General features: G+C 44.2%; 44 protein-coding genes (2 of these 44 only partly in view). 29 read left to right on the forward strand and 15 right to left on the reverse strand.

Annotated elements, in window-relative coordinates; all coding sequences use genetic code 11:
• On the forward strand, window positions 1–680 hold the 3' end of the coding sequence (locus AC1DFM_RS11640; RefSeq protein WP_477076897.1) for an efflux RND transporter permease subunit. 2,464 nt of this gene lie to the left of the window's left edge; only the last 680 of its 3,144 coding nucleotides appear in the window; its start codon lies off the left edge, out of view; its stop codon occupies window positions 678–680.
• A complete protein-coding gene (locus tag AC1DFM_RS11645) occupies window positions 670–1,785 on the forward strand; it encodes an efflux RND transporter periplasmic adaptor subunit (protein WP_477076898.1) in 1,116 nt (371 codons plus the stop codon). Before AC1DFM_RS11640 ends, AC1DFM_RS11645 begins: the two co-directional genes overlap by 11 nt.
• A 155-nt stretch (window positions 1,786–1,940) precedes the next feature.
• Here AC1DFM_RS11645 and AC1DFM_RS11650 read toward each other — a convergent pair whose 3' ends face one another.
• The 3 genes from AC1DFM_RS11650 to AC1DFM_RS11660 form a co-directional block, all read right to left on the reverse strand.
• Complete coding sequence (locus tag AC1DFM_RS11650; RefSeq protein WP_477076899.1) at window positions 1,941–2,306, reverse strand: Crp/Fnr family transcriptional regulator; 366 nt, start codon at window positions 2,304–2,306, stop codon at window positions 1,941–1,943.
• Window positions 2,307–2,411: 105 nt separating this feature from the next.
• The gene (locus tag AC1DFM_RS11655; RefSeq protein WP_477076900.1) at window positions 2,412–2,858 is read right to left on the reverse strand and encodes a nuclear transport factor 2 family protein; all 447 of its coding nucleotides are present in this window, start codon (window positions 2,856–2,858) and stop codon (window positions 2,412–2,414) included.
• A gap of 5 nt (window positions 2,859–2,863) precedes the next feature.
• Window positions 2,864–3,121 (reverse strand): helix-turn-helix domain-containing protein, encoded by a 258-nt coding sequence (locus AC1DFM_RS11660; RefSeq protein WP_477076901.1) that lies wholly within the window; start codon window positions 3,119–3,121, stop codon window positions 2,864–2,866.
• Window positions 3,122–3,551: 430 nt separating this feature from the next.
• Here AC1DFM_RS11660 and AC1DFM_RS11665 point away from each other — a divergent pair, with 430 nt between their 5' ends.
• Window positions 3,552–4,373 (forward strand): alpha/beta fold hydrolase, encoded by an 822-nt coding sequence (locus AC1DFM_RS11665; protein WP_477076902.1) that lies wholly within the window; start codon window positions 3,552–3,554, stop codon window positions 4,371–4,373.
• A 475-nt stretch (window positions 4,374–4,848) separates the two neighbouring features.
• Here AC1DFM_RS11665 and AC1DFM_RS11670 read toward each other — a convergent pair whose 3' ends face one another.
• Together AC1DFM_RS11670 and AC1DFM_RS11675 are read right to left on the reverse strand one after the other, a co-directional pair.
• Window positions 4,849–6,342 (reverse strand): sensor histidine kinase, encoded by a 1,494-nt coding sequence (locus AC1DFM_RS11670; protein ID WP_477076903.1) that lies wholly within the window; start codon window positions 6,340–6,342, stop codon window positions 4,849–4,851.
• 9 nt (window positions 6,343–6,351) lie between these two features.
• On the reverse strand, window positions 6,352–7,056 hold the full coding sequence (locus AC1DFM_RS11675) for a response regulator transcription factor (RefSeq protein WP_477076904.1): 705 nt from the start codon (window positions 7,054–7,056) through the stop codon (window positions 6,352–6,354).
• 135 nt (window positions 7,057–7,191) lie between these two features.
• On the opposite strand from AC1DFM_RS11675, the gene AC1DFM_RS11680 reads away from it, so the two are divergent.
• Window positions 7,192–8,490: a spondin domain-containing protein gene (locus AC1DFM_RS11680; RefSeq protein ID WP_477076905.1), complete on the forward strand. Its 1,299-nt coding sequence runs from the start codon at window positions 7,192–7,194 to the stop codon at window positions 8,488–8,490.
• 135 nt (window positions 8,491–8,625) lie between these two features.
• On the opposite strand, the gene AC1DFM_RS11685 is transcribed toward AC1DFM_RS11680, so the two are convergent.
• The 4 genes from AC1DFM_RS11685 to AC1DFM_RS11700 all read right to left on the reverse strand — a co-directional run bounded on the left by AC1DFM_RS11685 (window position 8,626) and on the right by AC1DFM_RS11700 (window position 12,062).
• Complete coding sequence (locus tag AC1DFM_RS11685) at window positions 8,626–9,240, reverse strand: hypothetical protein (protein WP_477076906.1); 615 nt, start codon at window positions 9,238–9,240, stop codon at window positions 8,626–8,628.
• 263 nt (window positions 9,241–9,503) lie between these two features.
• A complete protein-coding gene (locus tag AC1DFM_RS11690; protein ID WP_477076907.1) occupies window positions 9,504–10,358 on the reverse strand; it encodes a methylated-DNA--[protein]-cysteine S-methyltransferase in 855 nt (284 codons plus the stop codon).
• Between the two features lie 141 nt (window positions 10,359–10,499).
• Window positions 10,500–10,961: an ester cyclase gene (locus tag AC1DFM_RS11695; RefSeq protein WP_477076908.1), complete on the reverse strand. Its 462-nt coding sequence runs from the start codon at window positions 10,959–10,961 to the stop codon at window positions 10,500–10,502.
• A 105-nt stretch (window positions 10,962–11,066) separates the two neighbouring features.
• Entirely contained in the window at window positions 11,067–12,062 is a 996-nt protein-coding gene (locus tag AC1DFM_RS11700) for a helix-turn-helix transcriptional regulator (protein WP_477076909.1), read from the reverse strand.
• A 187-nt stretch (window positions 12,063–12,249) separates the two neighbouring features.
• Between AC1DFM_RS11700 and AC1DFM_RS11705 the strand changes: the two genes are divergently transcribed.
• Window positions 12,250–13,083, forward strand: a complete 834-nt coding sequence (locus AC1DFM_RS11705; protein WP_477076910.1) for a lysophospholipid acyltransferase family protein — start codon at window positions 12,250–12,252, stop codon at window positions 13,081–13,083.
• A 191-nt stretch (window positions 13,084–13,274) separates the two neighbouring features.
• On the opposite strand, the gene AC1DFM_RS11710 is transcribed toward AC1DFM_RS11705, so the two are convergent.
• The 3 genes from AC1DFM_RS11710 to AC1DFM_RS11720 all read right to left on the reverse strand — a co-directional run bounded on the left by AC1DFM_RS11710 (window position 13,275) and on the right by AC1DFM_RS11720 (window position 15,768).
• Entirely contained in the window at window positions 13,275–14,144 is an 870-nt protein-coding gene (locus tag AC1DFM_RS11710) for an SDR family oxidoreductase (RefSeq protein ID WP_477076911.1), read from the reverse strand.
• Between the two features lie 217 nt (window positions 14,145–14,361).
• A complete protein-coding gene (locus AC1DFM_RS11715; RefSeq protein WP_477076912.1) occupies window positions 14,362–15,171 on the reverse strand; it encodes an AraC family transcriptional regulator in 810 nt (269 codons plus the stop codon).
• Window positions 15,172–15,471: 300 nt separating this feature from the next.
• Entirely contained in the window at window positions 15,472–15,768 is a 297-nt protein-coding gene (locus tag AC1DFM_RS11720; protein WP_477076913.1) for a hypothetical protein, read from the reverse strand.
• Between the two features lie 218 nt (window positions 15,769–15,986).
• Between AC1DFM_RS11720 and AC1DFM_RS11725 the strand changes: the two genes are divergently transcribed.
• From AC1DFM_RS11725 to AC1DFM_RS11780, 12 genes are all read left to right on the forward strand, one after another.
• On the forward strand, window positions 15,987–16,619 hold the full coding sequence (locus AC1DFM_RS11725) for a hypothetical protein (protein ID WP_477076914.1): 633 nt from the start codon (window positions 15,987–15,989) through the stop codon (window positions 16,617–16,619).
• A gap of 432 nt (window positions 16,620–17,051) precedes the next feature.
• Complete coding sequence (locus tag AC1DFM_RS11730; protein ID WP_477076915.1) at window positions 17,052–18,236, forward strand: Kelch repeat-containing protein; 1,185 nt, start codon at window positions 17,052–17,054, stop codon at window positions 18,234–18,236.
• A gap of 112 nt (window positions 18,237–18,348) precedes the next feature.
• Window positions 18,349–18,930: an RNA polymerase sigma factor gene (locus AC1DFM_RS11735; RefSeq protein WP_477076916.1), complete on the forward strand. Its 582-nt coding sequence runs from the start codon at window positions 18,349–18,351 to the stop codon at window positions 18,928–18,930.
• 80 nt (window positions 18,931–19,010) lie between these two features.
• Window positions 19,011–19,991: a FecR family protein gene (locus AC1DFM_RS11740; RefSeq protein ID WP_477076917.1), complete on the forward strand. Its 981-nt coding sequence runs from the start codon at window positions 19,011–19,013 to the stop codon at window positions 19,989–19,991.
• A gap of 84 nt (window positions 19,992–20,075) precedes the next feature.
• Complete coding sequence (locus tag AC1DFM_RS11745) at window positions 20,076–23,558, forward strand: carboxypeptidase-like regulatory domain-containing protein (protein ID WP_477076918.1); 3,483 nt, start codon at window positions 20,076–20,078, stop codon at window positions 23,556–23,558.
• A 1-nt stretch (window position 23,559) separates the two neighbouring features.
• Window positions 23,560–25,323 (forward strand): DUF4397 domain-containing protein, encoded by a 1,764-nt coding sequence (locus AC1DFM_RS11750; RefSeq protein ID WP_477076919.1) that lies wholly within the window; start codon window positions 23,560–23,562, stop codon window positions 25,321–25,323.
• Window positions 25,323–26,531: a hypothetical protein gene (locus tag AC1DFM_RS11755; RefSeq protein ID WP_477076920.1), complete on the forward strand. Its 1,209-nt coding sequence runs from the start codon at window positions 25,323–25,325 to the stop codon at window positions 26,529–26,531. The genes AC1DFM_RS11750 and AC1DFM_RS11755 overlap by 1 nt, the downstream gene beginning before the upstream one ends.
• 29 nt (window positions 26,532–26,560) lie before the next feature.
• Window positions 26,561–27,625, forward strand: coding sequence for a fasciclin domain-containing protein (locus tag AC1DFM_RS11760; RefSeq protein WP_477076921.1), 1,065 nt, complete (start codon window positions 26,561–26,563; stop codon window positions 27,623–27,625).
• Between the two features lie 58 nt (window positions 27,626–27,683).
• Entirely contained in the window at window positions 27,684–29,021 is a 1,338-nt protein-coding gene (locus AC1DFM_RS11765; RefSeq protein WP_477076922.1) for a hypothetical protein, read from the forward strand.
• Window positions 29,021–30,013 (forward strand): fasciclin domain-containing protein, encoded by a 993-nt coding sequence (locus AC1DFM_RS11770; RefSeq protein WP_477076923.1) that lies wholly within the window; start codon window positions 29,021–29,023, stop codon window positions 30,011–30,013. The genes AC1DFM_RS11765 and AC1DFM_RS11770 overlap by 1 nt, the downstream gene beginning before the upstream one ends.
• A 20-nt stretch (window positions 30,014–30,033) precedes the next feature.
• The gene (locus AC1DFM_RS11775) at window positions 30,034–32,214 is read left to right on the forward strand and encodes an IPT/TIG domain-containing protein (RefSeq protein WP_477076924.1); all 2,181 of its coding nucleotides are present in this window, start codon (window positions 30,034–30,036) and stop codon (window positions 32,212–32,214) included.
• A gap of 34 nt (window positions 32,215–32,248) precedes the next feature.
• Entirely contained in the window at window positions 32,249–35,518 is a 3,270-nt protein-coding gene (locus AC1DFM_RS11780; RefSeq protein WP_477076925.1) for a TonB-dependent receptor, read from the forward strand.
• 235 nt (window positions 35,519–35,753) lie between these two features.
• On the opposite strand, the gene AC1DFM_RS11785 is transcribed toward AC1DFM_RS11780, so the two are convergent.
• Complete coding sequence (locus tag AC1DFM_RS11785) at window positions 35,754–36,503, reverse strand: DUF4249 family protein (RefSeq protein ID WP_477076926.1); 750 nt, start codon at window positions 36,501–36,503, stop codon at window positions 35,754–35,756.
• An 88-nt stretch (window positions 36,504–36,591) separates the two neighbouring features.
• Complete coding sequence (locus AC1DFM_RS11790) at window positions 36,592–38,964, reverse strand: TonB-dependent receptor (RefSeq protein ID WP_477076927.1); 2,373 nt, start codon at window positions 38,962–38,964, stop codon at window positions 36,592–36,594.
• Between the two features lie 645 nt (window positions 38,965–39,609).
• On the opposite strand from AC1DFM_RS11790, the gene AC1DFM_RS11795 reads away from it, so the two are divergent.
• The 5 genes from AC1DFM_RS11795 to AC1DFM_RS11815 all read left to right on the forward strand — a co-directional run bounded on the left by AC1DFM_RS11795 (window position 39,610) and on the right by AC1DFM_RS11815 (window position 43,543).
• Window positions 39,610–40,218: a sensor histidine kinase gene (locus tag AC1DFM_RS11795; protein WP_477076928.1), complete on the forward strand. Its 609-nt coding sequence runs from the start codon at window positions 39,610–39,612 to the stop codon at window positions 40,216–40,218.
• A 60-nt stretch (window positions 40,219–40,278) separates the two neighbouring features.
• The gene (locus AC1DFM_RS11800; protein ID WP_477076929.1) at window positions 40,279–41,001 is read left to right on the forward strand and encodes a LytR/AlgR family response regulator transcription factor; all 723 of its coding nucleotides are present in this window, start codon (window positions 40,279–40,281) and stop codon (window positions 40,999–41,001) included.
• A 178-nt stretch (window positions 41,002–41,179) separates the two neighbouring features.
• Window positions 41,180–42,115 carry a GlxA family transcriptional regulator gene (locus AC1DFM_RS11805; protein WP_477076930.1) on the forward strand — a complete coding sequence of 312 codons (936 nt, stop codon included), beginning with the start codon at window positions 41,180–41,182 and terminating at the stop codon, window positions 42,113–42,115.
• Entirely contained in the window at window positions 42,102–43,286 is a 1,185-nt protein-coding gene (locus tag AC1DFM_RS11810) for a DJ-1/PfpI family protein (protein ID WP_477076931.1), read from the forward strand. The genes AC1DFM_RS11805 and AC1DFM_RS11810 overlap by 14 nt, the downstream gene beginning before the upstream one ends.
• 50 nt (window positions 43,287–43,336) lie before the next feature.
• Complete coding sequence (locus AC1DFM_RS11815) at window positions 43,337–43,543, forward strand: hypothetical protein (protein ID WP_477076932.1); 207 nt, start codon at window positions 43,337–43,339, stop codon at window positions 43,541–43,543.
• 12 nt (window positions 43,544–43,555) lie between these two features.
• Here AC1DFM_RS11815 and AC1DFM_RS11820 read toward each other — a convergent pair whose 3' ends face one another.
• Window positions 43,556–44,437 (reverse strand): helix-turn-helix domain-containing protein, encoded by an 882-nt coding sequence (locus tag AC1DFM_RS11820; protein WP_477076933.1) that lies wholly within the window; start codon window positions 44,435–44,437, stop codon window positions 43,556–43,558.
• Window positions 44,438–44,707: 270 nt separating this feature from the next.
• Here AC1DFM_RS11820 and AC1DFM_RS11825 point away from each other — a divergent pair, with 270 nt between their 5' ends.
• The 7 genes from AC1DFM_RS11825 to AC1DFM_RS11855 all read left to right on the forward strand — a co-directional run.
• Window positions 44,708–46,354 (forward strand): alpha-L-fucosidase, encoded by a 1,647-nt coding sequence (locus AC1DFM_RS11825; RefSeq protein WP_477076934.1) that lies wholly within the window; start codon window positions 44,708–44,710, stop codon window positions 46,352–46,354.
• A 67-nt stretch (window positions 46,355–46,421) separates the two neighbouring features.
• Window positions 46,422–47,438, forward strand: coding sequence for an aldo/keto reductase (locus AC1DFM_RS11830; protein ID WP_477076935.1), 1,017 nt, complete (start codon window positions 46,422–46,424; stop codon window positions 47,436–47,438).
• 14 nt (window positions 47,439–47,452) lie between these two features.
• Window positions 47,453–47,788, forward strand: coding sequence for an L-rhamnose mutarotase (locus AC1DFM_RS11835; protein WP_477076936.1), 336 nt, complete (start codon window positions 47,453–47,455; stop codon window positions 47,786–47,788).
• Window positions 47,789–47,797: 9 nt separating this feature from the next.
• Window positions 47,798–48,814 carry a zinc-binding alcohol dehydrogenase family protein gene (locus AC1DFM_RS11840; protein ID WP_477076937.1) on the forward strand — a complete coding sequence of 339 codons (1,017 nt, stop codon included), beginning with the start codon at window positions 47,798–47,800 and terminating at the stop codon, window positions 48,812–48,814.
• 467 nt (window positions 48,815–49,281) lie between these two features.
• Window positions 49,282–53,367: a hybrid sensor histidine kinase/response regulator transcription factor gene (locus AC1DFM_RS11845; RefSeq protein ID WP_477076938.1), complete on the forward strand. Its 4,086-nt coding sequence runs from the start codon at window positions 49,282–49,284 to the stop codon at window positions 53,365–53,367.
• A gap of 128 nt (window positions 53,368–53,495) precedes the next feature.
• On the forward strand, window positions 53,496–56,348 hold the full coding sequence (locus AC1DFM_RS11850) for a TIM-barrel domain-containing protein (RefSeq protein WP_477076939.1): 2,853 nt from the start codon (window positions 53,496–53,498) through the stop codon (window positions 56,346–56,348).
• Window positions 56,349–56,368: 20 nt separating this feature from the next.
• Window positions 56,369–57,671, forward strand: partial view of a SusC/RagA family TonB-linked outer membrane protein gene (locus tag AC1DFM_RS11855; RefSeq protein WP_477076940.1) — the start only. 1,817 nt of this gene lie beyond the right edge of the window; only the first 1,303 of its 3,120 coding nucleotides appear in the window; it begins with the start codon at window positions 56,369–56,371; its stop codon lies off the right edge, out of view.

A 57,671-nucleotide genomic window follows, 5' to 3' on the forward strand; every position in this document is an offset into this window, starting at 1 on the left:
CCATCACGGCCAATGTCCATAAACAGGATCCTGGCAGTGTATTCAAAAAAGTAAATGAGGCGATTACCAGCATGGGCAAGCTTCCCAATGGCGCTAAGATACTGTTGCGCGGACAGCCAGAGTTATTGCAGCAAACGCTTACCAGCTTACAGTTTGGGTTGTTGGTTGCCGTGATCGTTATATTCCTGGTGATGGCTGTTTATTTTCAATCTTTCCGTATTGCACTCGCTACGTTGTCCATTATACCAGCAGTAGTAACAGGCTCATTACTTTTCCTCTTCATATCAGGTGGGTCTTTAAATATCCAGTCTTACATGGGCACTATTATGGCGGTAGGTGTAGCCATCGCCAATGCGGTACTTTTTATTACCAATGCAGAACATTACAGGAGAGGGGGGGACAATTCATCATATATGCTGGCCGCAGAAAATCGCCTGCGTCCTATTCTAATGACCAGTGTTGCTATGATTGCCGGTATGATCCCTATGGCGCTGGGCTTATCAGAAGGCGGTGATCAAACGGCCCCTTTAGGCATTGCTGTTATAGGCGGCCTTTTATTCTCCGCTATCAGCGTTTTGTTTTTCCTTCCTCATATCTATCAATTAATCGCGGGAAGAAAGCCATATAAATATGTATCCCTTGATCCTGATGATATAAACAGTGCTAATTATGACAAATAATATAAACAACAAGTTCAATTATATGCGATCAGTCGCTTCCATAAGTTTAGTTGCTATACTGGCGTCTTGCGGTAGTCCCAAAGGGCCGGAAGTAGCCAATGCGAATAATGCGCAGGATACGGTACCGGTATTCCTTTTACAGCAGGACACTGTAAAGAAAACGGTGGAGTTGCCGGCAGAGCTGATACCCTATGAAAATGCAGAACTATTTGCCAAAGTGCAGGGCTTTGTCAGGGAAATGAAAGTGGATCTGGGCGACAAGGTGAAAAAGGGGCAAACCCTTGCTATAATAGAAGCCCCCGAAATAAACAGCCGGGTTGCGGAATCAGTTGCCAGTTTGCAATCAGCCAAAGCTAAATGGGCTTCCAGTAAAGATAATTATGAAAGATTATATAGGGCATCACAGGCGAATACACCAGGCATAGTCGCACCTGTTGATCTGGAGCGTAGCCGTAACCAGATGTTGGCAGATAGTGCTACTTATCTGGCTGCCAGCAGAGCGGCGCAAACCAATAAAGATGTTTCCGGGTATTTATACATTACTGCCCCTTTTGACGGAGTAATTACCGCCAGAAAAGCAGATCCCGGTTCACTGGTGGGCACCAACGCCATGCTGCTAACTGTGCAGAATAACCGGATACTGCGTTTACGGGCTGCGATGCCTGAAATGTATGTAGCTGCGGGTAGTGCATCAAAAGATATTGATTTTAGAGTAGATGCTTATCCTACACAGCGGTTTAAAGCAGTTCTTACCCGTAAATCTGAAACAATAGACCCGGCAACACGAACAGAGCTTTGGGAATTTCAGGTAGATAATAGTAACCATCTCCTTAAAGCCGGTGCCTTTGCCTATGTAAAAATTGGAATTGAACGTGCCACCCCGTCATTCATTCTTCCTACTTCAGCTATTGCTACTACGCAGGAACGAAAATTTGTTATCAGAGTAAAAGATGGTAAGGCTGAGTGGATCAATATCAGGCAAGGAATCAACAACGATAGTGGAGTGGAAATTTTCGGAGACCTGGAAAAAGGGGATACGTTACTGGTGAAAGCTACCGATGAGCGTAAGCCGGGTACCAGCGCGTACTGGCAGATGAAAAAATAGGTTTTCATCTGTTTTGCAGTTTAAAGTCCGCTTAAAAACGGTATATAATTGCAACTATTTTTTCCCGCCTTGCTTTTCGTTCAGCATTTTAAGGCCCGATCACTTCTTTAGACTCAAGAAGTGAGATTTTCTTTTGAGTCCAATCGTCGCCAAGCTCAATTGCAATGGCGTCTTGCTTTTTTGCCAAGAATCTCCCGGATGCGTTTAAGGTCTGTATCTTCCCAGGCTGCGATGTTATAGATGGTGGGGGTAAGCATAATGAAACTCTCCCGGTCACCCGCCCACCAGTTTTCAATAAACAAGCTAAGCACATGGTCCATGCCTTTGTCGTCCACGCTGTACATGCGCATTGCTCCTTTCGCAATGAATCCCATGTACTTCCATACTTCTCCTTCCTGTAAAAAGTATTGCTTTTTTCTGATCCTTCTTGGCACAAAAATGTCCTTGATAAGCCCGATTTCCTGATCGCTAGGTGGCGTGGAGGCATGGGCATTAATATATGATATAAGTGTTTCGTGCATATTTTCCAGCTGTTCACACGAGATACGTCTTTGTCCCTGTATGAAAGTATGAGGTCTGGCCAGCGTGTTTCATGACCTGTCCTTTATCCCGAAACCTTAATCTATTTATCTATTCTCTATCCAGGAAACCAACAGCTTCCGTTCCGCGAAGAACCATTGATCATTTTGTTTTACAAAAGTGTCGTGGTAACGTATAGCAGCTACCATTAGTTTTTGTACGCCGTTGTCTGTTGTTAAGTGATGTGCCATGCAATAAGTGGTGCCGATAGCGCTGTTGCCATTCAGCTTTATAGTGCTTTGCCCGTTAAAATGCATGGTAGCGTTGTAGTTGTTCAGGTTATCAAACGCAGGAAATAGATCAGCTCTGCTGCTAATAATCTGTGAAGGGGTATCGGACTTCGGATCAAAGTATACTTCAAACCTGGTATCTTCCGTGAATAATGCCATTTGTCCCTGTGCGTTTCTGGTATCAGCGCAGTAGGCGTAGCTGTCTACTAAGTCACGAATGGATTGGCGATCTTCCGCTTCCTGAATTTTTTGTTCGTAATTCATGGTGATTACTTTTTGATGATTAAGCTTTCAGTGGGTGTTACACCGTACTTCTTTTTGAAGCACGTATAGAAGTGTGATAGATTTTCAAAACCCAGGTCAAGATAAATGTCGGAGGCCTTTTTGTTTTTTTGATGAATGAGGTAGTAGGCCTCTTCAAGACGTTTTTCCTTCATCCATTTTCCGGGAGGAGTATTAAATACGGTTACAAAATCCCTTTTGAAAGCAGTCAGACTTCTTCCTGTGAATTTAGCAAAATTCGTCATTGGTGCGTTATAATGGAAATTTTTGAGCATGAATACTTCCAGATCGATTTTATAAAGCTCATTGAAATCAAATAGGAAATCCTGCAAGTCCGGGCGGGCGATCAACAACAGTTCAATAGCTTCCCATCAGGAACAGAAGAATTGTTCATTGGCGCGATTATATGGACTCGTTGGCGGTAATGACGGCTATGAGTTAACATCTTGTCGTGAAAATCAGCGTAACAATAGGCCCCTTCGATACCACTGATTCTTAATCTATATTAATCCTAATTCTTAATCTAGATTATTGGGTGATGGCTGGTAGGTAAACGATTTTTGTTGTACGATTGAGGATACTGGAAAGCCACAAATCTAACAAGCTCCAGCCTGGTCGTTTCTTACCTGGTGAACAGGAATATTTTCTGATCATTTAATCACTAAACTTAAAAAAATGAGCAAGATTACAGTAAAAGACGGTACCGAAATCTATTACAAAGATTGGGGAACAGGGCAACCCCTTGTTTTCCACCATGGATGGCCATTATCGGGCGACGATTGGGATGGTCAGATGATTTATTTCCTGAACCAGGGATTCAGGGTCATTGCGTTTGATCGCCGGGGACATGGACGCTCCAGTCAAACTGCTGTAGGGCACGACATGGATACCTATGCAGCTGATGTAGCGGAACTGGTCCATGCACTGGATTTAAAAAACGCGGTGCATATTGGTCATTCAACAGGTGGAGGAGAGGTAATACGTTACGTCGCTAAATATGGAAAAGGGCGTGTGGCCAAAGCGGTGCTTGTCAGCGCTGTGACACCAATCATGGTGCAGAACGACAATAATCCGGAGGGTGTTCCATTGACTGTTTTCGATGAAATACGAGCCAATACAGCTACCAACAGGCAGCAGTATTTTCAGGATTTCACGATTCCGTTCTATGGCTATAACCGCGAGGGGGCAAAGAAGTCTCAGGGGATTATGGACAATTGGTGGCGTCAGGGAATGATGGGTGCGATAAAGGCACATTATGACTGCATCAAGGCATTTTCTGAAACAGATTTTACGGAGGACCTTAAGAGCGTTGAGATTCCTGTGCTCGTGATGCACGGTGAAGATGATCAGATTGTTCCTTATACTATTACCGGTGTAAAGGCGGCAGCGCTGTTGAAAAATGGCCGGCTGATTACTTACCCGGGATTTCCCCATGGTATGCCAACAACAGAAGCAGCTACGATCAATAAAGACTTATTAGCTTTCATCAGAGAGTAGCTATCATCAGTATTCTCATTAAAGCAAGCGGCCCGGGATTATCCCGGGCCGCTTGCTTTAATGAGAATACTTAATGTAGGTTAATGCTATTTCTTAAACTGGTTCATAGGGCCCAAAAGTAAATTCACGGAGCTTTGGGGTATGGTACAATTAAGTATTAAGGGGAGATCAGGTTATCGTTTCCTTTTTTGTAGCGTGTTCCTGACTTTGCTGAGAAATTCCGGCGATACACCCAGGTAACGGGCGATTTGATTTTGGGGTACGCGTTGCACCACCTGTGGATATTTTTAAAGGAAAGCCAGGTATCGTTGCTCTGCTGTTTGTGAAACAAGACTGTGAAGGCGTTTTTGGAAGGAGAATAGAGAGCGTTGTATCAACAGGCGAAACAAAGCTTCAAACTTTGGTAGATACCAATCCCGCTATTTCAGGTTTGATCACTTCGTTGAAAAGCATTGTTGCTAAATGGTTATAAGCTTTACTGTTCGGAAATATCAGCCCTGGCAACCACGGGAAGAATAAACCAAAATCTGGCTCCTTTGCCGGGAGCACTAATGACTTCTATCGAGGATTGATGCAGATCTAGAATTTTCTTTACGATGGCCAGACCAATGCCCATTCCTTTTTTTGATAATTCACCGTTGCGAAGCTGTTTATATCGGTCGAATATATAAGCCTGGTCTTCCGGAGCGATACCAATACCTGTGTCTATGACCTTTACCTGTACCCCTTCGCCCGCTTGCTTCAACTCGATGGTGATACTGCCAGCATCGGGGGTGAATTTAAAGGCATTATCGATCAGGTTTTGTACCACTCTTTCGGTCAGGGCAATATCTGCAAATACAAGGGGAAGTGCCTCCTCAGTATCAAGACTCAGGCTGATATGCCTTTCCCTCGCTTTGAGTTGATAGGCGACTAGTATATCGGAGATCAGCTCACTGATTAGGAATGGCTCTTTTTCGGCGTTCACCTGGTTAGCTTCCAGCTTTGCATATTGAAATAATTGCTCGACCAGCACAGATAATTTTTTTGAGCTCTCCAAAACAACCGAGAGATACTTGTTTTTTTCATCTGAAGAAAGGCTATCATCCTTTATTAACAGGGTTTCCGAAAAACCCTGCATGATAGACAATGGTGTCCGCAGATCATGGGAAACATTGGCAATAAGTTCCTGCCGGAATTTATCGGTGGCGGTAATCTTATCGAAGTTCCCGACGATCACGTCGGCCATTTCGTTGAATGTTGAGGTAAGTATGCCCAGGTCTCCTTTCGCATTTCCCTCAATTCTTGCCGTGTAATCTCCCTCTTTAAACCTTTTTACTACTACCACAATCTGCTGGATACTGTTCGTGATCAGCAAAAAGGTGATGATACCCACGATAAAAGCTATCAGCAGCGCTGAAAGGAAAATATACATCCCCAGGTGATAGTACAAATCACTATTGAGGGTCTTTAATATCTGTTGTTGTTTCTCACTAGCCAATACGGCATAGACATAGCCGCTCAGTTTTCCATTTTCATATAACGGTGCAGCCGAGAATATTCCAGGCTCGTCTGGCTGCTTGGGGTTATCTCCCAGCGGACGTTCTCCCTTTTTTACAGCGAGCCATTCTTTTACTTTTGAGATATCTACCTGGTGTCTCCGGACGGATTTGTCCGGAACTACGTAGTCTGTAATTTTTCCGGTTGTATCGAGGAGGTAAACCTCTACGCTTGGATTGGCCACCATGATGGAGTGGATAATGTCGTGGGTTACCGTGGTATCTGGTTTTCCATCTTTCAAAGGATGTGTGAAAGAAGCCAGGTGTGAAGCTACATTGCCGTATAATTCCTGGTGCGCCATGGTATAATAAGATCTTGAGAGCTTTGATGCAATCATCATAAATACGCCACCTAATATGACCAGCAGTATTGAAAATACGGCAGCTATTTTCCAGAATAACAGATTGCCTCTGATCGTTTTAACAGGCATAATGTTGTTTTATAGTTGTTCGTTAAAGCGATAACCTATTCCCCAGGTAGTCAGAATAAATTTCGGATTGGAGATATCTTCCTCTATTTTTCCCCGAAGCCGGTTAATGTGGGAGTTTACGGTGTGTTCGTATCCCCCAAAATCATAGCCCCATACGAGGGTCAGCAATCGTTGCCTACTATAGCTCTTGCCCGGATTTGCAGCCAACAACGTGATGAGGTCAAATTCTTTCGGCGACAAATCAATCCTGTTGTCATTCAGGGTAACTTTTCTTTTATCAATATCAATTTCCAGCCCTCCGATTTTGATTAAAGAAGAAGCCAGTACCGCTTCCTGGATTTGTATGCTTTCTTCCTGCCTTCGGAAAATCACTTTCACTCTGGCTATAAATTCCCGTACACTAAAAGGCTTGGTCAGGTAATCATCTGCACCGGTTTCTAATCCCAGCACTTTATCGATCTCTTCTGACTTGGCAGACAGGATGAGTATAGGCGTTTGACGATCGTCTTGTCTGACCCTGCGGCATATCTCCATGCCATTCAGGCCGGGCAGCATAAGATCCAGTATAATGAGATGGAAAGATTGTTCTTTTGCCATGGTAAGGCCGGTTTGCCCATTGATAGCGGAAACTACTTCGCAGCTGAGATCCTTTAGGTGGATCGTCAGCAATTCTACAATATTAGGATCATCTTCTATCAGAAGTACTTTATGCATATGGAGCGGTTATAATTACGTATTCAAAATTCAACAAAAAAATCAGATTAATTGCACTGTGATACTTTTGTTATAATTCTGCAATCTCTTTGGGATACTGGTTATGTTCCTTTGTTCTATCAAAAATAAAAGACCATGAATTGGAACACACCCAAACTGTTAGTCGTGCTGACTTCAATGATTACGCTTGCATCCTGCGACAAAAATGATAATGGCACGGTGTTACAACCTAATACCATCAGTATTGAAAACGTACTGGATAGCAGGCCCCTGGTAGAGTCGGGGACATTTAAAGGTACGGGAACTCCACCAGTTATTTTTCCCGGACAGTCCGTGTCTTTTTCTTTTTCGGCCGCAAAAAAGCAGTCGCTTACGTTTGCGTCCATGTATGGATGGAGCAATGACTTGTTTTTTGCGCCCGCTAATCCGGGAATTAAGCTCTATAATGATGATGGCACACCTATAACAGGTGATGTATCAGATCAAATAAAATTATGGGATAATGGTACACGGGTAAATCAGGCGCCAGGTATGAGTGTAACGCATCCCGGAACTGCAGAAGCCACTGTGAAGAATATAAAAGAAGTTAATGGTACTGATGACTATGGGAATACCTATCTGCCAGCCTCCCGGCTCATGAAAGTATCACTGGCTTATATCGGTAATTCCCAATTCACCATTACCATCATGAATAATTCAGGTGGTACTGCCAATGAAACCCCTTTCAGCCCGGGCGTTTGGGCTATATCCTATGTTGCCGGTGATAATTTGCTATTGCCAGCACCTGTATATGCTGCCAATAAACCTACGGCAAACGGGCTTACCAATATTGCGGAAATGGGAGATAATGGCCCTTTGAGTACTTATCTGACGAGTATGACAGGCATTTTTACTCCATTGTCCCCGGTACTGGTAGTGGTATATAACGGAGCAGAAAATCCTTTTTATAAAACAGGTGAAAATGATCGGGGAGAAGGTCTGAAAGAGCTCGCTCAGAAGGGAAATGCGGATGTTTTAGCAGGAGCGTTGAAAAGTAAGGCAGGTGTGAAAAGTGTGTACGTACTTAAAGCTGATAATACCACTGTATTACTTCCGAAGATAAATGGGGCCAGCGGTGGTAAAGTAATGCAACAACTGGCCGTTGCGAAGGGCGATAAAATTGCCATAGCCACTATGTATGGCTTTTCCAATGACTGGTTTTTTGCCACAAAAGGTAGCGATATCGATGCTATGCAGAAAGGAGATGTGTCATCTCTAATAGGGTTATTTGATGACGGTACCGCTGTGAACCAGTTTCCTGGTGCAGGTATCACCCAATTCAATCTTGCAGGTACGCCACTTACGGAGAGCAAACCAATTATGGCGGTACCCAATCCCAATGGATTTACTACACTACCCGATATTAGTAAAATTATAAAGGTTACGCTGCAATAGACGTTAAAGTCTGTTTCGGAAGCGAAGTGCAGGTTCGATACTTATTACTACTAAACAAAAACGGTTCACGAAAGTGAACCGTTTTTGTTTAGTAGTTTGCACCTACTTATTGTTGTAAGGTGTTGAATCCTTCATTTATTTCTTCTTAACATAAATATATTTTATGTTATACAAGGCTACCACATCATCTTTACTTTTCATTTCGCCGGGCCCTCTAAAAAAATGTGGGGTATCATTAAAATACTGCGTATCATCCACTATACCATCATTATGGCCATTATCTGCATAGAAATATGGTGGCGTTGATTTTTGGAAATTGTAAAAGCACATGTAATGCTCAATAGTGTCCTTTTTATTTATACCATATAGCTGCCAAAAATCAGCATATCTATTCCATTGATAGATGGTGTCATTGCTTGTACGGAAGTTAAAATTGTTTTTCTCATATTCACGGGGCAATTCATTAATGGAGTCCTTAAATACAATCAGTTTGTCGTAGTAGCCGCTTCGGAGTTTTATAGCGTTCCAAAATGAGTCGGGTACTGAAGCTCCCGTAATATCAGTTCCTCCGCCGGGCGATCCTTTATATACTTTAAAATTAATTACCTCTTTTTTCAAAAATTCATACGTTATTTTTTCATCCACAGGTTTAGGAGGGGGTGGGGGATTGCTGTTTCCGTTATTCTTAGAACAAGAGTTTGATAATATTAAAGCAGCGGATGCCATGCACAGAAGAAAAACCTTTTTCATATATCAGATTTATAAGAAATACTTGATTACGCTCAATACCAGTATATAGTTCATTTGTTTCGCGTTGTTAACCAGGGTATGACCGGGACAAGGAAGGCATTAAAATGTTGCCGATCGCATTAGGTGTAACAAACGTAAATTGGAGGCAAGATAACGATCATTATTTGAAATAGACAAGAAAAAAATCAGTTGGAAAGTTGATTTTGTACCGGAGCTAAGAGGGAAATTAATAGTTTGGGAGGCTAATAAAGTAGTATGGTGGCTTATCCCTGTATAATCGCCTGGCGGGATGCTTCCCAACCGATGATGGCATTTTTTCGCACAGCCCCCCAGTGATACTGGCCAATTTCTCCGGTAGATTTAATCACACGATGGCATGGAATAAGAAATGCCACAGGATTGTGTCCAACGGCGGTTCCTACAGCCCTGGATGCTCCTTCGTGCCCGGCATTCGCTGCCAAATCCCTGTATGTTATAAATCCTCCGGTAGGGACCTTCAGCAAGGTTTCCCAGACTTTGATCTGAAAATCGGTTCCTTTCAGATGGAGTTTTATTTCGTCTAATTTACTCCAGTCCTGCGTAAAGAGGAATAATGCGTTTTGTTGAACCCGGTCTACTACCTGCTGGTAGGTGGCATTGGGGAAAATGATTTTTAATTCATCAAAGGCAACCTGGCGGCCATTGTCAACAAACGACATATGGCAAACTCCTTTGGGAGTAGTGGCTACCAGTATTTCTCCAAACGGACTATCAGCAAAAGAGTAATTAATTTTCAGCGCGTCGCCACCATTTTTATATTCGCCGGGTGTCATGCCTTCTATCTTTACAAACAGGTCATGTAACCGGCTTGTACTGGACAGGCCTACTTCGAAGGCGGCATCGAATAAACTCATCTTTGTACGCTTTAGCATGTCTTTAGCGTATCCGGCCGTCAAATATTGCAGGAATTGCTTAGGGGTGACACCTGTCCAATGCTGAAACATTCTTTGAAAATGAAAGGGGCTCAGATGCACATGGTCCGCCACTTCTTCCAGCTTCGGTTGCGATTTATAGTTTTCTTTGAAGAAGCTGATGGCAGCTGCAATCCTGTTGTAATCGTATTCCTGTTGCGTTTCCATTAGTTGCGTATATTAATATTAGCGAAGGTAGTTTCATTCGGTAGGAGATAAAACCCGGAAATTGCTTTCTTGCAGGAAGTAGGTATGAATAAAAAAGGCCGGGTATTTCATTTTCCCGACCTTTTTTATTTATGAAGATGGTTACGCGGTTTTAATTAAACCCAGCTGCGTTAATGCGGTAACGCCGTCATCAAGACCAATTTCTTCCACAATCTTTCCGTCAACTACTTTTAGTACCGTAGTACCGGTGAAGTGCATTTTTCGTCCGGTGGCTTCAGGAAGGGCGCCTGCCAGAAAATCGCTGAAAGCAGTTCCTGTGTGTGTGCCACCACCTTGCCATTGTCCCACCACATAATCGCCTTCTGCAATTAAATCTGCAGCTCCCCAGAAGTTAAGGTCAGGAAAAGCAGCACGGAAATCTGTCATGAAATTTTTGATGTCTTCACGGCCCTGGCGTGGCTCATGTAATGAATATTTGAGCAACATATCAGGCGCTGCAATTTCATCTACAATAGATAGATCCACAGTAGGTCCCCAGAAATGAGTAAACCAACGAACTACCACCGCTTTGTTCAGTTCTTCTTTTGTTTTTTGACTTTCCATTTTTGTAGTTTTTTGAATGATTTGATGATTCAAAAGTAGAAAGTCTTATCACCGTAAGAAATCCGTTATTTGCGGTTTTGCGTTGATGACTGTATCCCGATACGATTAGTTGCTACGGAGCTTTGAAGGATTAGTACCGAATTTTTTCCGGAACTCATTGCTGAAATGCGGCAGGGTGCTATATCCTGTTTCATAGGCTATTTCCGTCATCGACAGCTGGCTGTCGTGAATCAATTGCCGGGCATATTGCAGGCGATGATCCCGCAGGTAGCCAAATACAGAGTTATTAAACAACATCCTGAAGCCCGACTTCAGCTTAAATTCATTCAATCCTGTTTGCCGGCCTAATGCTGTTAAAGAAGGTGGGTGCTGAATATCGCTCAGGAGTATTTCTTTCGCCTGTTTCAGTTTTTCTATATCTGCCGGAAAAAGCTTGACATTTGTTTTCTTTCCGCTATGTATTTGTTCCTGTTGTTCGCAGTGCAATTGCAGCAGCTCAATGGCTTTTGCATGAATAAAGAGTTTACGGAGACCGCCGGCATAGCGGCAGTTCATCATTTCTGTGATCAGTGCCTGCATACGCGGCGTGATGCACATCTCTTCTTTTCCCAATGTGGGAATTATGCCATTGCCGGCAATACTATCTCCCACCTTATCCATAGTGGGACCGATGTTACTGATTAAATCCAGGAAACGTTCTGGCAGAAAACTGATCGTCAATACTTCCAGCTGCTGTTTAAGGAACGTAGTTTCCTGAGCACTGTATGGATTGATGAGAATATTATACTCCTTCGATGTAAACGGCATCGGTGATTTACTGCCATGCGCATAGGTGATCAGCTGGCCCTTTTGTACATATACCAATCCTGGCATAGGGGCCTGTTTATCGGTAGATAAATGCACTGTTTCATGTACATTGATGCGGCAATATCCGATATGGGTCCCTTCCATGTACTGCTCCCGGAAATTGAAATCCAGGAAGGGAAATTGGATTTGTTGCTCATCTTCCCAGTGACCAGCGGACGAAAGTCGTTGCCGGTCCATTACCCTATCATCGCGTAGCAATATGTCATGGGTGTTATTTCTATACGTTATGGCCATAAATAATCCGTTTAGCGCAAATCTTGCTCCGTTGTTTACAAATCCGGCAACTTAAAATGCTGTCACTTTGCTATTAAGAACAGAATCAAGACTGTTTGTTTACTGAATGCTTATATACCGACACCTGACGGGAGGAAGCCCCTATGTAAACTTTGAGGTTTTACTTTTTTTTAACAATTGTGGCATTATGATGAGTGAAGCATCCTGCCAGACTGCGCCAACCGTAAGGGGTCTGGGGAAATTGATTTATTTTTTACTTTATCGTGTATTTCGTTACCGTTATGGGGTGGTGATCCAGAATCTTTCCCGGTCGTTTCCGGAGAAGTCGTATGGAGAGATAAAACGTATTGCGGGTTCCTTTTACCGGCACTTCAGCCAATTGTTTGTTGAAATGGCAACGATACTGCTGGTGTCGGAGACAAACCTCAAGAAGCGGTTAAAAATGAAAAACCCGGAGTTATTGGAACATTATCACCAGCAGAAGCGGAACATCATTATTATGATGGGGCATTATGGAAATTGGGAATTAGTGGGTGCTTTTCCATTGTATTACTCCATGAATATGTATGCAGTTTATAAACCGCTATCCAATCGATTCTTTGGGCGCTTAGTACATAGAATACGTACCCGTTTTGGGTTGCAGGTGATTCCCATGGAACGGGCTGCGCGCTTTATGCTCACACATCAGCATATACCGGGCGCCTACATATTTGTGGCTGACCAATCGCCAGCCAAGGGCGCCCAGCATCAGGTGCAATTTCTACACCAGCCCACCAGCGTATTAACCGGCGCGGAGAGATTGGCTGTTGCCATGGATGCTGTGGTGGTGTATGCGGCTGTTAAAAAAACAACGGCTAATCGCTGGCAGGTTTCTTTCTCCCTCATCACAGATACACCCGGCGTTACGGCCTATCATGAGATTACGCGCCGGTTTAATGAATTACTGGAACAAGATATTCGTACCTCACCCGATTACTGGCTCTGGACACACCGGCGCTGGAAATTAAATCCATCATCATGAGTACACTACTATTATTCCTCGGCTACCTGATGGGTAGCCTGTTGGGAGCGACGCTATTTATTACACTGGTGCTCACGCTGCTGTTGATGAAATTTCATGAAACGAATGCGGATTAGGCTACGACGGACTTTCTCCAGGTTTCAGGTCGATTTCCCACTGCTTATTAATGGAAAAGCAGTGGGAAAGGGTGATTAACAGAAGACGTTTTTGTAATCTCTGACAAATTGCTCAAAATTGATGGCAGCTTTTCCTGTGATATCATTAACGGTGTGATAAACAGCGCTGGCCTCGCCTTTGGAATAGTGAGCATAGTCTTCTATCAAACCATCTGCCTGCCATTCGGGAAACCCGGCAGGAATTAATGCTTCCCGCATTTGTTCCGGGTTCAAATCTATATATGCTATCTCTTTTCCCAATACCCGGGAGAGTATTTCCGCCATCTGATAATGAGTGAGCGCCTCGTTACCGGTAATGTTATAGATTTTGTTTTCGTGTCCGGGTTCAGTTAATGCTTTAGCAGCTATTGCGGCAATATCTCTTATATCCACTGCGCTAACAACAGCGTTTCCAAGGGCTCCATAAAATTGATGCTCATATTTGATGTAGTGGGCAAAACCTATTAAGCCCTGCATGAACAGATTGGGGCGAAGAAAAGTATAATTAATACCTAATTCTTTAATCTTGTTCTCTACGGTGGCATGATAGCGAAGAAAGCGAACGGGGGAGGATGGGTCTGCGGCGAACTGTGACAGTTTGACGATGTGCTTTACGCCGGCGGCATGAGCTGCATCTACAAAGTTTAACTGCAATTGCTCTGCGTGTTCGGAAGAGTTGGTCAGCAGGAATGCTTTTTCAATCCCTTGTAACGCCTGCGCCAGGCTGTCCTTGTCTGATAAATCACCAACGATAATCTCTGCTTGCGGTAAATTACGCAATAAATCTCCCTGGTCTTTTGTACGGGCAAGTGCTCTAAATGGTGTATTCCCGTTTACCAGGTTTTTAACTAATTGAGTGCCTACAGTGCCTGTTGCTCCTGTAATTAAAAGGTTTGCCTGTTTCATAAATTTGTTGTTATATGTCAAAATTCAATCTTCATCAGACAGTAAAATTGTAAGAAAACGAAAGCAGTGTCTGGTGACTGTTATCTATTTCTTGCTGCTGATTACATGGTAAAATTGCAATGAATCATGCCGGTAAAATTGTAAGAAAACGAAAGGGAAGGAGCAATCGGCCGCCTGGCTTTTGGCCGCAGATTAAGTACAGTTGGGGTAGTTTGCGTTAATCTCTGGGGTTACAAATGGCTTCCTGGAACTTCAGATATTTTGCAGGGCTCAGATGGAGATAGTGATTGAAATCCCGGATCAGTTGACTTTGATCATAATAGCCACATTGGTCTATTACCTCAAACCAATCTACTTTGGTGTTTTCAGCCGAAATGGTTTGAATAATTTTAATAGCCTTCAGGAAACGATTATACCGGTATAGCTCTTTTGCGGTATAGCCAAAGTATTTCTTATGGTTAATCTGAACAGCTCTTTCAGATAATTTATTTTCCTTAGATACCCCTTTTATCGGGCTAAAAGTTTCCCGGTCAAAGTCGGCGAGTTGTTCTGCAAGGGGATTACGACCTTGTAAATAGGGGCCAGAGAATTCAAGGATTAGCTGTATCCGGCTTTCATTATCCGTTGTTTTATTGAGTTGTGACCATAGGGCGGTAAAGCAATTGTTATTTAATAATTTGTCGGGATGTAATGCCGTATCCTGCGTCAGATGTATATTTCCAAAAAACCTGAAAAAGGTGTCGTCTTTGAAATTACATACGAATATCTCGCCATCGGGTGGGAGTGAATAGGTAAAAGCGTGCTTGACTGGTCCGAGCACAATGCATTTATCTACGGTAATTTCATCTCCGTTTTTCGAGAGGAGTGAGGCCGGATTGCCAAAGCAGAACACCATCATGGTTTGATAAGATGGCATCAGGGTTTGAACAATGGTGGCTCCGGATTTATTTTCTGCAAAGTAAAAATGAGAGAAAAGCGCTTCATATGCCGAAGGAACTGGTATTCTGTAACTATTGTAGCCTTCCATATTTTTTACTTAAGAGATAAAAATATTCAATTTCACAAAATCCGTTTCTGCCAAAATTAGCACAGCTGATTGTGCGCCATCACCGGGTAAATGCCTTGAAAAGGAGGATAGCTAAGGTAAATTATTTTTGTTATAATTAAATAGTTGAATTAAATCATATGTGGCCGGGTTCCGGTGAGTAGGCTTATCGATATCCCCGGGGATCTAAAAAAAAGGCCGCCTTGCTTTCGCAAAAAGGCCCTTGGCTTTCATAGATAATTACGGGGTGGTTTTTGCATTCTGTAAATTGGAAATCCTGTTTTACAGATCTTCTAAATGAATTCTGCTCATGGCATCTGAAGTATTGGGAATGGCTGTTTTAATTTCCTGTTCCAGTAAAAGCATATCGGCTTTCATGATGGAGGAGGCATCCGTTTCTGACATTTCAGGCGTTTTAGCAAGAACTACCGCCATCAAATTGGCTAAGTAAGCTTTTTGAAGCGTCCTGGAATAGCTGTCTATCGCTACTTTTTTCTCTTTCAATCCCTTCCAGATGCCCTTGTGAATGGCTGCTATGTAGTCATTGAGCTGTAATGCTTTTTCTCCAAACCGGTTCACATTTTTTTGCCAGCTTTTTCTGCAGATATATCAACGGTAGCGGTTGTTTCTATTATATAGACCGCAGTTGATTGCCATTGCGGAAGTTATCGTTAATCAGAAGACCGGCAGACAGGGTTGTAGTAAATTCTTCGGGTAGGTGTAAGGAGATTGGGAAGATAAATTTCCATCTGTAAAGTTTTTTATTTGCTTATCATTGCGCCTTAATCGATCCAAAAATGATTCGTAAATTTCTTTGTGGTATCCTTTTTACAGGCTTACTGCATGTTAGTGAAAACAGCCAGGCGCAAAAAGCGGCAAGCAACAATAAATACATTAATACCGTATCTGCTGAGGTATCTGGTGATGAGAGTAAAAGCATACAGGTATCCGGAGAAGAGGATGTGGCACTTGGGTTTCTGAAATTCACCACCACCAGTGTCAGCCCACTTACAGTTGGCGGTACGGTAGTTGGAAAGGATGGCACCTCCTATAAAGCCGCTATTGTGATGCCGGTAACTCTTCAAACGGGCGTTGAGCAAGCAGGTGGTTTTGGTTCATTTGTAGTAGAGAATGATGTTAAAACTAAAACCTACAGTACAACCATGTACCAAACTTATTTCGATACAGATAAGGATGCTGCTAACAGCAAGGTATATCTTACTTTGACGCAGATACAGGATGTTGGAAATTATGTAAAGATTGTCGGTAGTTTTCGTTTTAATGCCGCTTATGATGAAAACCCTGATTCTATTGAAGGTGCATCAACAGGGGAACAGCTCCCGCCTTTTAATGGCAATGTTCGTGGTTCGAAAAAAGTAAGTGTAAAGAGTTCTTTCACGGTATACCTGACAAAGCTTTTGAGGGATTAAGATTTTTCTTGCCCCGTTCCGTAAAAGCCATTGATCATTTTGTTTTACAAAAGTGGTGTAGTAACATTTCTAAATAAAAAATGCCGGTGATTCAATCACCGGCATTTTTTATTGTTGTTATATCAGGGGTTTTTATAAAATCGTTAGCCGATGACGATATTCCAACGTGTTAAAAAACGCTATTTATGCTAAGTTAACCATCATTGCTGCCACTTCTCAAGCCGTGTTAATAATCACATAACATTCCCGCATGGTACCTACCGGAGTTTTCAGACGCTTTACATTAAGCGTCTTTTTTTTATGGTAATCATGGTCGCAACGGCCTGCGTACTTACATTTAAAAACCAATAACATGAACAAAACAATTAGCAGCATGCTGTTAGGCATGACTGTGGCTGTATTCATTGCTTCCTGCACAAAGGAGTCAAAAAAATGGAAAAGCCGGTTGACCGCCCGGTAGTGGCATCTGCCGGCGGCAATCCGATATTTTCCTTCATTGATCCGGCGGGTACTTTAAAGCTCAGCAAACCGAGGACTCGTATTACCCTTGCACAAGCTGGCGGCAAAGTATTTTTTGCCGGAGGAAATGACATCAATGTACATGGACTAATATCTCCAGGCAACCCCATTGTTTCTGGTGGTGGTGTTAGTACGGTTGATATTTATGACATCGCATCCGGAACCTGGAGTGTTGCACAGCTGAGCGAGGCGGCCTATGAAAAAGCGGCTGTTACCGTGGGCAAAAAAGTAATTTTTGCAGGAGGAAATACCATGACCATCGTGAATGGAAAAGCAACGGAGAAGATCTGTGGAGCAATAGATATCTATGATCTGGAAACACAGCAATGGAGTGCGGCCAGGCTGCGTGTGCCGAGATCTCATATTGCGGCTACTGTTGTAGGCACAAAAGCTTATTTCGCGGGCGGTAAGATAGATGGCGCCGTAACAGCCAGTGATGTGATAGATGTATATGATGCGGCTAACGGTCAATGGAGTGAGTTGAAACTCAGCAAGGCGATGTGGGGTGGTGCGGCCGTGACAAAAGGTACCCAGGCAATATTTATTGGTGGGGCGGCAGCTGTTCCAAAGGGAGCGAGAGATGAACCGCTGAACTGGGTGCAAGCTTATGAAACGACTACCAACAAATGGACTTATGATGCGATCCGATATCCGAAGATGGGTATACAAGGTGTAGTAGTGGATACCACCGTGTATCTGGCAGGAGGGGACCCGTTTTTGGTTTGGCCACCCAGCGATGCAGTGGAGGCGAGATACATAGAGCTGTATCCGAAACCACAGAATGGAAACTTCCTGATAACAATATACGGAGGAGGAGGACGAACAAGATCCGGGTTTACCAATGTGGGTAACATACTGGTTGTTGCCGGTGGGGAGGATACTATTTCTACCGTGGCAGTCTGCAAGCGGCCTTTTACCGAGACGTATTCCATGCGTATTGTGGGCGCCGGCAGATTTACTTCGGCCGTAACCGTTGGTAATAAAGTGTTTATCGCGGGAGGACTTGTTACAAGTACTGATCCATCGAGACCACGATACCCGGCATTCACTTATTCAGATGATGTACAGATACTGGAAGCGAGGGAAGCAACACCCTGATAAAAATACCCGTGAATGTTAAGTTTACAATAAGTTATCTGTTAGCCCCTATTTTGACTGCATAAAAAGGTAATGAACTTTATCTTTATACAGCTTATTACCGTTGCATAATATGGAGAATGTTTTAGATGACCATCAATTACTGGATCGAATAAAGGAGGGAGATGCCGGCGCGTTTCGGATTTTATTCGAAAAGCACTGGGAAGGTCTTTACGCATTTGCATGGAAACGTTTGAAGTCGAAGCAGGATGCTGAAGACGTTGTACAGCATGTTTTTATGAAGATATGGGAACATCGTAGTGCGAGAAATATTCAGTTGTCGCTACAGGCATATCTGTATAGGTCCGTTTACTATGAGGTGATCGCTGCATTAAAGAATATCTCGGCGGGAAATGAAGAAATATCTCCCGTTACAGAATATACACTGCCAGTGTTCAGCGGGGCACTGGAAAAATTATCGTTGGCGGATCTCAATGAATTAATCAATAAGGAAGTCAGTAACCTTCCTGAACGGATGCAGCAGATTTATAAATTAAGCCGGGAGGAAGACTATTCTGTCAAAGCAATCGCGCAAAAGTTGAATCTTTCAGAACAAACGGTGAAGAATCAGTTGACGATGGCGCTTTCCCGTTTGAGGAAACCGGTTTTTGAATCGGTATTGCTGTTGCTGCTAAAAGACATAATGTTCCCTTAACATTGGACACCGGTACTATATTCGAATAAAAGGCGCTTATAATAAAGCGCCTTTTATTTTTTAATGTATTGGAGTAAAGAATGAATAGAGATCAGTTATCCGCCTTGTTCGAAAGATTCCTCCGGGAGGAGGCATCGGAACACGAAAAGAAGATGGTAGAGGCCTATATGTTATTGTCTGAATCAGAAGAAGTGGAATTCCCGGACCATGAGAAGCAGGAAACGAAAGAGCGCATCTGGAGCGCGCTCGATCGGTATTCCGGGGAGCGTCCAATCATTCACAGCAACAATGCATTTTATGCTAAAAGATCCTGGTGGTTCAGAGTGGCTGCTATGTGGGTTATCCTGGCAGGGATAACAGCAGCGGGTTTCCTGTTCCGTTATGATATCATGGACCGGTTGTTTCCTATTGCCTGGAATGAAGACGTTACAGGACCGTACGAGATCAAACGGGTGGTGTTGCCCGATGGTAGTATCGTGAATCTTGCGCCCAACTCATCTATCAGCTATCCATCCCGCTATCGTGGTTATTCGCGGAGAGCCAAACTGTCCGGGATTGCCTTCTTTAGTGTTGCCCACAATGAGAAACAGCCCTTTACGGTGGCCAGTGGCAGGTTAGATATCAAAGTACTGGGTACCTCTTTTGAAGTGCGGAATGTCCCATCGCAACACGATGTTGGTGTAACGGTAGCTACGGGTAAAGTACAGGTCCGGTGTGGTGACCAGATGCGAACTATTTTGACTGCCAACCAGGAGGTGCTTTACAATGATGTTTCCGGACAGTTTAACGTGATGGAAAAAGTAGACGCGGCCGCTGAAACAGCATGGACCGGAAACGTACTGGTGTTCAAGGAAACAGCGCTTGAAGAGGTATTGAAAGCCTTGCAGCAACATTATGATATAAAGATCAGCATTCATCCTAATGCGATTAAAAAAGGAGCCACTTTTAGTGGTGCATTTAAAAGTCATGAATCAGGAAAAGAAATACTGGATGTAGTATGTTTTTCGTCCGGTTTGAAATATACCATCACCAGGGATAATACTGTGGTTATTAAAAAATAAACAGGCTTTCGGTTATTGATAAAAAATATTGCATGGAAATGCAGTAAACGGTAGCGGCATGCCTGAAACTAAAGAAAAATAATAATGGGAAAACTTTTAACAAGGTTACTTTATCACCAGCAATGCTATAGGATACTACTGTTGTGTCTTTTATCCTTATCCTTTACAACAGGGTCATATGCCTGGCAGTCTTCCGATCCCAGGCTGAGTATCCGCTTCGAAAAGGAAGACCTGCTCAGTTGTCTGAAAAAACTGGAAACTGCCAGTGGCATCCCTTTCTATTATCAACCGAGTGAATTAAAGGAAGTAAAGAACACTTTTACGTCTGCATTTACCAATCAGCCGGTATCTGTCATACTGGAGAAGGTGCTTCATTCAAACGGGTTTGCATGGCGGATGATGAATGGCAAAATTGTGATACGCAAAACGGCTTCTGATGATGCTCCGCAGCGTGGTGAACAACAGTTAAAAATATCCGGTAAAGTGCTGGATAATAATAAAACACCGCTGCCGGGTGTTACGATCAGGGTGAAAGGTCGTCAGACTGGTGTTATCAGTGATGGCGACGGATTGTTTTCCATCGCAGTGCCACCGGGAGCAACATTGCAGTTCTCCATGATGGGTTACAAAATGGCGGAGGTAACAGCCAATGCGCCGAATGGTAGTCTAATAGTAGTACTTAAATCTACTTCTTCCACTTTGAATGAGGTAACGGTGGAGGCCCGCCGTAACACTAACACCGAAATGGCGGTATTGGATGAACGCCGCCGCGCGGCGATTGTACAGGATGCCATTTCCGCACAGCAGATCGAACGGACCGCCAGTATCACTACTACACAGGCGCTGCAAAGAGTGGCCGGGGTAACGGTCACCGATGATAAATATGTGGCGGTGCGGGGTCTTGGCGATAGAAGTGTGATCGGCCAGCTCAACGGCGTACGCCTGGCTTCTTCCGATCCGGATAAAAGTGCGATCCCGCTGGATCTGGTACCGGCTTCCCTGCTGGACAATATCACCATCTACAAAACGGTCACACCTGATAAACCAGCTGATGCCGCTGCCGGCATTGTAGAATTGAAAACAAAATCAGTTCCGGATAGCCTTACGCTTGAAGTGGTGGCTCAAACGGGTTTTAATTCCAATGTTGGCATGGGCGGAAGTTTCAATAGCTTCTGGAACAGCGAAATGGGCTTCCTGGGTACGCGTATCAACCGCAAAAATCTTTCCCCGGAATTTAAGGCCCTGGCGCAACAGTATCCTGATGGCCCTGATGGTATACAGCGGATGGTGCGGAATAGTCATTACAGTCTCGATGGCTGGCGTGAGGTAGACCGGGTCAACAAGATCATGCAGGGGTTTGACCCCGTTATGACTACGCGGTATAAGAAAGCGCCGGCAAACCAACTGTACTCGGCTACTTATGGAAACCGGTTCACCGTATTTAAGAAGCATAAACTTGGGTTGATCCTGGGGGGAAATTATTACCGCCGGATAACAGATATTCAGGGAGGAGATCTGACGCAGTATAGTATTTATCAGGGGGTAGTAACAGGAAATCCTGATGTGTACAGCTTTCGCAATATCCCTAATTACATCACACCCAATAGTCTGTATATGGGCAAGTATCAGACTTATAAGGAAAACACCGGCACAGAAACCATCAACTACGGGGTGTTGACCGGATTGACCTACCGTTTTTCTTCCCGTCATGAAATCAGCATGCAGTATGTGGGTAGTTGGGGAGGAGAAAACATCGCCACTCACCTGCAGGGAAAGTATGAATATACTGGTTTGCCGGGTGAGGTAAATAGTACCATTTATTCGTTGAAACAATCATTCCGGAATCTCAATACTTTTAATCTGCAAGGGGAGCACAAATTCCTTCCCGGTGTTTATTCTCCACGGTTAAGTTACAGTCTTGCCTCTTCGCGTTCCGCACAGAATAATCCGGATTTTCGGTTTATCAGTCTGGCTGATTATATGCCCAGAGGCGGCGGTTGGTACAGACGTCCCGCTTTAGCCGGAGAGAATGGTGAGCGGTTTGCTTATTCGGAACATCTATATGCGCTTACGTCAGGTTATGTGAATGGATTTGGCTCCTATGGCACTATTCAGGCGGAGCCGAATGGTCGCCGCTGGCGGAAGCTGGATGAGGTCAACTATAACTATAAAGCAGACCTCGCGCTTCCATTCAAAATGTTTGGTCAGCGGCAGGAGTTTAAAACAGGTGTCAATTACCTTTTCCGTGACCGCACATTTACGGAGAACCTGCTGATGTTGCCTGGCTCCAATTTTAACCGCGACAAAGCTATTCCACTGTACGATGTGGAAGGTAATCCGGATCGCCTGGTGGGTAATGAGATCGTGGGTGTAAAGTTATCTACGGGGCAACAGGGCGACGGGATGGCGCCGGTAAGCGGCTTTATGTACAACAGCCGGAAGTCGCCCAACAACTATAGCGGTTATTATGAAACCAATGCCTTTTACGGGATGCTGGATCTCCAGGTGACGGAGCAATTGCGGATTGCAGGAGGCGTGCGTTTTGAAATGACAGATATTGGTTCCGCAGTGGATACTTCAAATGTATTCCTGGACCCTGCGCTGACCGTTCCCGGGCCTGGAGGTGCACAGATCCCATTAGTGCCCGCGGAGCCAAATGCGGCCTATAAAACAACCTATAAACCCTATTATTCGGCAAACATAACCTACACGCTCAACCGGAATATGAATTTCCGTACCGCCTTCAATACGACATTGGCCAGACCTGAGTTGCGGGAGATCACGAACGTATTCGAATTTGATGCATTCCAGATGGGATTGGTTGTTGGAAACCCGGGGCTGGTAAATCAGTATACAGAGAACCTGGACTTTCGTTGGGAATGGTTTCCTAACAGAGGAGAGGTGATTGCTGTTTCTGCTTTTGGGAAACGTATCCAGCATCAGTTGGTGAAAGTGTTTAACCTGAAAACAGATGGTTTGGCCGCCACCTATCCGGAGTTTCCTACTATTCAATTCCAGAATGATCCCAACACCGGCCGGGTATGGGGCATAGAACTGGAACTTGTGAAAGATCTGGGGAGATGGTGGGCCCCATTGAACAACTTTTTCTTCGGGTCCAATTTGCTGCTGGCGCAAAGTGATATCAAAAAATCTGCAGAGCGTTTTAAAGCGAATCGTTCGTTGGATAGATATACCCCCAAAAACAGCCCGCTGTTTGAGCAGGCGCCGTATTCTATTAATGCCTGGTTGAACTATAATAACAAAAAATACGGGACAGACTTTACCGCCACCTTCAATATGGTAGGGGAGCGGTTGATACAGATCAACCTCACCGGGGAACCGGATTTGTATACACAGCCTGTGCCCGTACTTGACTTTATTTTAAGTCAGCAATTAAGTAAGCGGATATTCTTTAAGGGCTATGCAAAAAATGTCCTGAATCCGGCTATAAAAACGGTGTATGCCAATCCCGGCACCGGCGGCAAGTGGTATGGCAATGAATATATCAACCGCAGTTACAAGCGTGGTGCTGAAATGATGCTTGGGTTTACCTATAAAATATTTTAAGATGACGATGAATATTCCGGTACCGCCGATGATGCAGCGCTTCTCCGTGATTGCGGCGTGTTTGCTGTTGATACTTTGCGGCTTCACCGCATGTAAAAAAGAAAAAGTGGATCAGATACCGGACAACCGGACAACAACGGTTAACCGCGCGCCATCCGCTACCCGTATCGTGAACATGGGAGGTTATCTCGATGTAGTGGCCAATGGCCAAAAATTAACCAGTTATGTGTACAAATCGCCGAATGACCCGGACGCGCTCAAGTATACAGGCACGTCCTATTTCCCTGAAGACGGCCGCCTGGGAAGCACCTGGCAGATCCCGCAGGACTTGTTCGGCAAGAATGGTATTGCTTTGTTGAAGTTCGATGCTGACAGGGCCAACGGGAGCTTACCTGAGCTGGCCATAAAAGATGATTACAGTCATCCGAAAGATTATTACCTGCCGCTCGGCCAGCGCGTAGCAGAAGGCCAGCCGGATTATGTGATTGTAGAACGTGGTATTGCACAGCCTTCCCGGCCTGATCATTTTAAGATCCGTATTCTCAATCTGTGTGCGAAACCCATGGAGGATATATTTTCCCCCAGAGGGCCGTTAGAAGATCTGACAGGACCTGTGAGCCTTGCTTATGCAGATGGTGCTTTAGTGTCTGATAAAACGACCAATATCAGTGTTGCGCAAAGGGTATCTGATTATGTAGAAATTCCTTATGGCGCTTACCAGTTTAAGGTATTGACAGCAGATGGGAGACAGATACCCGGAGCAGCTGCTTTGTCTGGTGATAACAGATTGATTGATCCGCCTACTTCCACCATTGGTTTGGTGAGAAGCGGTGCCGTTGTATCTGGTGGTCTCACCTTTGCACCTGTATTCAGTTATCAGCCAGGCGGGGTTTATACCATCGTTATTTCTCCTTACAGTTTTAGTTATCTGGCTTCAGCAGAAGAACAGCGAAGCGGAGCTATACAAAATGGATTCAGAATCATCACAGATGTAAGCCCGTCACCCAATACTACTTATTTCCGTTTGCAGGGATTCAATGCATTGCCTGGTTCGGAACCGGTTTCGTTCCGTGTGAACGGCGAGCTATTGAAGAATAAGCTGCCATATGGCGAGGTGTCTTCTTACAGTAATTATATACAGGGCAATACCAGCATAGAAGCGGTGAATGCAGGAGGAACAGTGTTGGCGGCTACAGAAGCGATACTACGCCCGGGACAGAACTATACGGCGTGGTTGTATCCGGATGCGCAGGGAAAAGCAAAGATAGTATTGGTGGCCAATGACCTGAGTGGACAGTTATTAGCTTCAGGAACAGTTAATAATGGCAGTAACGGTGGGCTTACGTTCAAACAGGTGAGGGATGATTATATGTTCGACAGGCGCTTCCTGAATCTTTCTCCTGATATTCCTTACCTCACTTTCACATTTGGCAATGGCCTCTCCGCCGGAAGCCCGACAGTGAATCTTCAATCAGGCGTTCCCGTTACAGAGCAGCCTTATATCAGAGGTAGCAGCCTATACTTGCTGCCTTATGAGATAATGGCTTACCGCTCTGCCCCTGACATGGTACCTGGTGAATGGGCAAAGGATATAACCGTACTGACCAGTGATCGTTTTGTAGCCCGCAGAGCGCTTTATGAAGCAGTGGGCCGAGAGGTACCTACGCAGGAGCCAGGCATTTTTACCATCGCGCTCATCGGTCGCACAGGCAATGTGCCGGCGGCAGAGAAAGCAAAAATGATCATCGTTAAACATAACAGGTAATGAAATATAAACAGTTATTATGGGCCTTCAGCCTGGTGCTTCTGGTGGCCGGATGCAGGAAAACAGAATATACTAAACTCGATGCGCCCGCCTACCTCCGTGTGTTCAATGATCTGAACTATGTGCAAAGCATGGATACCAAAGACAGTAAATATCCTTCGCTTTGCATGATTATCAATCCGAAGATAGATGCTGCCGGCTTACCAACAGGAGGTGAGATCGTAGGTGATTTTCTGGATAAACGCGCGCCATATGCGCCCCCTTATCCTTCCCATATCGGTAACAGTAGCTCCGTGTATAATCCGGAGTATCCAGGCAAGGAAACAGAACTGGCAGGGCCCATACTGAATGGATTTGATCTTAGCAGCTGGGCGCAGGTTCCCTCCGGGAAGCTTCGGATTATGTTTTACTACCGCAGCTATAATACTATCCCGTTTTTTCAGCTGGAGGAAAGATTGAAGAGAGATGTATTACTCGATACCACTATCGATTTCACCGCTGGGGAAGTGTATACCCTGCATGTGCTGGAAACGGACTTTAATACCAAGAAGTATGGTGTGTTGCTGCGGCAGGAGAATTTTCACAAATTATCCTTATCTGATTCTATGACCTATGTCAACTTCTACAACTACAGCTCCAAAGGTTTCGTAGAAGCCGATGCAAGCCTTAAGCCATTGCGGTCAACACTTAAATCATTCCAAAGTGGTATAAAAGATAGCATGAACATCTATTACACACTTTTCAAAACCCAAACTAATCCTGGGAATGCACCCTTCCTGACCAACTATAAAAATGTATTTATGGGACAGCTGGTGCGTGATCAGAAAAGTAGCCGCCCGTCTGTCTATTATAGCTTTCCGTTATGGGCAGATGCTGATGCGGATCATATCCACACCGATATGTGGCAACGGTTTGAGTTCGTCATGCCGGGTATGGATGTAGCCAGCAATCCCTATAACACTGCCGTTTCAGGAAGGGAACTCACATTCGGAAATTTCGGCGCCATCAACTGCCTGCTGAATGGACAAGTAGATATAGGAGGCGCGGGCTATCTCGCCAACGGCTTGATATTACCTAACCTGTTGGTGAATGTACATTCAGGGAAATATAATCCGCGCACATTCGCCACCGTCAACACGATTGAGGTAGTGAATAGCTCCGTGTACCTCACCACCATCCAACGGAAGTATCCGGCGCCGGTGTATTGAGCTCATTCAGATAATTAAAAACACAGCAAATGAAAGGGAAATATTCCAACATTTATACAGTGCTCTTACTGCTTTCTACACTGCTTTTTTCCTGTAAGCATGAGGACCTCACGGTGCCAAAACCGAATAAGGACATACGGCCGGCGGGAGATTTCATCAGGAATAATTATGATTTCAGTCTTTTTTATGCAGCGCTTGAGTATACGGGATTAGTCGCAGAACTGAATGGCAAAGGGCCTTTTACCGTACTGGCGCCTACTGATCAGGCTTTCAATGAACTGGGTGTGCAACTGCCGGGAGACTTTCAGCAGATGAATAAAGACAGTCTTCGTTTTGTGCTGGCCTATCACATATTGCCGATACGTTTGTTTTCATCGGATATACCGGTCAATGGTGTGGATATACGGTATCAAACGCTGGCGGGAAAACAGTTGTACGCCTCGCTGGGCATGTTCCAGCCGGGGTTCAATTATCCGCAGAATTTTTTCACTTTCGGTGGTTGCAAGTTAGACAGAAGAGATATCACCTTGTCCAATGGGGTGATGCATACCATGAAAAAAGTGCAAAAGCCTTTCCCTGGCGTTACTGTACAGGACTGGCTCGCAGCCAGACCAGTCTATAGCATTTATGTGGCGGGCTTAAAGAAATTTGGCTTGTGGGATGCTTTGGCACAGCCTGGCCGCTTTACCATTTTTGCACCGGATAATAAGGCGTTTACAGATGCAGGTATCACAGCGGAAACCATTGCGGCGCTGGACCCTGCAGCCTATGTGGGGGCACGTCTGTTCGGTGGTTATATCCTGTACGACCGGCAGTATTTTATCTCCGACAAACTGGTTTTCGGGATCATTAATGCCGAAACTCGCTACAAGTACCGGTTGAAGAATGATGACAGCGACTTTGAATTAACAGCCTACTTCGAGGAGTACACCGTGTCGCTATCGCGCACCCCGGCGGGAGGCTTTCAGCCGATATTACTGGGAAGTGTGACCGTTCCTTCCAGCCAATGGGTGAAGATGGATAATATCTGTGAAAATGGTATTGTGCATCAGTTGCCGGCGATAATGGTGAGACCCGACCAGGCGAAGAAGTAATCGGATAAAAAGAATATCCTACATCGATTAATAGCCGTTGCAAACAAAATAGATAAAAATGAAAATTTTAAATCGCCTGATCAAAGATATTTTCTGTGATGCCGGCAGTGGACTGTTGACAGTTTGTTGCCTGGCGATATTAGCTACCGGATGCCGCCGGGAAGAGTTTATGCCTCCGGCAGAAGGAAAACAGGTACCTTATCAGGATACCGTTCATATTACGGTGAAAGAAGCGTTGGCGCAATCTCCCGCCAAACTGTTTTACCAGGCATGGCAGCGCAGTCATATGGATACGATCCTCGCTGCTGTTGCCGACCAGAAAAACGGTTGTACCATTTTAGCCCTCAGCGATGAAGCGCTAATCGCAGGAGGTTATACTGCCAGTCGGATACAAAGTATGGACCCGAAAGATCTGGATAGCCTGCTTATGTTTTATTCACTTCGTGGGAAGTACAATGCCGCAGCGTTGACTGGCCAGACGGGTAATCTGATTGCCTTGAGTTTGCTGAAGCGGCCAGGGCTGCGGGGAATGCCAGATCCGGATACGCGCAATCCCTATGCAAAATGGGTGTATTATTTCAAACAGCAACTGCAGGCAGCGGACGGAAAGTTCTATGTGAATGGCCGCGTTGTTGGCAGCGGCGTTTCCATTCCGGCAAAAGACGGCTGTATATGGTTGTTGGACAAGATGGTACCTAAGCCGGACAAAACCCTGTTACAAGTGCTGGAAGCAGATAACCGGTTCACGATGTTGCTGGAATTGTTACGACAACGGGATGCCTTATACAACAAAATTTTTGAGGAAGGTGCAGGTTATCCTTCCAATATAAATTTCTCTCAATTCTATGGATGGGCGTTGAGATTAAACGAGTTTACCGGACAGGAGGATGATGTAAATGTACTGTTTACTACCATCTTTCTTCCCACCAATGATGCATTCAAAGCAGCCGGTTTTAATACAGTAGCCGATCTGATGGCGTTTAACGAACGTCGTGGCCTGCCCCGGTATGAGGATTGGAGTATGAAAGGACGGTTTGCCACAGATTCGTTGCTGAGTTTTCATTTGAATTGGGGGATTTTACCAAGAGAATCTGTCGGTGATTACCCGAGAAGTGGCAGTTATCCGGTGTTCTACAGCAATGCGTTCCTGAGCAATGCAACGTCCAGTCTGATATTTATATCCATCTTAAAAGACCCGAATGGAACTGACTACAGGGATGATACTTATTACATGCCGTTGGAGTTCCGCAAGGATGCTTCCGGCAAAACGCTGATAAACGTAAAAGGATCAGCGGCCCCGTCAGCCACCGTAACAGAAGCGGATATCCCTACGCTCATGGGCCCTCTTCATGCAGTGGACAGGTTGCTTATTCCCAAAGATTTTAAACTGGATTAATGATGAAAAGGATCAATATACTGATACCGGTAATGTTAGGCGCAGTGCTGTGCTGGAGTGGTTGCACGAAGAAAGATGGGGACGTTGCCACGATCGATAACGGCCTGATTACGCTGGTGGTGGCAGATAACTTTAACCTGTCTTCTTTCGGCGCAGCTTTGCGGCGCAGCGGTATGGACATTACATTGAAGACACCCGGCCCTTATACCGCATTAGCGCCGTCGGACGGCGCATTTAGTGCGGCTGGTTTTTCCGGCATCGGCAACATACTTACAGCAGATCAGGTACTGATGACCCGTATCGCCAACTATCACGTGCTGGAAGGAAAATATGAACTGAACAAATTGCCCTATCTGTTTAATCAGGAACTACGTTCCCGTGGTGGTAAATTATTCGTGACTCACTGGATCAAGGGTACAGATACTGTTATTACCATCAACGGATCAAGGGTGCTGGCGCAAAATATAGCCGCATCCAATGGCCTGATACAGGTAATAAACCATGTGCTGTCGCCATATGTACACGAACAGTTAGGAAGCGCTGTAAAGGCAGAAGAGAATATTACGCTCTTTGCGCAGGCGCTTATCACTTGCGGGCAGATGGAAACGATCAATAATTCCGGGCCTTATACCGTGTTCGCTCCATCCAATGCAGCGATGAAGGCGATGGGTTATAACTCTGTACAACAGGTAAGTGAAACCAATCCGGAAGTATTGAAAAGGCTGGTGAATTATCATATCATTCGCAACAGACGATTCATTTATGATTATGTGCTCAGCACGGGCCCATCTAATAGTAGTCGCCAGGTGATGCTGGATGGTAATACCGTGAGCATTCAGTTGACAGAAGACCCGGCAGAACCGGGCAGATTGGGCTCCATCCTGCTGACCGGAACAGGAAATAGTACTGGTGTGAATGTGATAAAAAAAGATATCCTGACCGGCAATGGTGTACTACAGGTGATAGATGGTGTTTTAAAAATTACGCAGTAGGAATGTATAATACTAAGAGTATGAAAAAAATACTACAATATTCCGTGTTTGTTTTAATAGGTATGCTGCTATTGATGGCGGCGGGTGGCTGTAAAAAGAAACACGATGAAGCTGCGCCGGAAGTGAAAGTGGCGCGTTATTATCCCAACAGCGGAAAAGCAGGTACCCTGATCACCATTGAAGGAGAAGGTTTTGGAACAGACCGTGGGCAATATTCCGCTACGGTATCTGAAACGCCCGCCGAAGTGATCAGTGTCACCGCAAAGGCAATCGTGTTGCGTGCACCTGGAAAAGGAGTTACCGGTCCTTTAACGTTAAAATCTCAGAATCGCTCATTCCCCATTGGGCAATATACTTACCAAACATTGAGTGTTCAACGCGTAACACCGCTGAATGGTCCTGCTGGTTCTTCGGTGAATATCAGCGGTGAAGGTTTTGGTGGTACCGGTAAACCCGCTGCAGTGTTCATCAACGGAAAGGAGGCCATTGTGATAACCGCCAGCGATACCCTGATAGTGGCAGAAGTGCCGGTGGATGCCGGTACCGGGACAGTGACGGTAAAGGTAGACAATGCAGAATCGCGCGGGCAAGAGTTTACTTATCAGGCAATAGAAAGTATCCGTCCGCGTTCAGGCGGTAAAAACACGAAAGTGACCATCACCGGTACCGGCTTTGAAGCATTGGCTGCTGGTAATGTGGTGACCTTTAATGGTAAATCAGCAACGGTAATCGAAGCGGGTAAATCAAAGTTGGTGGTGGTAGCGCCAGAAGGGGTGGAAACAGGCCCACTGGTAGTATCTATCAATGATCAAAAAACAACCGGCCCCGTATTTACCGTTGTTGCGCCGCCGCTCATCAATATCGTATCTCCGCTCAGTGGCCCTCGTGGCGCTCAAATGACGATCACCGGAGCAGGCTTTAGTCAGGTGAAAGAAGAAAATCAGGTATTCCTCAATGGTGTGCAGGTGCCATTATCAGGAGCTACCGAAAAAGAGTTAAAACTCATCATACCTGGTGGTACCGGTGATGGTATTGTGAAAGTGGTGGTGAACGACCAGGAAACTGCAGGTCCTCAGTTTAAAGACCAGCAGCTGGGTATTATAACGGTGAGTCCTGAAAGCGGATTGGATGGTACTTTGGTAACTATCACCGGTACCGGCTTCAGTAATGTTCCGGCTGAAAATACGGTCTACTTTAATGGCGTACCCGCAACTGTTACCGCTGCCACCCCAACAACGCTGCAATTGGCTGTTCCGGCAGGATTCAGTACCGGAGAACTGAAGGTTGTGATGAAAGGCGCCACCGCTATTGCGCCGAAAGCATTCAGAAGAGCAGGGGTGATGACGCTGGCAGGTGGCCCCAATAGCAATATCTTCAGCTGGACCATCTCCAGAATCGCCGTAGATCGCGACAAAAACGTATACGTTTCCAGTAATACACAGGTTCAAAAAATTTCGCCGAATGGTGATGTCACATCGTTTGCCGGTAGCGCAACAGAAGGGGGGCAGAAAGATGGCGTAGGTACCGCAGCAAGGTTTAACTATATCCGTGGAATGGCAGTCGATAATAACGGTAACGTCTATGTGATGGATGGCGGCTTGCGCAAAATTACGCCGACAGGTACCGTCACTACTGTCAGTACGCAGTTCACAGGTGTCAGCCTGACGTTTGGCCCTGATGGTAATTTCTATACGACCAGGGGATATGAAGGCGTCTTCAGATATAATGTAAATGGGGTTACTAAAATTTCCAGCATAGGATTGTTCGACGAGTGCCGTCCGGCAATAGACAACGCCGGGAATATTTACATCAGCAAAGATCAGTATGAATCCAGTGTTAGCTTTATTCCCAGTGGATCAGTGTTAGGCTATTATCCCAGGGCATTAATTGGAAATGCCTACAATCCGGGATACCTGGACGGGCCTTTCGCGACTGCTTTACTGAATTACAACCTTACCAGTCTCATAGCGGATAATAACAATCTGTACATCCTCGACGGAATCAGTTATGCGATCAGAAAGGCGGATCTGACAGCGAAAGAAGTGACCACGGTCATCAAGACAGACATAGGTTTTGCAGACGGTGCTTTTGATCAGGCCAAATTTGGATATGGTATGTCGGATATGGCAATAGACAAGGATGGGGATATCTATGTGGTAGATAAGGCTAATAAGGCTATCCGGAAGATATTCCTGAAATAGCATTTAATAACAAACAGACCGTAACAATACAGGTATGAAGAAAATATCGGGATCTGCGTTCAGATGGACGCTTGGGTTACTCTTGCTCTTACAGTTTCCATTGAATGTATTTTCGCAGGAAACAGGTGGTTCGCTCAGCGGCCGTGTAACAGATACGGCAGGTGTTGCTATGGAGGGCGCCACCATCATGGCGCTGCATGTTTCCACGGGTACAAAATACGGCGTGATGGCTGGTAAAGACGGTCGTTATTTTTTGAATAATCTCCGCATTGGAGGCCCTTATACGGTGACAGCCACCATGATGGGAGTGGGAGTGGATACCAGAGAAGATGTGGTGATCCGCCTGGGTGGTAGTCTGCTGCTCGACTTCGTGCTGAAAGGAAACGCCCGGCAATTAAATGCGGTGACAGTGGCAGCGCGCAATGGGAAGTCCCGTACAGATAATTACGGTACGGGAAAAAACATCAGCAGCCAGCAGGTACGCAATATGCCTACGATCAGTCGCAGTATTACTGATATCACCCGGCTTACGCCTCAGGGTAGCCGGGACAATAGTTTCGGGGGTACCAATTTTCGTTATAACAACGTCACCATAGATGGCGCGGTTAATAATGATGCCATTGGTTTCAGTCCCTCGTTAGGAGGGCAAACAGGTACCTCTGGTATGGCCGGCAGCAGCACCCGCACCAATGCCATTTCCCTGGATGCAATAGCAGATATGCAAGTGTATCTGGCTCCGTATGATGTCAAGATAGGCAACTTCACTGGTGGCTCCGTGAATGCGGTCACCCGCAGTGGCACCAATAACGTTACTGGCTCCGTGTATGGATTTGGCCGTAATGCCGCCATCACCGGGAAGGATCGGGTTGGTAGCCTCGGTAAAATGAACAGCGATTTCCATGAATACCAGGCGGGGTTCAGAGTAGGTTTTCCGATCATTAAAAACAAATTGTTTTTCTTCAGTAATGAAGAAATCACCAGCCGGCAGGACCCATCACAACTATCTGCAGGAATATCGGAAACTGCCCATATTCTCAGTAAAGAAGATGCAACGATGATTGCTACTACCGTGAAAAACCGCTATGGAGATATCTTTGATGCCGGTACAGCAGATGTGTATAATAACTGGAACAGATCACAGAAGTTTTTTAATAGGGTCGACTGGAATATCAACGACAAACATCAGCTGGCCATCCGCAACAATACCATATTGAGCAAAGCTACCCATATGGACCGTGATCAACAGGATTTTCGTTTCAGCAGTATGGCTTTCCAACAGACGAATAATCAGAGCAGTACAGTAGCAGAGCTCAAAAGCCGCTTCAGTAACAGGTTATCAACAAATGTGATAGCTGGATTTACGATCGTCAACGACAAACGAGATCCGTTAAGTGATCCTTCGCTGCCGCAGGTACAGATCATGGGGCGTGCACCTGGTACAACAATCTATCTGGGAACTGACCGGGAAGCCAGTATTTTTAATATGCGCCAACAGACGTGGGAGTTTACCGCCAATGTAAACTATGTGGTGGGCCGTCACAAGATCCTGGCCGGTACGCACAATGAGTTATACAACATCCGCTATGGATTTGTTAATAGCTGGAATGGCCGCGTGGATTATTTAAGCATAGAAGATTTTATGCGCAATAACCCATCGCGTGTCCGGGGTAGTTATAATTATATCAATAACACGCGTGATTACATCTTGTCGCATCCTGCTGCAAAATTCAATGTGAATATGTACAGCGCGTATTTTCAGGACGAGATCCAGGTGGCCGATCGGCTCCAGGTTACGCCCGGCTTGCGTGCCGACTTCACACATTTACCATCAGCTCCTGTGCTCAGTGATAAAGTAAAAGATATCCTGATGGATGCCAAATTTGGCACCACCTACACCTACACGCCATTGAACAGGGTGACCAACAATTTTCTGAATAGGGTGCAGGTTTCTCCCAGGATAGGTTTTCGTTATGATGTGCTGGGTAACCGGAGCCTGATCCTCCGCGGTGGTGCCGGGCTCTTTACCGGCCGTATACCCTTTGCGTGGCTCGCTTATGCCTACTACAATACAGGCGATAGTTATGGCGCATTTGATCAACGCGCCGACCAGAAACCTTTTGCTCCCGGCAGTGATGCGATCCGGCCAGGGCCGAACGGGATCGGAAGTTTCATTGAACAGAACGGCGCCGTTATCAATAATCGTAACAGCGGTAAAACACAGGTAGATCTGGTAGATAATAACTTTGTATTACCACAGGTATTACGTACCAGCGTAGGGATAGATTATGAAGCGGTAAATGACTGGCGTTTCACGATAGAAGCGATGTACACGCGCAATATAAAAGATGTGCTTTTTCAGCAGCTGAATACGAAAGATAATCCATATTGGTTTGGGTATGATACTGCCAGAAAACAGCCGGTGTATAATGGAACGGTAGATCCGCGTTTCTCCAATACCTATTTACTAAGCAATACCAATCAGGGTTATAGGTATAGTCTTACCGGAACTGTGAGTAAAAAAGCAGGTACAAAATGGGAAGCCAGTGCCTCCTATACCTATGGTGAGTCAAAAGATCTTAGCAATGGCGTGCGTAACTCCATGGAAAGTAACTGGCAGCTGAACCAGGCGCTGGTACCGAATAATCCGGCTTTATCACATAGTAATTTTGACATCCGTCATCGTATTATTGCCAATATCAGCTATAATCAGGAATGGACAGCCGGAAGAACTAATATCAGCCTGTTTTTTAGCGCACAGTCGGGCAGTCCTTTCACATATGGTATCGTCAATAACAGCATACAGGGTTTGCCACAACAGGTATCTCTGGTATATATACCGCAGCGTGAGGAAGCCGTTCATTACTTTAAAGATCTCGCTGAGAAAACGGCGGAGCAACAGGCCGATGCGTTTAACCGTTTCATTGATGGTAATAAATACCTCAGCAGCAGGAGAGGACAGTTTACAGAACGTAATGAGGGCCGCACACCCTGGAATATTCAGGCCGATCTGCATGTGGCGCACGACCTGTTTGTAAATAAGAGCAAGTCCCGTTTCATTACCATCACCGCAGACGTAATGAATTTGACCAACCTGCTTAATAAGAACTGGGGTATTCAATACTTTTCTCCCAATACTTTTAATTCGACCAGTAGTGTGGGGCTGACGCCGGTGCTATTCCCTCCGCAGCAGAATAAAGACAACTATCCGGTATTCACTTTTGATGATCCCGGAAAACCATATAGTGTGGATTACTTTGGCTCGCGGGTACAAATGCAGGTGGGAGTACGATATACATTTCAGTAACATCGTAAGGCGAAAGAGCCAATTGTTTTGGCGGGAATTTTTCAGATGATTGTACTGTTGGATGGGCTGGATTACGTTTGATCCCATGCCCCCATTCCTGCTCCGGGCATAGATTACTAACCCAATGAAAAGGTTCACGCAAGTGAACCTTTTCTGTTTGTGCAAAGTTTGCTTGCAGTGTTGATTTTATTGATAACAGTAAAGAAGTAGTGGAGCTGTATGGTGAGCGATCAGATTACTTTATCGTATAGTCCTTTACATCCACTTCCGATAATCTGAAATATCCATAAGCGAAGTTTTCGAAATGAGTCTGATTGATGATATTTCCTCTCACCGATCCAGGTGTAGTTTGAAACGGGCCGCTACCAGCCCCGGATGCGACTAGCAATTTTCTGAAGTAGTCATAATATCTCCTGGAAATTCCATACAGCCGGATGTTTATCGGATCTCCGGCCTTCAGGTCTTTGTCAGAAAAAGATCCCTGCATCAGGTTGCCCTGACTATTCTTGTCATCTTCGGCTTTATAATCCGGAAATGTGGATACAGGTGATAGGATACGTTGTAGATAATGATTCTCCTCGTTGCCATTATCCCGGTAGTAGTAAGTGATTTCCACTTCATCTCCTCCAAATCCGCCATTATTGCTTTGGGTAATATTATGCTCTATATTCGGTGCCCCTATACAAGTTTCGGTTGCGGTGTAAGTCTCTCCATTTAAAACTACTTTTAAGGTATAGGTCTCTCCGATAACGGGATGAAAATTGGAGCAGATATATTCACCTGTAGTGGGCTTTTCTGTAAAACTGAAAACGGTATTTGACGCATTTGTTACCACTATATCCGCTCCTGAAACTGTGGGGAATGTTGTACTGTAATATCCGGTAGTAGTAGAGAGTATGATTTTCTGCTCATTGCCTGTTGTGCCCTTTACCCAATCAATCGATGCGTCAATTACCAATTTGGGTGCTGCTGTTTCTAAATCCACCTGTACTACTTTTGTGCAGCACACAAGAATTGAGCAGGATGAAACAATCAGGTATTTAAGTATATTTTTCATTTTTCTATTGTTAGCATTAAAATTTGAAATTATAAGTCACACCCGGGATGATACCGAAAATCGATATTCTTTCTGCCTCACTCGACCCTGTTTCTTTGTTTTGTCTGAACATCAGAGACGCGGCGTTACTTCTATTATAAACATTGTAAATACTGAACACCCATTCCCCTTTCCACCTTTTTTTGCTATTCGGTTTTGGCGTATAAGTGGCTGATAAATCCAGATGATGATAAGCTGGAAGAGAATTCGCATTTCGTGCTCCATAGTTGGCAACGGTAATTCCCTGATACTGATATTTGCCAATTGGATAAGTGGCTGCTTTCCCTGTTTGGTAGGTGAAGATGCCGCCAAAACTCCATTTCTTCGTCAAGGGATAAGTGGCTGTAAGTGACAGGTTATGTGTTTTGTCATAGTTGGCACGATACCATTCGCCGTTGTTAATACCAGGTTCTTCTGCGTTTCTTCCTGGTGTGCGCTGTTCCGCTTTAGAAAGGGTATAAGAAATCCAACCTGTTAGTTTTCCGGTATTTTTCTTTAGCATCACCTCAAGCCCGTAAGCTCTTGCCTCTCCATTTAGCAATACCTGTTCCAGGGCTTTGCGGGCAATCAATTCGGCGCCGTCAATGTAATCTGATTTGTTTTGAATTTTCTTGTAAAAAGCTTCTGTTTCCAACGCATATTTTCCATTGCTGAAATTTCTGAAATAACCTAGTGCAAACTGATCAAGAATTTCAGGTTTCAGATATTGATCGCTCGGCGCCCAGATATCAAGTGGGGAAACAGCAGCGGTGTTGGAAATTAAATGAATATACTGGCTCATCCGGTTATAACTTGCCTTAATGGATTGGTCGTCATTTAAAGCATAGGAAACGGCTAAACGAGGCTCTAAATTTCCAAAGGAGATGATCTTTTGGTTTTTATTGTAATGTGTTATTCCCGTTGGGGTTCCTTCTTCATAAATTTGTAAAGCAGCATTAAAAACTACTGCCTGGTTATTAGCATAAGTATTTACATTTTGTTCCCCCAACCGTAGAAAATAGCTATATCTCAGCCCATAGGTCAATGATAGTTTATCCGTGAGTTTTTGCTCGGCACTGATATACGCTGCATTTTCCCAGGCATATTTTTTTTCAATCTGGTCGGCATTCACAGGTGATGTACTGTCTATAGGTTTTATTGTGCCGGGATTGAATTGGTAATAGATGGAATTGATGCCATAATTCAACACCAGCTTATTTGACAGATGATGGCTGAAATCGTACTTCAGATTGTAATTACGGATATCTGATAGCCAATCAATGCCAACATATTTTATCTTGAGACCGTAATCGTACTTACTGTATATGATAGATGCATTGGAGAAGAATTTTTCAGAAAAGATATGATTCCAGCGAAGGTTAAGGAATGAATTTGAGTAATTGTTACTGAAGAAATTGCTGAAATCCATTTTGTCCTTGCCGAAGTATCCTGAAAGAAAAACCCTGTTATTGTCATTGATCTTATAATTCAGTTTAGCATTCAAATCATAAAAGGAAATGGAATTGGGATTGTCAGCCAACTTCATAAACAGTTGGGCATAGGAGGTACGACCCGCCACTACGAACGAGCTTTTGTCTTTTACAATGGGCCCTTCTACCAATAATCTGCTCGAAACCGCCCCAATTCCTCCTGTTACGTGATATTCTTTGTTGTTTCCTTCTTTTTGATAAATATCCAGCACGGAGGAAGTCCGTCCGCCGAAATTAGCGGGTATGCCACCTTTATACAATTTTAGATCTTTAATCACATCCGCATTAAAAACGGAGAAAAATCCGAACAGGTGAGAAGTATTGTAAATGACAGCTTCATCTAACATGATCAAATTGCCGTCTACGGAACCGCCTCTGACATTAAATCCGGTTGCGCCTTCCTGTGCATTGGAAACGCCTGGAAGTTGCAGGATGGCCTTCAGAATGTCCACCTCGCCCATCACCGCCGGCATCTTTTTGATGGTGGAGATAGAGAGTTTGTTCACACTCATTTCCGGTGTTCGGATGTTGTTGGCTGCACTATTGGATTTTACCACTACTTCATTTAACGTTTTGCTTTTTTCAAGCATGGAAAAATTTTTCCTGATATTTCCTGTCAGAGAGATATGTTCTTCAATATTTTCAAATCCCATATAGCTGATAACAATTGTATATTCTCCCTTGGGTAGCGTGATAGCATAGAATCCATAGGCATTGGTAATAGTGGAGGACTTCGTTTCGGGAATGAAAATGCTGGCGCCGATTACCGTTTCGCTGTTTGCTTTCATGGTAATTGTTCCGCTCAGCGTGACTTTCTCCTGTGAATAAGCCGTGAAAGGAATGATTATAGATAGTAGTGTGTAAAGTGTCTTGTATCTCATCTTTTAAAATCGATTTGATATTTGTAAATTGGATACAAAACTATTCTTTTGAAGTACCGCCTTTTTTTTAATATACCAAATACGATATCTTTTATAGTAAATGATGTGAGGGCGCAACAAAATATATTTCGTGTTTTAAGTGTTTTTTCAACACTTTATACTTTTGTATAACAAGCATGCACTTTTGTATAAAATCAGATCAGCGCATAATTTTAAATAGTAAGTTTGTGCTATACAGTTTTATAAATGAATGATTCTACCCATCAACGGTTTGTTAACGAAAACGTGCTTTTTCGTTTCCTGATTTCGCCAGACCGCAGGATATTCCGGCATCTGCTGCTCATTTTTTTTATTGGTATTGTGTTGTACAATAGCAGGACTGTAATCGATAATCCCATAGTAATATTTTTATATTTCATTGTCTTGTTTTATGTAAATATGTATGTGCTGGTGCCCAAACTTTTATTCAGGAATAAAAATGTTGAATACTGTTTGTCTGTGATCTGTATCCTTTTGGTGGTGGCTGTTTGTGGTTATTTTTTCAATCCTTTTGATAGGGCACACCGGCTGAATATTCCTCTTTTTTCCTTTCTGACGGTGCTGTTGCTAGCAGCTTCTTCTTCCATAAAACTGTTTCAGAAGGGAATGATGGACAAACAGGTGATTTATGAGCTGGAACAGTCGAAAGCTTATGCTGAACTGGAACAATTGAAGAAGCAAATCAACCCGCATTTCTTATTTAATATGCTAAATAATGCCAATGTGCTAACTAAGAAAGATCCGGAAAAAGCCTCCCAGGTTTTAATGAGGTTGAGCGATCTACTTCGATATCAACTCTATGACAGCGCGAGAGATAAGGTGTTGCTGACGTCGGATATTCATTTCCTGGAGGATTTTTTAAATTTGGAGAAAGTAAGGCGGGATAGTTTTGATTTCCTGATATCAAAAGAGGGTGATTTGAGCGGTGTACAAATTCCTTCATTGTTGTTCATCTCCTTTGTGGAAAATGCGGTGAAGCATAACAATGATACCGCAAAATCGTCTTATGTAAACCTGTATTTTGATGTCAGAAACGATGAACTTTTCTTTAAGTGTATCAACTCTAAACCCATGGTTAAACCTGTAAGTAGTGCGGGTGGCCTGGGGTTGATAAATGTAAAACGAAGGCTGGAACTTTTGTTCCCTGCAACACATAGCTTAAGTATTGAAGAGGATGCGGAGAGGTATTGTGTAACATTAACTATAAAGCTATAACTTGTACAGCAATTGGAAAATGGCAAGATTATTTCGTTATATAATAAATAGTATAAAGTTATGAACTGTATTATTATAGATGATGAACCATTGGCCAGGGACGCTATAGAGATGTTGATTAGTCAAACTGAGGATTTGGATTTAATTGGTTCATTCAGTAGTCCTGAAACGGTGAAGGATTTCATAGAAAACAATACTGTTGAGTTAGTTTTTCTGGATATACAAATGCCGGGTGTTAACGGAATCGAGTTTGCCCGAACCATTCCGAAGGAAACATTTGTGATTTTTACAACCGCCTATTCTGAATTTGCTACTGACAGCTATGAAGTGGATGCAATTGATTACCTGATAAAACCCGTGAAATTAGAACGGTTTAAAAAGGCTGTTGAAAAATCACTCACCTATGCTAAATTATTCAAGGCGGATTATGCCAGCAATAATATAGAACGGGTAGCGGATGATTTTTTCTTTTTGAAAGCAGACCGAAGGATTTTTAAAGTCTATTTCAAGAACATACTTTTTATCCAGGGTTTGAAAGATTATGCTGTGATACACAGTGAAAATCAGAAGGTAATTACGGCGGTGAACATCAAAACAATTTACGATCAACTACCCAAAGATATGTTTGTGAGAGTAAGCAAATCCTATGTCATCAATGTTAAGCATATCGATTCAGTGGATAATAATACGGTGTACATAGGTGCAAACGAGATTCCTATTGGAAATATATACAGGGACTTTTTTTTCAATGAATTTGTGAAAAGAAAGATTGTGAACAGGTAATGGTAGTATGGGGGATATGCTGTTTGTAGCTGTGGGCAGCAGGATGCTGCTGTGTTATGTTTTGATAGTCGTTGCATAATGTAGTTATCCGAATCAGCCCAGTATTGGTTTTCCAGTTGGCTGAATATGACGCATGATTGTCCTTTACCGTAAGTCTGACAAAGGCTATTTTTGTGGAATGATCAGAAAGATTGCCTTTATTCTACCTCCACTTGTGGAGTTGTTGGACTTAGCCGGGCCTGTCCAGGTATTTAGGGAAGCAAGCCTTATGGGGGTTGAACTGGATATAGCCTTTTATGCTATAGACCAGCGGCCTTCGAGTGCAGCGGGATTGCCTTTGGGGAAAATCGGCAATTACCGGAAAGCTATATTGAGAGAAGGCGATTTTCTCTTTATTCCCGGATTTTATTTTGAAGGCCTGAAAAGACGCCCTGATATAGAATCCTCCTTTTTCCGCTGGGTGAGCGATTGTGCTGCCGGTGGAATTAATATTTGCTCGGTATGTAATGCTGCCTTCATTTTGGGTAGCGCTGGTTTGCTGGATGGCCGTGAATGCACGACTCATTGGAGGAGTACGGACCTCCTGCAGCGTATGTTCCCGGCGGCTCGTGTACTTTCCAATGTATTATTCGTAAAAAGTGGAAATATATATACCAGTGCGGGCATCAGCTCAGGAATTGATATGGCTTTATCTATCCTGGAGGAATGGGAGGGGCCACTACTGGCTAACCAGGTTGCCAGAGGATTGGTAATATATCATCGCAGAGACGCTAAACACAGCCAACAGCATATTTACCTGGATTATAGGAATCACATTAACCCCAAGGTTCATCAGCTGCAGGATTATATGATCAATCATCTGGATCAGTTTCTGACCGTGGAAAAGTTGTCTGAGCTTTTTAATAGTAGCCCCAGGAATCTCACCAGAGTTTTTAAAAACGCCACGGGCATAACCATCAATGAATATCTTACCCGCCTTAGAACGGAGAAAGCGGATACGCTACGTAATAATCCTGAATACACGATGACAAAAATCGCCTCGGAATGTGGATTTAAATCTGCCCGGCAATTACAAAGAATCCTAAAGAAACATAGAAAAAGTGAGAAAAAGTAAAATGACCTGCTGCCTGCTGCTGATTACAGGTGTGGTAATGATTTGGTTTTTCCATGCCTGTGCCCCTGTCCGGGAGTTTATGAGATGGAAAACGTTTGAAGGCGTTCCCGCGTTTAGCTATGTACGACCCAGCTTTGACTCCGCTAAGAAAACAGTGATACTTATTGCAGACAGCGAGGGAACAGAGATCTTCGACCTGATGGCGCCATATTATTTGTTTAGCGCTACCAGAGAAGCAAATGTGTATGTGGTAGCAAATAAGAAAGACCCCATCATCATGCGAAAGGGGCTTTTCCTGCTGCCTCATTTTTCCTTCGATGAATTTGATTCCGCTGGTATCAATCCCCAGGTGATTGTTATTCCTAATCTGTCAGCCATGGACGCCCGCCATCAAAATCCCACGATCGTTAATTGGATTAAAAAACATTATCATGATACCATCGTTGTACTTTCTGTTTGTGATGGTGCGTTAACCGCAGCGGCGACAGGTATCTATGATGGCAAGCCACTTACCGCTCATGCGTCTGATTACGCGGCTATCCGTAAACAATATGGTAAGCCTTTATGGGTTAACAACACTCGCGTAACCCACAGCGGAAACCTGTATAGCACTGCAGGTGTTTCCAATGCTACTGATGGCGCGCTTTCCATTATTGATACCCTTTTCGGACGCCAAACGATGTTACGGGTAAGTAAACTAATCCACCACACCGTTTCTCCTGAGGAAACCGCGCATAGGAGTATTCCTGTTGGTTTCAGCGATAAAATGGCTATTGGAAGGAAGGTTTTGTTTGGAAAAAACAGGCAGATCGGAATATTATTACAGGAAGGAGCTAATGAACTGGAATTGGCTGCTGTATTAGATACCTATAACCGAACCTTCCCAAAATCATTGGAGAGCATAACATTAACAGGTGGTAGCATTACGACAGAATATGGACTCACGCTATTGCCTACAGTAAGCCCTGATAAATTCCATCCGGATGAATTACATGTTTTACACCCGGATAAGGCGTCGTCAAAAAGCCCTTTTCTGGCTGATTCTTTGGTAGTGGTTAACTATGATCCGCAACAACAGCTGTATATTATTGACGCTTGTCTGAATCGAATTCGACTGCAATATGGTCCAAGATACACAGATGTAGTAAAACTTCTGCTCGACTATAATTAAATCCACTATTATATTTTGCCGCTGGCGTACCGAATCATTATCCAGAGAAGTTGTTTTTTATTCCTTATTATACCCTTTCACTGGTGGCGGTATTTGCACATATAGCGGCGGTACATTATATCAAAAGAATGGAGCAACATCCGGAGATACACCTCCGGCGAAGATATCAGAAAGAAACACTCGCTATTTGTTTAACAGGTGCGATGGTTACTTTCCTGATCATGATTGCTTTAACCGGCGTGTTGTATAAAATTTAGATACTATTCTAATTAAAAGCCAACCGTATCCATTTGTTTCCTGTAACTCCCGGGAGACATGCCGGTAATCTTCTTGAAAATTTTAGAAAAATAAAATACATTTTCAAAACCTGTCTGAGTAGCTATTTCACTGAAAGTCATCTGGGTGGTTACCATCAGGTATTGTGCCCGCTCAATTCTTTTCTCCTGTATATATTTTACCGGTCTTTCTCCGGTGTGCTGGTGGAAAAGGCGGGAGAAATAATCCGTATGCAGGTTGGCTCTTTGGGCCAGAATAGCTACTGATAGATCGCGATGTAAGTTTAATTGAATATGGCTGATGGCATTTAGAATTTTTGCCGGTATTTGTTGTGTATCGTTGTATTTAAATGCGTCTTGTGTTAGAAAGCGCGAGACCAGCTGGAGCAGGATACCATGCGTTTCTGTAAATGTTGACATGCTTTGCCGGTTGTTAAGATCCTGGTACGCTTTGTAAAATGTATTTTTTTCATACACCTTAGGATTGTCTGATCCATTAATGCCTCTCCCTGGATTTATCTCCAATAACCGCCCAAAATTAAGTATGTCAATTTCCGTCGCTTTTACTTTTAGGATAGATCTGTTGTTTTCGAATAAGGAGATGCCATCCGATGACTCTTCAAAAAACTGCACGAAATACTGACTAAGATCGTGTGGGCATACCAGGTTACATAGTGTGAAGCTTGGTATAATATACAGGAAGCCGGGCTCAAGTTTGACCCTGGTGGCTGCATTCCAGATTTCTCCGGCACCGGCATCGATATAATATATCCTGAAGTATGGGCTGATCACATTTTTGTAGTTCCATTTGGAACCGAGTTTTACGTGATCAACGTTCAGTAGCGTAAATGTTTGTTTTAGTGTTCTTTTAATCATACCATATAATTATCGGCCCAAACGAGCGGCGGGGAATATTGCCAGCCGCTTTTACGGATGTGATACTTTCCCAATGTTATGGTTTTACCATAACAATGATAGCCAAATAGTCGGATTTGTATAAAAAAAAGTCCAATTAAGCTAAATGTTGGATAAGTATTTCAGAGTAAGTTTGATTTGTCAAATAAAGGGGAGCTGTTATAAGTCGGGAATTACCAGTGCCAACAGGTAGTTCCTGGCAAGTAGCAGCAACCGGTAAAATTAAATTCCATGAAAAGAAGAACATTGATAAAAGGATTAGCTACAGGCTTGTCATCCCTATATCTATCTAATCTGTATGCACACAGTTTGTTGAAGACCCCGTCAGTTCCACGTATGGTATCAGGTCCATTTCAACCTACCTGGGATTCGTTGGCGCAATACCAGGTGCCGGATTGGTTCAGAGACGCCAAGTTTGGCATCTGGGCCCATTGGGGACCGCAATGCCAGCCGGAACATGGCGATTGGTACGGTCGTGGCATGTACGAGGAAGGTAGTGATCATTACAATTATCATCTTCAAAAATATGGTCATCCTTCAAAGTTTGGGTTTAAGGATGTGATCAATGAATGGAAGGCAGAGAACTGGCATCCGGAGGAACTGGTGGCCTTATATAAAAAGGCAGGCGCCAAATATTTTATGGCGATGGCCAATCACCACGATAACCTTGACCTTTACGATAGTAAATACCATCGTTGGAATAGTACCAGGCAGGGCCCAAAAAAAGATCTCATTGGAGGCTGGGCGAAAGCGGCTAAAGAGCAGGGGTTGCCTTTCGGTGTCTCCATTCACGCTTCCCATGCCTGGACCTGGTATGAGGTGGCACAGCGTTCCGACAAAAGCGGGCCCTACGCAGGCGTTCCATATGATGGAAAACTGACTAAAGCCGATGGCAGTAATAAATGGTGGAAGGGGTACGACCCTCAGGAATTATATGCACAAAATCATGCGTTAAGTAAGGATAGTCTGAAGGGCGATATGGGCGCTTATTGGGACTGGGGAAATGGCGCCAATGTGCCTGACAAAGCTTACTGCGACAACTTTTTAAACCGGACCCTCGATCTGATCGACAAGTATGGCCCCGAGCTTGTCTATTTTGATGACAATGCATTACCGCTCTGGCCCATCAGTGATGCCGGGTTAAAAATAGCTGCCCATCTCTATAACACGAGTATCAAAAAGCACGGAAAATTGCAAGCCGCTTTGTTCGGAAAAAAATTGAACGAGGAGCAACGCAAATGTATGATATGGGATATTGAGCGTGGACAGAGTAACCAGATAGAGCCCCTGCCATGGCAAATGGACACCTGTATTGGTGGCTGGCACTATGACCGCCGGATTTTTGATAACAAAAGCTATAAGAGCGCCAAAACCGTCGTACACACATTGGTAGATATCGTTAGTAAAAACGGTAATCTTTTACTGAATGTTCCAGTACGCGGAGATGGTACCATTGATAGCGAAGAGCGTGCCGTGGTAGAACAGGTAGCTGCCTGGATGCAGGTCAACAGTGAAGCCATCTACAGTACACGCCCCTGGAAGGTATTTGGGGAAGGTCCTGCCACCGAATCTGTAAAAGCATTAAATGCGCATGGCTTCAATGAAGGACAGGGCAAGCCATTTGTAGCAGAAGACATTCGTTTTACCACAAAAGGCAAAACACTGTATGCCGTCATGTTGGGATGGCCGGAAAACAATGCTATATCGGTGAAGTCGCTGGCTGCTGGTAACCAGGTTGGAAAAGTAAGCCAGGTAAGCCTGCTTGGAAATGACCGGTTGAGTTTTGAGCAAACATCTGAAGGTCTTAAGGTACAGTTGCCGGAACAGCGCCCGTGTAAAGAGGCTTTTGTATTGAAAATTGAAGGAGCAATTGCTTAAATAAGAAATATTACGTGTATACGTTAGTGTTAAGTCTAACTAATCTTGAAAAGAGGTAACTCCTGATATGAAAGGATTGACATTGCCAGAAGTGATTTTTGGCACCAGCGGGTTAGGAAATTTATATGTAGCACTCCCGGAGGAGATAAAGCGCTCCATTGTCAGTGAATGTATAAAATGTTCGTCAGGACCAGCTATATTTGATTCCGCCGGCAAATACGGCGCAGGATTGGCACTGGAGGTGTTGGGCCGGAGTTTGAAACAATTGCAGGTGGCCCCGTCGGATGTGCTGATCAGTAATAAGCTGGGCTGGTTGCGTACGGAATTAAAAACGGCGGAACCCACTTTTGAACCAGGCGTATGGCGAAACCTTCAACATGATGCGGTTCAAAAAATAAGTTACCATGGCATCCTGGAATGCTATGAACAAGGCAATCAGCTGTTGGGAGACTATCCTGCAACGCTGGTGTCCGTGCATGATCCCGATGAATACCTCGCGGCAGCTGAGCATGAAGAAGAGCGGCAGCAACGTTACCAGGATGTACTGGATGCTTATCGTGCGCTGCATGAATTGAAGCAGGCTGGTAAGGTCAAAGCGATAGGAGTAGGGGCAAAAGATTGGCGGATTATCGCGAAAATAGCAGCAGATGTAAAGCTCGACTGGGTAATGATTGCCAATAGTATGACCGTTCATAGTCATCCGTTGGCGTTGGTGGATTTTATGTTAAAGCTGGAGCAACAGGATATTGCGATTATCAATTCGTCTGTTTTCAACGGAGGTTTTTTAACCGGGTCAGCTTATTATAATTATCAGCTAACAGATCCGGTGAAAGATAAAGCGTTATACAATTGGCGGGATCAGTTTTACAAGTTGTGTTTCCATTACAACGTAGCACCGGTAGCAGCATGCGTGGTTTTTGGCAGGAAAGCACCCGGAGTCAGAAGTATTGCTTTAAATACTACGCGGGCAGAAAGGGTAGCTCAAAATGTGGCATTGCCTCAATCCGTTATCCCGGAAGGATTCTGGAAAGAAATGGAAAATGTTGGGTTGATTGATCCGGCTTATGCATCCGGTTATTTGTAAATTTTAATGACATTATGAAAAGATATTGTTTGGCGCTTGATCTAAAAGATGATCCCCAACTGATTGCAGCATATGAATACTGGCACAAAGCAGAAAATGGCTGGCCGGAAATAAGAAAGAGCATTTTGGATGCAGGCATCGTAGCAATGGACATTTACAGAACGGGTAATCGCCTGATGATGATGATGGAGACGACAGACCAGTATAACGAGCAGCAGAAAAAAGCAGCAGATGCCGCTAATCCTAAAGTGCAGGAGTGGGAACAATTAATGTGGAAGTTCCAGCAGCCATTACCCTGGGCAAAAGAAGGAGAGAAGTGGGTGATAATGGAACAAATCTTTCAACTTTAAAAGTATAATATGCGAACAATAGTTTGTGAGGAGCCGGGAAGATTAGTATCGCAGGATACGCAAAGAGCGGAGCCTGGAGCAGGTGAGGTGCAGATCAGGATTCACCGGATTGGCGTATGTGGCACAGACTTGCACGCGTTCGAAGGTACACAGCCCTATTTCAACTATCCACGTATTCTGGGACATGAACTTTCAGGTGAGATAATGGACGCTAACGGATCGCCTGGATTTTCAAACGGGGAAATCGTCACTTTTATTCCATATTTCAATTGTGGTGTTTGTATTGCCTGCAGGTCAGGAAAGCCCAATTGCTGTGTTAAAATGAATGTTTGTGGTGTTCATGTTGACGGTGGTATGCGGGAATACCTCAACGTACCTGCCAATGCATTGGTGCATGGTAACGGCCTTGGGTATGATGATCTGGCGCTGGTGGAGCCGCTGGCTATTGGTGCACACAGCATCAGGCGGGCGGATGTAAAACCAGGCGAGTTTGTATTGGTGATTGGCGCCGGTCCTATTGGGTTAGGGATCATGGAATTTGCCCGTATTGCGGGTGGTCAGGTAATTGCGGTGGATGTGAATGCAAAAAGATTATCATTTTGCAAAGAAAAACTAAAGGTGGATCATGTCATCGATGCTGCCACTGCAAATGTAGCAGCAGAACTGGCTGCTATTACGAACGGCGATATGCCTACCGTTGTCATTGATGCTACGGGTAGTTTAAAGGCCATCAATAATAGCTTTCAGTACATAGCGCACGGCGGCAGATATGTGCTGGTGGGTCTACAGAAAGGAGATATCAGTTTCAGTCACCCTGAATTTCACAAGCGGGAAGCCACTTTGATGAGCAGCCGTAATGCCACGCGGGAAGATTTTGATCACGTGATCGCTTCTATCAAAAAAGGTTGGGTACAGCCGGCCAATTATATTACACATCGTATTGCATTTGACAAGGTTACCGGCGAATTTGAAAATTTGCTCAATCCATCCAACGGGGTAATTAAAGCGATGATAGAACTGGATTAAGTGTATTGGAGTATCATACAATAAAAAATAACGGCTATAACCATATCAGTGGTTATAGCCGTTATTTTTTATTGTATGCTTGGTGATTATGTTTTGATAATTTTAAAGGATGTGGTGCTGACAGTCGTGGAATTTGTTGCAGTTGATTTTATATGTTATATTGACACTTAAATTGCCGTTTATAGAAAGGAGCCTATTGAATAGGGCAGATAAAGAAACAGGAGCCTGGAACTCAGGCCGCAGTAAGCATACTTTCATAACGGGGTAAGTTGATTTCGTGGAACAATATTATAAAGTTACATTGCCCGGGTCATACCGGGGGGATCGGTTTATGTCGGATTAGGGTATCAAATGTTACATTACCCGAAAAAAAATTCTTTACAGGAAGCATGAGTGAAAAGCGATGCCAGCGGGAAGCGCAGGAGTGCCGGGAAGGCACAAAATTTATCTACCTAAAACCTACTGCAATGCGTTACCTTTTTGGGGTTGTTTTACTGCTGCAATCTCTCATTGTTTTATCGCAGGGTGAGCACTATAATTTTTCGAAGCTGAATACCTATAATGGACTGTCACATAACCAGGTAAACGCAGTACTAAAAGACCATGACGGTTTTTTGTGGTTCGGAACCACTTATGGATTGAATCGTTATGATGGCTATTCCTGCAAAATATTTCGTAAAGACCATAACGACAGTACTTCTCTGAAAGCCAATAATGTCGTTGGATTTTATGAGTTACCAAACCGGAAAATGTGGGTGTCCACAATGGGAGGCGCCTGTATCTACGACCCGGATACCGAGAAGTTTGATACCAATGATAATCGCTACCTGGCGGCCCTGGGCTTACCTGCCGGGACGGTTTCCAATATCGTGAAAGGGAAAGATGGCAGATACTGGTTTCTTTATGAAGACAAGGGTTTATATTTATATTCCGCCAGGGATAAAAGCGTAAAACCGTTTAACCAGTTGGAAAGCGCTCCCGCTGCCGAAAAGATTACCGCGATAAAGGAAACAAACGATGGAAAGTTATGGCTGGTACGTCGGTCCGGCTTTTTACAGCAGTATGATATACAATTGGGGAAAATTATATTTTCCAGTAATGCGGTCCAAAAGCAGCATAAAGGGGAGGGGGCTTTCAACGTTTTTGTGGATACTGATGGCGATATCTGGTGTTGGACCTACAATAACGGACTCTTTTTTTTGCATCCGGGAGATAGCAGCGCGATGTTGATGAACAAAAATTCGTTTCCGGTAAAACTAAAGTCGGAACTGGTGAGCCAGGTTGTTCAGGATAATAATGGTCTGATATGGGTGGGAACAGACCACGGAGGTGTTACCCTGATTGATAAAAAGAATGGGTTCAAAACTACCTTTCTGCTGAATAATCCCAACGATCCTAAAAGCATCAGTCAAAACAGTATCCTGAGTATTTATAAAGATAATCAGGGACTTATCTGGCTGGGAACCTACAAACAAGGCGTCAATTATTATAATAGCAACGTTGTACAGTTTCCCTATTTCCATCACCACGATGCAGATCCAACAAGTTTGCAGTTTGATGATGTGAACCGGTTTGTTGAAGACAAATCCGGTAATATCTGGATAGGGACTAATGGCGGGGGATTGATTTATTTTGACAGAAAGAATAATACTTTCAAACAGTACCTGCATGATCCGGGTAATAGCAATAGTTTGAGCAATAATGTGATTGTGAGCCTCTGGATTGACCACGAAAACATGCTATGGGTAGGCACTTATCTCGGAGGACTTAACAGATTTGATAGGGGAAAATTTATACATTACCGGCATAGTGATAATGATTCATCCAGTTTAGCGAATGACACTGTCTGGGAAATATTTGAGGACAAAGAAGAACAGTTGTGGGTAGGCACTTTAGGCGGAGGGCTGGATCGTTTCGACAGAGCCACGAATCGCTTCTCTCATTATAAAGGTGGAGGAGGAGCGAATTATGTTTCTGCTATTATGGAAGATAAAAAAGGTGATATATGGATTGGTACCAGTGGAGGTATTACTGTTTTCGAAAAGAACAAAGCAGCGGCCACTACTTATCAGCATACCAATAAGAGAAACAGTTTAAGCGATGATGCTATTTTCTGCCTGTTGGAAGACAACCAGGGTCGAATTTGGGCGGGAACACGGGAAGGACTTAACCTGTTTGATAAACAAACCAATGAATTCCGGGCTTTCACTATATCAGATGGTCTTCCTGACAATATGATATTAAACATCCTGGAGGATGCGAATCAAACCCTCTGGATTTCTACGCCCAATGGACTATGCAACATTATTCCCAAACAGCTTAATAACCGGATTACTTTTTCTGTTATTAATTACGATGCCACCAATAACCTGCAGGACCGGGAGTTTAATGAAAATGCGGCGCTCAGGACAGGAACAGGTGAACTGATTTTTGGAGGGCCATCTGGATTTAATATCATCAATCCTGCTTCCATTAAGCCTCCTGTGGGGCATTCAGCCATTGTTTTTACTGATTTTCAGATACTCGATAAAAGTATAGCACCCGGTGAACGCGTCAATAACCGGGTGTTATTAGACCATGCTTTATCGCAATTGCAGCGTATTGACCTGAAGTATAAGGAGAATGTGTTCTCCATCGACTTTGCCTCGCTCGATTTCTCACATAACCGCAATGACAAATATGCCTACATGCTGGAAGGGTTTAACACCGACTGGTTGTATACAGACGATAGCCAACGGAGAGCCACCTATACCAATCTCAGTCCTGGTCACTATATTTTCAAAGTAAAAGTACTGGACAGGACAGGCGTATGGAGTGAGGTGAAAACGTTGCAGATTAATATTAAGCCTCCATTCTGGCGAACGTCCCTGGCCTACTTTATATATTTACTAATGGCTGTTGCCCTGTTTTGGCTCATCCGCCGTATTACCTTAGACAGGATACATATGCGTTTTGAAGTGAGCCAGCAGCGCAGGGAGGCGGAAAGAGCCCATGAGCTGGAGCAGTTAAAAACCAAATTCTTTACAAATGTAAGCCATGAATTCCGTACCCCGCTAAGTCTCATCATGGCGCCTTTAGATAAAATCATTCAGCATACTGCTAACCCGGAGCAGGTGGAACAATTGAACCTGGTGCAGCGGAATGCCAAACGTTTGTTGAATCTGGTAAACCAGTTGCTGGATTTCAGAAAAATGGAAGTAGAGGAAATACGGCTGCATCCGGCGGTAGGTGACATTGTTGGTTTTTGCAAAGAAACCAGCCTGTCTTTCACTGATATCGCAGAAAAGAAGAAAATCTGGTTTTCCTTTTCCAGTAGTATTGACTATCTGGAGATTTATTTTGATAAGGATAAGATGGAGAAGATTTTATTCAATCTTCTTTCCAATGCTTTTAAGTACACCTTTGATAATGGAGATGTAAGTGTCAGATTAACCTATAATACACCTGCTGTCAACGAAACAGATGGAACGATTGCTATCAAAGTAAAGGACTCAGGTATTGGTATTCCCGCCGGGCAGCATGAAAAAATCTTTGAACGGTTTTTCCAGACAGAAGTGCCGCAAAGCATGGTGAATCAGGGAACGGGTATAGGGTTAGCGATCACCAAGGAGTTTGTAAGCTTGCATGAAGGGACTATCACGGTGGAAAGTGAACCGGATCAGGGCACCTGCTTCACCGTATTGCTTCCAGCCAGGAAGATATATATTGCTCCCCGGCCCACAACTCCTGTAACAGCAGAAGAGGGGGAACCAACAGATACCGAAGAAGGGAAAAAAGGAAACAGAAAAAAAATAATTATGATAGTGGAAGATAATGAAGACCTGCGCTTTTATTTGAAGGATAACCTGAAAGACTTATATCATGTGGAGGAAGCTATTGACGGAAGCGAGGGATGGGAGAAAATAAAGCGGTTGAATCCGGATCTTGTGGTAAGCGATGTAATGATGCCGTTGATGGATGGCGTGGAACTGGTGGGCAAAATTAAATCCGAAACACTCACCTCACATATCCCCGTTATTTTACTGACGGCCATGGGCAGTGAGGAGAAGCAGCTGGCGGGCCTGAGAGCAGGGGCCAATGATTACATAACCAAGCCTTTCACCTTTGAAATTCTTGGCTCCCGTATTAACAATCTGTTGGCGCAGCAACAACTACTAAAGAAAAAATTCCAGAAGCAGATAGAAGTCAACCCGGAAGAAGTGACCATAACCCCTGTAGACGAGAAGTTCCTGAAAGAGGCATTAAGCATTATTGAAAAGCAAATAGATAATCCTGACTTTTCTGTAGATGACTTCAGCAAGGAACTATTCATGAGCAGGGTTACCCTGTACCGGAAGATAAATTCCCTCACCGGCAAATCTCCATTGGACTTCATCCGCTCCATTCGTTTGAAAAGAGCCGCTCAGTTATTAGACAAAAGTGGAATGTCTATTGCTGAAGTGGCATATCAGGTAGGATTTAATAATCCGAAAGTATTTAGTAAGGTTTTCAAGGAAGAGTTCAAATTGACCCCTTCAGAATATGCGGCGAATACAAAAAAGCAGCACCGCTGAATGAGTTACATACGATGAAAATGGCGCAGGATCTGCCTGTTTGTAACATTTGAGTCCCTATGTTGAATCATTTTGGCCCCCCATCAATGCCAGCATAGCTATAGTTTTACAGCATCTAATCCACGTATATGAAACTGAGATTGTTGCTGTTTAGTCTGCTGACTTTAGGCCTGATGAATGATTTGTTAGCGAAGCCGCCCGTTTATTTAAAACTGCCAGATGGGGTGTTGCTTTTCACGGACTCCCTGTTTACCGGAGCTCCACACGCGGTTAAACTGGAAGTAATAGCCGATAATATTATAAGGGTAATTGCTGCTCCTGGCAAAGAAATAGTACCGGGAAACAGCCTGGTCACCGTTTATCAAAAGAAAACCGGACTTACCTGGGAGGTCATCCCATCTAAGGAAAACCTGGTACTGAAAACAAAAAAGTTAATTGCCACCATCAACCGCCAAACCGGCGCCGTCACTTTCACGGATCTGAACGGCAAAAAAATACTGGCAGAAAAGCAGTCGTTTGGACGGAATTTTCAACCGGTGGTTTTTGATGGCACACGGTATTATACATTGACACAATCATTTGAGGCGCCCAAAGGCGATGCCTGGTACGGACTCGGCCAGCACCAGGATGGCGTTATGAACTATCGGGGGCAACAGGTTACCTTCTTTCAGAACAATACCGAAGTAGCTATTCCTTTTCTGATTTCCAATAAAAATTATGGTATTCTGTGGGATAACTATTCCCTTACACGGGCTGGTGATATCCGGCCGCTTCAGCCACTGTCTGCCCTGCAGCTTTTTTCAAAGAAAGGGGAGCCGGGATGGCTGACCGCTTCCTATGCCAATGACTGGCATCAACCAAAGGAAGTAAGTATCGAAAGGCCGGAAGCAAGTATTAATATGGAGTTCCTGGGACAGTCAAAGCTCCAGCTGCCTGCAGAATTTACATCGGCTACCGGGATGGTTACCTGGGAAGGAATGCTTTCCAGCAGTCTGGCAGGCATTCACCAATTCCGTTTGGTGTATGGCGGCTCACTGAAAGTATGGCTGAATGGGAAATTGGTACTGGATCGCTGGAGGAAAGCATGGAATCCCGCATCAGCAGTGATTCCCTATGATTTTGAAAAAGGAGTTAAAGTACCTGTGAAGATGGAATGGATACCTGAAGGTGAATCCTATCTTTCCCTGAAGTGGCAGGAACCGTTGAATGAGGATCAGCAAAATGGTTTTGGTTTTTGCTCCGAAGCAGGGAAACAGGTAGACTATTACTTCGTGTATGGTGATAACATGGATGAGGTGATTTCCGGTTACAGAACGCTTACCGGTAAAGCGCCTATCGTGCCGAAATGGGCATTGGGCTTCTGGCAGAGCAGGGAAAGATACAAAACACAAGCAGAAATCCTTTCCACGGTGGATGAGTTCCGCCAGAGAAAAATTCCCATCGACAACATTGTGCTTGACTGGAGCTACTGGAAAGAAGCAGAGTGGGGTAGCCAGGAGTTTGATGAAAAACGTTTCCCCTCTCCCGACAGTATGATTGAGGTGTTGCATAAAAAGTACAACACGCAAATCATGATATCCGTATGGCCTAAGTTTTATGATGGCATAGCGGCATATAATGAGTTTGATAAAAATGGATGGCTCTATAAAAGAAATATTGCCGACCAGCAAAGAGATTGGATAGGCAAAGGATATATTTCCACTTTTTACGATGCTTTCAATCCATCTGCCCGGAAAGGGTTCTGGGATCTGATTAATAAAAAGATCTATAGTAAAGGAATTGACGCCTGGTGGATGGATGCCAGCGAGCCGGATATTCTTTCCAATGTAAGTCCTGAAAGAAGAAAACTGCAGATGAACCCTACTGCTTTAGGCAGTGCAGCTGAATTCCTGAATGCTTACCCTTTACAAAATGCAAAGGGAATTTATGAAGGACAGCGTTCCTCTGATCCTGATAAAAGAGTTTTCCTGCTCACCCGGTCCGGCTTTGCAGGTTCCCAGCGGTATGGTGCAACAATATGGAGCGGTGATATTGGCTCCACCTGGGTAGATATGAAAGCGCAGATAGCTGCGGGCGTAAATTTCTCTATGTCCGGTCTTCCTTATTGGACGATGGATGTAGGTGGTTTTGTGGTACCGCAGAAATTTGAAAAACCGGATAGCGAAAGCCTGGAAGAGTGGCGCGAGCTGGTAGCCCGCTGGTCGCAGTTCGGCGCATTTGTTCCTTTGTTCCGTTTGCATGGACAATTTCCTTATCGGGAGATATTTAATACGGCTCCTGCCGATCATCCCGCATACAAGAGCTTTCTTTATTATGATAAGTTGCGTTATCGCTTACTGCCTTATATCTATTCACTGGCGGGTTCGTCTTACCACAACGACTATACGATGATGCGTGGCCTCGCCATGGACTTTCCTACAGATACGGCAGTATTAAATATCCCCGACCAATACATGTTTGGTCCGGCACTCCTGGTAAATCCCGTTTGCGAATACAATCAAACCCAGCGTCCGTTGTATTTGCCGGAATGTGCGGGGTGGTATGACCTTTATTCAGGAAAGTGGTATGCTGGTGGGCAGAAAATTGTAGCAGCAGCTCCTTATGAGCGTATGCCGCTATTTGTAAAAGCGGGATCTATACTTCCTTTTGGCCCGGAACTGCAATACACTACTGAAAAACAGGCCGATACCATCACCCTGAATATTTATACCGGTGCTAATGCATCTTTTAATCTTTATGAAGATGAAGGCGCCAATTATAATTATGAGAAAGGCGCTTTTGCTGTCATCCCTGTAAAGTACGACGAGAAAACAGCTACTGTTACCATCGGGGACAGGAAAGGTTCCTTTAACAACATGTTGAAGAAAAGAACATTCCGTATTAATATGATCACACCTGGTAATGCCAGACGCCTGGATTTTGACACCACCTGCGACAAAGAAGTGGTTTATGAAGGAAAACATCTCACTATAAAAAAATAGCCAATTTTAAATTCACACGTATGAAATCAACCCAAATCATTCGCTTGCGAATATTGCTGCTCTGGGGTATTTTGATTTTTTCCCTTAGCAGAAATGCCCACGCACAAGTTACGAAGGTGAGTGGTACCATCATCAGTCAGACCACGGCTTCACCGGTTGTGGGTGCATCGATTACCGTAAAAAGCACTCATGTCACCACCATTGCGAATGAGGCAGGAAAGTTTAGCATCGCGGCATCCATCGGAGATGTATTGCTGGTTTCGTCGGTTGGATTTATTCAAAAGGAGGTAAAAGTCACCTCCTCCGAATTGAAAATTCAATTGCAGGATGCCGAAACCCAATTGGAAAATGTAGTGGTGATTGGATATGGTGTACAGAAGAAAAAGCTCGTAACCGGCGCCAATGTACAGGTTAAGGGCGATGATATCCAAAAACAGAATACTACCAATGCGCTGCAGGGATTGCAGGGACAAGCACCCGGTGTTCAAATTACTACTTACTCCGGACAACCAGGAGCTGGTATGAATGTGATTATCCGTGGTAAAGGCACCGTAGGTAATTTTTCTCCATTGTATATCGTGGACGGTGTTCAAACCAGTGATATTTCCTACCTGAACCCGGCTGATATTGCGTCCATAGATATCCTGAAAGATGCAGCTTCCGCCGCCATTTACGGTTCTCAGGCAGCGAACGGGGTGATACTGGTGACCACCAGAACCGGAAAAGTGAATCAGAAGCCACAGGTAACCCTGGATGCTTTCTATGGTGTGCAGAACGTAGCACGTAAAGCAAAATTGCTGAATGCAAAAGAATATGCTACCATCATCAATGAAGCGGCCACCAACTCCGGTAAGTCACCTTATTTCAGCAACGACGTCATTAACAATCTGCCGGTAAATACCAACTGGATGGATCAGATGTTTAAAAGTAACGTACCTACTCAAAACTATGTACTGGGAGTACAGGGAGGTGGCGCTAACTCTACTTATGCTATGTCTCTTGGATATACCAGTCAGGGTGGTATTGTTGGCGGCTCCGATATTTCTTATTTCGACCGTTATAATTTCAGAATAAATTCTGAACATAATCTGTATGAGAATATTGTTAAGATAGGAGAGCATCTTACGTTTAATTATCAGAACAGTCATGGTATTTTAGTAGATGGGCAATACAACAATACTTTACGCGGCGCTTTTGGCGTCAGCCCTTTCCTGCCAATGTATGATTCTGCTGGCAATTATTTCAGCAGTGACAAAAAAGGCTGGTATCCGGGAAAGCCTGACCAGTCGTGGAATAATGGAGAAGCCAATCCTTATGCCGTTA

Source organism: Chitinophaga sp. 05T412, from assembly GCF_056396465.1.

Coding starts and splice junctions, on each gene's coding strand:
- AC1DFM_RS11770 (WP_477076923.1), top strand. CDS start 29,021: ATGATGAAAAGGATCAATATACTGATACCGGTAATGTTAGGCGCAGTG.
- AC1DFM_RS11645 (WP_477076898.1), top strand. CDS start 670: ATGACAAATAATATAAACAACAAGTTCAATTATATGCGATCAGTCGCT.
- AC1DFM_RS11790 (WP_477076927.1), bottom strand. CDS start 38,964: ATGAGATACAAGACACTTTACACACTACTATCTATAATCATTCCTTTC.
- AC1DFM_RS11690 (WP_477076907.1), bottom strand. CDS start 10,358: ATGGAAACGCAACAGGAATACGATTACAACAGGATTGCAGCTGCCATC.
- AC1DFM_RS11755 (WP_477076920.1), top strand. CDS start 25,323: ATGAAATATAAACAGTTATTATGGGCCTTCAGCCTGGTGCTTCTGGTG.
- AC1DFM_RS11850 (WP_477076939.1), top strand. CDS start 53,496: ATGAAACTGAGATTGTTGCTGTTTAGTCTGCTGACTTTAGGCCTGATG.
- AC1DFM_RS11830 (WP_477076935.1), top strand. CDS start 46,422: ATGAAAGGATTGACATTGCCAGAAGTGATTTTTGGCACCAGCGGGTTA.
- AC1DFM_RS11820 (WP_477076933.1), bottom strand. CDS start 44,437: ATGATTAAAAGAACACTAAAACAAACATTTACGCTACTGAACGTTGAT.
- AC1DFM_RS11725 (WP_477076914.1), top strand. CDS start 15,987: ATGATTCGTAAATTTCTTTGTGGTATCCTTTTTACAGGCTTACTGCAT.
- AC1DFM_RS11665 (WP_477076902.1), top strand. CDS start 3,552: ATGAGCAAGATTACAGTAAAAGACGGTACCGAAATCTATTACAAAGAT.
- AC1DFM_RS11800 (WP_477076929.1), top strand. CDS start 40,279: ATGAACTGTATTATTATAGATGATGAACCATTGGCCAGGGACGCTATA.
- AC1DFM_RS11730 (WP_477076915.1), top strand. CDS start 17,052: ATGGAAAAGCCGGTTGACCGCCCGGTAGTGGCATCTGCCGGCGGCAAT.
- AC1DFM_RS11655 (WP_477076900.1), bottom strand. CDS start 2,858: ATGAATTACGAACAAAAAATTCAGGAAGCGGAAGATCGCCAATCCATT.
- AC1DFM_RS11795 (WP_477076928.1), top strand. CDS start 39,610: ATGATGGACAAACAGGTGATTTATGAGCTGGAACAGTCGAAAGCTTAT.
- AC1DFM_RS11710 (WP_477076911.1), bottom strand. CDS start 14,144: ATGAAACAGGCAAACCTTTTAATTACAGGAGCAACAGGCACTGTAGGC.
- AC1DFM_RS11805 (WP_477076930.1), top strand. CDS start 41,180: ATGATCAGAAAGATTGCCTTTATTCTACCTCCACTTGTGGAGTTGTTG.
- AC1DFM_RS11840 (WP_477076937.1), top strand. CDS start 47,798: ATGCGAACAATAGTTTGTGAGGAGCCGGGAAGATTAGTATCGCAGGAT.
- AC1DFM_RS11695 (WP_477076908.1), bottom strand. CDS start 10,961: ATGGAAAGTCAAAAAACAAAAGAAGAACTGAACAAAGCGGTGGTAGTT.
- AC1DFM_RS11835 (WP_477076936.1), top strand. CDS start 47,453: ATGAAAAGATATTGTTTGGCGCTTGATCTAAAAGATGATCCCCAACTG.
- AC1DFM_RS11775 (WP_477076924.1), top strand. CDS start 30,034: ATGAAAAAAATACTACAATATTCCGTGTTTGTTTTAATAGGTATGCTG.
- AC1DFM_RS11660 (WP_477076901.1), bottom strand. CDS start 3,121: ATGACGAATTTTGCTAAATTCACAGGAAGAAGTCTGACTGCTTTCAAA.
- AC1DFM_RS11700 (WP_477076909.1), bottom strand. CDS start 12,062: ATGGCCATAACGTATAGAAATAACACCCATGACATATTGCTACGCGAT.
- AC1DFM_RS11780 (WP_477076925.1), top strand. CDS start 32,249: ATGAAGAAAATATCGGGATCTGCGTTCAGATGGACGCTTGGGTTACTC.
- AC1DFM_RS11760 (WP_477076921.1), top strand. CDS start 26,561: ATGAAAGGGAAATATTCCAACATTTATACAGTGCTCTTACTGCTTTCT.
- AC1DFM_RS11825 (WP_477076934.1), top strand. CDS start 44,708: ATGAAAAGAAGAACATTGATAAAAGGATTAGCTACAGGCTTGTCATCC.
- AC1DFM_RS11750 (WP_477076919.1), top strand. CDS start 23,560: ATGACGATGAATATTCCGGTACCGCCGATGATGCAGCGCTTCTCCGTG.
- AC1DFM_RS11845 (WP_477076938.1), top strand. CDS start 49,282: ATGCGTTACCTTTTTGGGGTTGTTTTACTGCTGCAATCTCTCATTGTT.
- AC1DFM_RS11745 (WP_477076918.1), top strand. CDS start 20,076: ATGGGAAAACTTTTAACAAGGTTACTTTATCACCAGCAATGCTATAGG.
- AC1DFM_RS11650 (WP_477076899.1), bottom strand. CDS start 2,306: ATGCACGAAACACTTATATCATATATTAATGCCCATGCCTCCACGCCA.
- AC1DFM_RS11705 (WP_477076910.1), top strand. CDS start 12,250: ATGATGAGTGAAGCATCCTGCCAGACTGCGCCAACCGTAAGGGGTCTG.
- AC1DFM_RS11670 (WP_477076903.1), bottom strand. CDS start 6,342: ATGCCTGTTAAAACGATCAGAGGCAATCTGTTATTCTGGAAAATAGCT.
- AC1DFM_RS11735 (WP_477076916.1), top strand. CDS start 18,349: ATGGAGAATGTTTTAGATGACCATCAATTACTGGATCGAATAAAGGAG.
- AC1DFM_RS11680 (WP_477076905.1), top strand. CDS start 7,192: ATGAATTGGAACACACCCAAACTGTTAGTCGTGCTGACTTCAATGATT.
- AC1DFM_RS11675 (WP_477076904.1), bottom strand. CDS start 7,056: ATGCATAAAGTACTTCTGATAGAAGATGATCCTAATATTGTAGAATTG.
- AC1DFM_RS11715 (WP_477076912.1), bottom strand. CDS start 15,171: ATGGAAGGCTACAATAGTTACAGAATACCAGTTCCTTCGGCATATGAA.
- AC1DFM_RS11740 (WP_477076917.1), top strand. CDS start 19,011: ATGAATAGAGATCAGTTATCCGCCTTGTTCGAAAGATTCCTCCGGGAG.
- AC1DFM_RS11765 (WP_477076922.1), top strand. CDS start 27,684: ATGAAAATTTTAAATCGCCTGATCAAAGATATTTTCTGTGATGCCGGC.
- AC1DFM_RS11685 (WP_477076906.1), bottom strand. CDS start 9,240: ATGAAAAAGGTTTTTCTTCTGTGCATGGCATCCGCTGCTTTAATATTA.